Source organism: Spirochaetota bacterium (assembly GCA_004297825.1).
Taxonomy (GTDB): domain Bacteria; phylum Spirochaetota; class UBA4802; order UBA4802; family UBA5368; genus FW300-bin19.
The window spans coordinates 1-57,671 of record SCSX01000055.1; the positions used below are offsets into that span (position 1 = coordinate 1).

Annotated in this window: 51 protein-coding genes (1 of these 51 running past the window's edge); 22 read left to right on the forward strand and 29 right to left on the reverse strand. The window is 59.2% G+C overall.

The window, feature by feature from the left end; genetic code table 11:
- A partial coding sequence (locus tag EPN93_11135) for a hypothetical protein (protein ID TAL35000.1) occupies positions 1-375 on the reverse strand: 375 nt, incomplete at its 3' end.
- 184 nt (positions 376-559) lie between these two features.
- Here EPN93_11135 and EPN93_11140 point away from each other — a divergent pair.
- The 4 genes from EPN93_11140 (at position 560) to EPN93_11155 (ending at position 5,444) form a co-directional block, all read left to right on the forward strand.
- The gene (locus EPN93_11140; GenBank protein TAL35001.1) at positions 560-1,270 is read left to right on the forward strand and encodes a metal-dependent transcriptional regulator; all 711 of its coding nucleotides are present in this window, start codon (positions 560-562) and stop codon (positions 1,268-1,270) included.
- Positions 1,260-3,452, forward strand: a complete 2,193-nt coding sequence (gene feoB / locus EPN93_11145; GenBank protein ID TAL35002.1) for a ferrous iron transport protein B — start codon at positions 1,260-1,262, stop codon at positions 3,450-3,452. Before EPN93_11140 ends, feoB begins: the two co-directional genes overlap by 11 nt.
- A 67-nt stretch (positions 3,453-3,519) precedes the next feature.
- Entirely contained in the window at positions 3,520-4,428 is a 909-nt protein-coding gene (locus EPN93_11150; protein TAL35003.1) for a methyltransferase domain-containing protein, read from the forward strand.
- Entirely contained in the window at positions 4,425-5,444 is a 1,020-nt protein-coding gene (locus tag EPN93_11155; GenBank protein TAL35004.1) for an NUDIX domain-containing protein, read from the forward strand. Before EPN93_11150 ends, EPN93_11155 begins: the two co-directional genes overlap by 4 nt.
- A gap of 48 nt (positions 5,445-5,492) precedes the next feature.
- Here EPN93_11155 and fusA read toward each other — a convergent pair whose 3' ends face one another.
- On the reverse strand, positions 5,493-7,574 hold the full coding sequence (gene fusA / locus EPN93_11160; protein ID TAL35005.1) for an elongation factor G: 2,082 nt from the start codon (positions 7,572-7,574) through the stop codon (positions 5,493-5,495).
- Between the two features lie 260 nt (positions 7,575-7,834).
- Positions 7,835-8,380, reverse strand: a complete 546-nt coding sequence (locus tag EPN93_11165) for a tetratricopeptide repeat protein (GenBank protein TAL35006.1) — start codon at positions 8,378-8,380, stop codon at positions 7,835-7,837.
- Between the two features lie 124 nt (positions 8,381-8,504).
- Here EPN93_11165 and EPN93_11170 point away from each other — a divergent pair, with 124 nt between their 5' ends.
- Positions 8,505-9,536 carry a sensor domain-containing diguanylate cyclase gene (locus tag EPN93_11170; protein ID TAL35050.1) on the forward strand — a complete coding sequence of 344 codons (1,032 nt, stop codon included), beginning with the start codon at positions 8,505-8,507 and terminating at the stop codon, positions 9,534-9,536.
- 27 nt (positions 9,537-9,563) lie between these two features.
- On the opposite strand, the gene EPN93_11175 is transcribed toward EPN93_11170, so the two are convergent.
- The 6 genes from EPN93_11175 to EPN93_11200 form a co-directional block, all read right to left on the reverse strand.
- Positions 9,564-10,439 (reverse strand): hypothetical protein, encoded by an 876-nt coding sequence (locus EPN93_11175; protein ID TAL35007.1) that lies wholly within the window; start codon positions 10,437-10,439, stop codon positions 9,564-9,566.
- Between the two features lie 267 nt (positions 10,440-10,706).
- A complete protein-coding gene (locus EPN93_11180; GenBank protein TAL35008.1) occupies positions 10,707-11,552 on the reverse strand; it encodes an alpha/beta hydrolase in 846 nt (281 codons plus the stop codon).
- Between the two features lie 57 nt (positions 11,553-11,609).
- On the reverse strand, positions 11,610-12,155 hold the full coding sequence (locus EPN93_11185; GenBank protein ID TAL35009.1) for a hypothetical protein: 546 nt from the start codon (positions 12,153-12,155) through the stop codon (positions 11,610-11,612).
- 146 nt (positions 12,156-12,301) lie between these two features.
- Positions 12,302-12,997 (reverse strand): hypothetical protein, encoded by a 696-nt coding sequence (locus EPN93_11190; protein TAL35010.1) that lies wholly within the window; start codon positions 12,995-12,997, stop codon positions 12,302-12,304.
- A gap of 62 nt (positions 12,998-13,059) precedes the next feature.
- Positions 13,060-13,500, reverse strand: a complete 441-nt coding sequence (locus EPN93_11195) for a MarR family transcriptional regulator (protein TAL35011.1) — start codon at positions 13,498-13,500, stop codon at positions 13,060-13,062.
- 138 nt (positions 13,501-13,638) lie between these two features.
- A complete protein-coding gene (locus EPN93_11200; protein TAL35012.1) occupies positions 13,639-14,832 on the reverse strand; it encodes a hypothetical protein in 1,194 nt (397 codons plus the stop codon).
- A 273-nt stretch (positions 14,833-15,105) separates the two neighbouring features.
- On the opposite strand from EPN93_11200, the gene EPN93_11205 reads away from it, so the two are divergent.
- On the forward strand, positions 15,106-15,972 hold the full coding sequence (locus EPN93_11205; GenBank protein ID TAL35013.1) for a hypothetical protein: 867 nt from the start codon (positions 15,106-15,108) through the stop codon (positions 15,970-15,972).
- Positions 15,973-16,152: 180 nt separating this feature from the next.
- On the forward strand, positions 16,153-17,400 hold the full coding sequence (locus EPN93_11210) for an acyl-CoA dehydrogenase (protein ID TAL35014.1): 1,248 nt from the start codon (positions 16,153-16,155) through the stop codon (positions 17,398-17,400).
- A gap of 59 nt (positions 17,401-17,459) precedes the next feature.
- On the opposite strand, the gene EPN93_11215 is transcribed toward EPN93_11210, so the two are convergent.
- Genes EPN93_11215 through EPN93_11225 form a run of 3 tightly spaced genes read right to left on the reverse strand, consistent with a single transcriptional unit; the run spans position 17,460 to position 21,264 of the window.
- Entirely contained in the window at positions 17,460-19,247 is a 1,788-nt protein-coding gene (locus tag EPN93_11215) for a hypothetical protein (GenBank protein TAL35015.1), read from the reverse strand.
- Entirely contained in the window at positions 19,247-19,975 is a 729-nt protein-coding gene (locus EPN93_11220; GenBank protein TAL35016.1) for an ABC transporter ATP-binding protein, read from the reverse strand. Before EPN93_11220 ends, EPN93_11215 begins: the two co-directional genes overlap by 1 nt.
- Complete coding sequence (locus tag EPN93_11225) at positions 19,972-21,264, reverse strand: ABC transporter permease (protein ID TAL35017.1); 1,293 nt, start codon at positions 21,262-21,264, stop codon at positions 19,972-19,974. Before EPN93_11225 ends, EPN93_11220 begins: the two co-directional genes overlap by 4 nt.
- 164 nt (positions 21,265-21,428) lie before the next feature.
- Between EPN93_11225 and EPN93_11230 the strand changes: the two genes are divergently transcribed.
- A complete protein-coding gene (locus EPN93_11230) occupies positions 21,429-22,334 on the forward strand; it encodes a hypothetical protein (GenBank protein TAL35018.1) in 906 nt (301 codons plus the stop codon).
- A 74-nt stretch (positions 22,335-22,408) separates the two neighbouring features.
- A complete protein-coding gene (locus EPN93_11235; GenBank protein ID TAL35019.1) occupies positions 22,409-23,626 on the forward strand; it encodes an HDOD domain-containing protein in 1,218 nt (405 codons plus the stop codon).
- 30 nt (positions 23,627-23,656) lie between these two features.
- Here EPN93_11235 and EPN93_11240 read toward each other — a convergent pair whose 3' ends face one another.
- From EPN93_11240 to EPN93_11305, 14 genes are all read right to left on the reverse strand, one after another.
- The gene (locus EPN93_11240; GenBank protein ID TAL35020.1) at positions 23,657-24,463 is read right to left on the reverse strand and encodes a transporter; all 807 of its coding nucleotides are present in this window, start codon (positions 24,461-24,463) and stop codon (positions 23,657-23,659) included.
- 133 nt (positions 24,464-24,596) lie between these two features.
- Entirely contained in the window at positions 24,597-25,079 is a 483-nt protein-coding gene (locus EPN93_11245) for a purine-binding chemotaxis protein CheW (protein ID TAL35021.1), read from the reverse strand.
- Positions 25,080-25,088: 9 nt separating this feature from the next.
- A complete protein-coding gene (locus tag EPN93_11250) occupies positions 25,089-26,897 on the reverse strand; it encodes a hypothetical protein (GenBank protein TAL35022.1) in 1,809 nt (602 codons plus the stop codon).
- Between the two features lie 8 nt (positions 26,898-26,905).
- Positions 26,906-27,979, reverse strand: a complete 1,074-nt coding sequence (locus EPN93_11255) for a chemotaxis response regulator protein-glutamate methylesterase (GenBank protein TAL35023.1) — start codon at positions 27,977-27,979, stop codon at positions 26,906-26,908.
- Positions 27,958-28,437 (reverse strand): chemotaxis protein CheD, encoded by a 480-nt coding sequence (locus EPN93_11260; GenBank protein ID TAL35024.1) that lies wholly within the window; start codon positions 28,435-28,437, stop codon positions 27,958-27,960. The genes EPN93_11255 and EPN93_11260 overlap by 22 nt, the downstream gene beginning before the upstream one ends.
- Positions 28,434-29,288 carry a protein-glutamate O-methyltransferase CheR gene (locus EPN93_11265; GenBank protein TAL35025.1) on the reverse strand — a complete coding sequence of 285 codons (855 nt, stop codon included), beginning with the start codon at positions 29,286-29,288 and terminating at the stop codon, positions 28,434-28,436. The genes EPN93_11260 and EPN93_11265 overlap by 4 nt, the downstream gene beginning before the upstream one ends.
- A gap of 10 nt (positions 29,289-29,298) precedes the next feature.
- Entirely contained in the window at positions 29,299-29,796 is a 498-nt protein-coding gene (locus EPN93_11270) for a purine-binding chemotaxis protein CheW (protein ID TAL35026.1), read from the reverse strand.
- 8 nt (positions 29,797-29,804) lie between these two features.
- Complete coding sequence (locus tag EPN93_11275) at positions 29,805-31,997, reverse strand: chemotaxis protein CheA (GenBank protein TAL35027.1); 2,193 nt, start codon at positions 31,995-31,997, stop codon at positions 29,805-29,807.
- A gap of 44 nt (positions 31,998-32,041) precedes the next feature.
- The gene (locus EPN93_11280; protein TAL35051.1) at positions 32,042-33,730 is read right to left on the reverse strand and encodes a hypothetical protein; all 1,689 of its coding nucleotides are present in this window, start codon (positions 33,728-33,730) and stop codon (positions 32,042-32,044) included.
- Between the two features lie 546 nt (positions 33,731-34,276).
- The gene (locus tag EPN93_11285; protein ID TAL35028.1) at positions 34,277-34,660 is read right to left on the reverse strand and encodes an STAS domain-containing protein; all 384 of its coding nucleotides are present in this window, start codon (positions 34,658-34,660) and stop codon (positions 34,277-34,279) included.
- Positions 34,661-34,671: 11 nt separating this feature from the next.
- Positions 34,672-35,046: a response regulator gene (locus EPN93_11290; protein ID TAL35029.1), complete on the reverse strand. Its 375-nt coding sequence runs from the start codon at positions 35,044-35,046 to the stop codon at positions 34,672-34,674.
- Between the two features lie 15 nt (positions 35,047-35,061).
- Complete coding sequence (locus tag EPN93_11295) at positions 35,062-35,508, reverse strand: response regulator transcription factor (protein ID TAL35030.1); 447 nt, start codon at positions 35,506-35,508, stop codon at positions 35,062-35,064.
- Positions 35,509-35,757: 249 nt separating this feature from the next.
- The gene (locus EPN93_11300) at positions 35,758-36,414 is read right to left on the reverse strand and encodes a response regulator transcription factor (GenBank protein ID TAL35031.1); all 657 of its coding nucleotides are present in this window, start codon (positions 36,412-36,414) and stop codon (positions 35,758-35,760) included.
- Positions 36,411-37,823 carry a response regulator gene (locus EPN93_11305; protein ID TAL35032.1) on the reverse strand — a complete coding sequence of 471 codons (1,413 nt, stop codon included), beginning with the start codon at positions 37,821-37,823 and terminating at the stop codon, positions 36,411-36,413. The genes EPN93_11300 and EPN93_11305 overlap by 4 nt, the downstream gene beginning before the upstream one ends.
- 209 nt (positions 37,824-38,032) lie before the next feature.
- Here EPN93_11305 and EPN93_11310 point away from each other — a divergent pair, with 209 nt between their 5' ends.
- From EPN93_11310 to EPN93_11330, 5 genes are all read left to right on the forward strand, one after another.
- On the forward strand, positions 38,033-38,920 hold the full coding sequence (locus tag EPN93_11310; protein TAL35033.1) for a hypothetical protein: 888 nt from the start codon (positions 38,033-38,035) through the stop codon (positions 38,918-38,920).
- On the forward strand, positions 38,907-39,893 hold the full coding sequence (locus tag EPN93_11315) for an iron ABC transporter permease (GenBank protein TAL35034.1): 987 nt from the start codon (positions 38,907-38,909) through the stop codon (positions 39,891-39,893). Before EPN93_11310 ends, EPN93_11315 begins: the two co-directional genes overlap by 14 nt.
- Positions 39,890-40,681 (forward strand): ABC transporter ATP-binding protein, encoded by a 792-nt coding sequence (locus tag EPN93_11320; GenBank protein TAL35035.1) that lies wholly within the window; start codon positions 39,890-39,892, stop codon positions 40,679-40,681. Before EPN93_11315 ends, EPN93_11320 begins: the two co-directional genes overlap by 4 nt.
- An 88-nt stretch (positions 40,682-40,769) precedes the next feature.
- On the forward strand, positions 40,770-41,465 hold the full coding sequence (locus tag EPN93_11325; GenBank protein ID TAL35036.1) for a hypothetical protein: 696 nt from the start codon (positions 40,770-40,772) through the stop codon (positions 41,463-41,465).
- Between the two features lie 245 nt (positions 41,466-41,710).
- On the forward strand, positions 41,711-41,998 hold the full coding sequence (locus tag EPN93_11330) for a hypothetical protein (protein ID TAL35037.1): 288 nt from the start codon (positions 41,711-41,713) through the stop codon (positions 41,996-41,998).
- A gap of 136 nt (positions 41,999-42,134) precedes the next feature.
- On the opposite strand, the gene EPN93_11335 is transcribed toward EPN93_11330, so the two are convergent.
- From EPN93_11335 to EPN93_11345, 3 genes are all read right to left on the reverse strand, one after another.
- Positions 42,135-44,066 carry an acyl-CoA dehydrogenase gene (locus tag EPN93_11335; GenBank protein ID TAL35038.1) on the reverse strand — a complete coding sequence of 644 codons (1,932 nt, stop codon included), beginning with the start codon at positions 44,064-44,066 and terminating at the stop codon, positions 42,135-42,137.
- Between the two features lie 308 nt (positions 44,067-44,374).
- Complete coding sequence (locus EPN93_11340) at positions 44,375-45,013, reverse strand: hypothetical protein (GenBank protein TAL35039.1); 639 nt, start codon at positions 45,011-45,013, stop codon at positions 44,375-44,377.
- 240 nt (positions 45,014-45,253) lie between these two features.
- Positions 45,254-45,814: a hypothetical protein gene (locus tag EPN93_11345; GenBank protein ID TAL35040.1), complete on the reverse strand. Its 561-nt coding sequence runs from the start codon at positions 45,812-45,814 to the stop codon at positions 45,254-45,256.
- 253 nt (positions 45,815-46,067) lie between these two features.
- Between EPN93_11345 and EPN93_11350 the strand changes: the two genes are divergently transcribed.
- The 8 genes from EPN93_11350 to EPN93_11385 form a co-directional block, all read left to right on the forward strand.
- Positions 46,068-46,748 carry a DUF1795 domain-containing protein gene (locus tag EPN93_11350; GenBank protein TAL35041.1) on the forward strand — a complete coding sequence of 227 codons (681 nt, stop codon included), beginning with the start codon at positions 46,068-46,070 and terminating at the stop codon, positions 46,746-46,748.
- A gap of 81 nt (positions 46,749-46,829) precedes the next feature.
- Positions 46,830-47,609 (forward strand): enoyl-CoA hydratase/isomerase family protein, encoded by a 780-nt coding sequence (locus EPN93_11355; protein TAL35042.1) that lies wholly within the window; start codon positions 46,830-46,832, stop codon positions 47,607-47,609.
- 14 nt (positions 47,610-47,623) lie between these two features.
- A complete protein-coding gene (locus tag EPN93_11360) occupies positions 47,624-50,719 on the forward strand; it encodes a cyclic nucleotide-binding domain-containing protein (protein TAL35043.1) in 3,096 nt (1,031 codons plus the stop codon).
- Between the two features lie 112 nt (positions 50,720-50,831).
- Positions 50,832-52,154, forward strand: a complete 1,323-nt coding sequence (locus EPN93_11365; GenBank protein ID TAL35044.1) for a hypothetical protein — start codon at positions 50,832-50,834, stop codon at positions 52,152-52,154.
- Between the two features lie 219 nt (positions 52,155-52,373).
- Positions 52,374-52,838 (forward strand): 6,7-dimethyl-8-ribityllumazine synthase, encoded by a 465-nt coding sequence (locus EPN93_11370; GenBank protein TAL35052.1) that lies wholly within the window; start codon positions 52,374-52,376, stop codon positions 52,836-52,838.
- The gene (gene nusB, locus EPN93_11375) at positions 52,838-53,284 is read left to right on the forward strand and encodes a transcription antitermination factor NusB (protein TAL35045.1); all 447 of its coding nucleotides are present in this window, start codon (positions 52,838-52,840) and stop codon (positions 53,282-53,284) included. Before EPN93_11370 ends, nusB begins: the two co-directional genes overlap by 1 nt.
- Positions 53,262-55,319 carry a tetratricopeptide repeat protein gene (locus EPN93_11380; protein TAL35046.1) on the forward strand — a complete coding sequence of 686 codons (2,058 nt, stop codon included), beginning with the start codon at positions 53,262-53,264 and terminating at the stop codon, positions 55,317-55,319. The genes nusB and EPN93_11380 overlap by 23 nt, the downstream gene beginning before the upstream one ends.
- A gap of 601 nt (positions 55,320-55,920) precedes the next feature.
- On the forward strand, positions 55,921-57,671 hold the 5' portion of the coding sequence (locus EPN93_11385; GenBank protein TAL35047.1) for a formate dehydrogenase subunit alpha. It continues 952 nt past the right edge of the window; the window shows 1,751 of its 2,703 coding nt (coding positions 1-1,751); its start codon is at positions 55,921-55,923; its stop codon lies beyond the right edge, outside the window.

Below are 57,671 nucleotides of genomic sequence, written 5' to 3' on the forward strand. Positions count from 1 at the left end.
CCTCTGGCCGATGGCATAGTGAGCAAATTTTGCATAGTTATGCCTGCTTTTCTTATCTTGCAACATTTCTTCCAGATATCGGTCCGTTGCCATCGCCACCAGGTAGGAGACGGAAAACCTGCCCAGCTTCCTGAAATCCGCAACAAGCTCATTTTCCGCCTCCCTGAAGCGAATCGGAAAACAATGCCAACGCTTCCGGGGATCGCGCGGCTGATACCTCACCAGGGTAAAGCCCCCCTGGAAGTGATTGAAATCGCCCCGTATGCGATTAAGCAGCATGATCACGACCTCGCGCTGGGATTTTCGAAGCCGGACGGCGGCGATGCCTATCCTAATAAAGATATCGTTTCTCATGTTGATGCTTGTTCGCAACATTCCGTATACTCCGGGGATAATGTGGAGCGTCTGAAATGGATACTAAGGAGAGGATGAAAATCGGAACATTTTCCGGCGTTTCCAGCGCGAAACGTCCGGGATTTTAATTCACACCCCAAAAATAATTAGACACTTCTAACAATATTTAATTGTCACAAATTTGTTCCCTCGCTATAATGGCTGTATGAAACGTGACAAGCGGCAGGAACCGGAGGAGTTCGGCAGCACCGAGCTCTCTCCGAACATGGAGGACTACCTCGAGCGTATCGCCCTGTTGGCCACCCGCCAGCGGGTGGTCCGCGTGAAGGACATCGCGAAGAGCCTGGAGATCACCATGCCCTCGGTGAGCGCGGCCCTCGCCCGGCTCCGCGAGAAGGGACTCATCGAGAGCGAGAAATACGAGTATATCGAGCTCACGCCGCAGGGCAAGGAGCTGGCCGACCGGGTGTATCGGAAACACAGCTTCCTCGCCGATTTTTTCCACACCGTGCTGCGCATGGATCGCAACGCCGCCGACAGCGAGGCCTGCAAACTGGAGCATCATCTGTCCCCCGAGGCCTGCAGGCAGATCTTCCGGCTGGTTGAATTTCATCGCGACCAGGCGGGGTCCGAATCCGGATGGACCGGCGACCTCAGGAATATCCTGGACGAGAAACCCCTCTCGGAGCTCAAGGAGGGCGACCGCGCCGTGATCCGCCGCGTGAGCGTGGAGGGAGAGTTGCGCAAGCGCCTCGTGGAAATGGGTTTCCGGAAGGGCGAGCGAATCCGCGTAGTGCGCTACGCGCCCCTGCGCAATCCCCTGGAGCTCGAGCTCAAGGGCTATCACCTCTCCCTGCGCGTCGAAGAGGCACGCGGCATCATGGTGAAGCAGGTCCGGGAGTCCGATGAAGCATAACGAGATCGTTATCGGCCTGGTGGGAAATCCCAACTGCGGGAAGACCACCATTTTCAACGCGCTCACGGGCGCCCGGCAGAAGGTCGCCAACTGGAGCGGGGTCACCGTCGAGAAGCGCGAGGGACATCTTCGCCGCGGCCCCTACCGCATTCGCGTGGTGGACCTCCCGGGAACCTACAGTCTCACCACCTACACCATCGAGGAGATCATCACGCGCGGCTTCATACTGGACGGGAAGCCCGACGTGATCGTCAACGTCGTCGACGCGGGCAATCTCGAACGCAACCTCTTCCTGACCACCCAGCTCGTGAGCATCGGGGCGCGCACGGTCATCGCGCTCAACATGCACGACGAGGCGCGCTCCAAGGGGATGCGTATCGACGAGGAGAAGCTGGGCGCGCTCCTGGGGATGCCGGTGATCCCCACCGTGGGCACGCGGGGCGAGGGGATCGACGAGCTTATCGACGCCGTCATCCGTGTCTACGAGGGAACCGAAAAAATCGCCCGGCAGATATACATACCGTTCGGCCACGACGCGGAAGCGGAGATCGAAAAGCTGAGGGAGCTCATAGGCGAACCGCCGGGGATCGAACAGCGCTACAGGACGCGGTGGCTCGCGCTCAGGCTCCTTGAAAACGACGCGGACGTGCGCACCAGGCTGAACGAACACCCGAAGCGGGAAGCGATCGAATCGCAGGCCACAGGCGGACGCACCCGGCTCGAGCGCGCCTTCGGGGAGCCCATCGACGTCATTTTTTCCGACGCGCGCTACGGCTTCATCTCGGGCGCGGTTCACGAAACGGTGAAGAAAACCGCGGTGACCCGCGCGGACATGTCGGACTCCATCGACATGGTGCTTACCAACAGGTACCTGGGCTTTCCCATACTCTTTGTGTTCCTCTGGCTTCTCTTTCACCTGACCTTTACGCTGGGGGAATACCCCATGACCCTGATCGAGGGCATGGTCGCGTCGCTCGCCGGCGCCGCCGACTCGGTGCTCTCACCGGGCCCGCTCAAGGACCTGCTCGTCGAGGGCGTCATAGGCGGCGTGGGAGGGGTGATCGTTTTCCTCCCGAACATACTCATCCTCTTCGCGGGCATCAGCTTCATGGAGGACACGGGCTACATGGCGCGCGCGGCGTTCATCATGGACCGGATCATGCATACCATAGGACTTCACGGAAAGTCCTTCATCCCGCTCGTGATGGGTTTCGGGTGCAACGTCCCCGCGATCATGGCGACGCGCGCGCTCGAGAACAGGCAGGACCGGATCCTCACCATACTCATCAACCCGTTCATGAGCTGTTCCGCCAGGCTCCCCCTGTACATCCTGTTTGCCGGGGTCTTTTTCCGGGGTCGCGCGGGAACGGTCATCCTCTCGCTCTACGCGATCGGGATCGCATTCGCCTTTCTTTCCGCGCGCCTTCACCGGAGATTGTTTTTCAAGCGCGCATCGACGCCCTTCGTGATGGAGCTTCCGCCCTACCGCATACCCACGCTCAAGTCCACCGCGCTGCACATGTGGGACCGCTCCTCGCAATATTTACGAAAGATGGGCGGGATCATCCTGGCCTTCTCGATCATCATCTGGGCGATGGGGGCATATCCGAAATCCCCGGAAATCGAGGAGCACTACAGGGCGCGCGAGGCGGGCGTGACTGCGGAATTCGAAAAGCGAATGGCGCACACGGCCGATACCGGGGAACTGGCCCGCATACGCAGCGCGTACGATACCGAACACGATGAGCTCGCCAGGGACAGGGCCGCCGCGCTCAAGGAGCACAGCGCGATCGGGAGGGTGGGAAAGGCGGTGCACGTCGTCCTTGAGCCCCTGGGCTTCACCTGGCAGATGGGGGTATCGCTGATCACCGGTTTCGTGGCCAAGGAGATCGTGGTGAGCACCATGGGCGTGCTCTACCATGCGCCGGCGGGCGCGGACCACGACGCCATGGATCGCTCGCTCCAGGAATCCCTCGCGCGGCCCGAGTACCGTATAACGCCGCTCGCGGCGTACGTATTCATGCTCTTCGTGCTCATGTACGTCCCCTGCCTGGCGACCATCGCGGCGATCGGCCGGGAGGCGGGCTGGCGTTGGGCCGCGTTCTCGGTGTTTTACCAGCTTGCCGTCGCCTGGACGACGAGCTTCATCGTGTACCAGGCCGGGATTCTCCTGGGGGCCTGATACACTTACGCCGCGCGATACCGCCAATTTTCTCCGAAACTCCTTGAAGTTCCCGCCGTAATCCGGTATGTATAAACAGGCGGGCCCCATGAAGGAGGCGATCTACACACCCGGGGAAATCCGGAAAACGTACGAGAACGTGCACGACCTGCTCGTGACCAAGCATATTATCAAGAGCTACTCCACCAACCGGCGCGATATCCGCGACCTCGCGATTCGGCGCCTGGATCTCTCCGGGATGCGCAGGGTGCTCGACCTGGGATCCGGGTACGGATTTTTCGTCGAAAAGCTGAAGGGACTCCTCGCCCCCGACGCGACGATCACGGGGATCGACCTGGTGGAGCACAACGAGCACGCCTACCTGGACACGGTGGCGTCGATTCACTATCGCGGCGAATTCATACACGGTCCGGTCGACCTGGTGCGCTCCATGAAGGACGGAAGCTTCGACCTGATAATTTCAAGCTATTCTCTTTACTTCTTCCCGTACATCGTGCCCCAGGTCGCCCGGCTCCTCGCGGGGGACGGCGCGTTCATCGCGATCACGCACAGTGAACGCTCGCTCGAGGAGGCCCTGGGCTTCGTGCAGGGATGCATGAAGACGCTCGGCCTTCGCGCGCCCGAAAAGACGGCGCTCGGCAGGCTCTTCGCCGCGTTCTCCGCCGAAAACGGGGTGCGCCTGCTGGAGCCCTTTTTCGACCGGGTCGAAAGGATCACTTACCGGAACTCCATGGTGTTCAAATCCGGCCACATCGAGGATTGCGTTTATTACCTTGAAAAAAAGAAGAGCCTCATCTATAAGGAGATCATCGACGGTTACCCGGACCGGGTGCTGGATCTGGAAAGGTGTATCGGCGCGCGCGTGTACGATCATGCGAAGCGGCACGGCCTGGTCTCCTTTAACAAGGACGACGGCATATTCATCTGCCGCAAATCCGCCGTAACGCGCGCGGGCGCGCTCGAAGAGAACGAATGAAGAAACCGAAATTATTCTGCTGCTATTGCGGCAAGGAGATCGCCCGCGGCGAAATGGACGGGAAGATGCGCGATTACTGTCCGCACTGCGGCAGCGTATTCTACGAGAACCCCCTTCCGGTCGCGAGCACCATTGTCGTGAACGAAAATCGCGAGGTGCTCCTCGTGAAGAGGAAGAAGGACCCGTACCGCGACATGTGGTGCCTTCCCATAGGCTTTGCGGAGAGCGGCGAGGAGATTCACGACGCGGCGCTCAGGGAGCTCGAAGAGGAGGCCGGGGTCAGGGGCGAGATCACGCGGCTCATCGACGTGGACACGGTGGAAAACTACTTTTACGGGAGTCTGGCGATCGTCACCTACGAGGCGCGGATAACCGGGGGGAGCGTGCGCCCCGGCGACGACGCGTCGGACGCGGGTTTCTTCCCGATCCTGGACCTGCCGCCGCTCGCGTGGTCCTCCAACGAGAAGGCGGTGAAACTCTATATCGAGATGAATACCGACACCTGGACCATGGTGGACTCGTTTCGCCATCTCTTTCCGGATATAGACTCTCCGGATGGTATCAAACCGAGGGATGATGAGCACTACGCCTTTCTCTCCAACGTGCTCGTGAAGTTCATAGACAGGAGCATAATTCCGGTAACCGACGGCTGGGCGGCGGAAATCGCGCGGAAATTGCCCGCCCTGGCGGCCCACCTCGACGTGCTGTACCGGCTCAACCTGGCGGCACTCCGCGGCATCCAGTACTGGCTGACCCGGGGCACCGATACGCTGGGGATCGAGGAGTTCATCGAATCGGGCGCGCGCCTGGAGGAGCTCGGCATCCCGCTGCCGGAGGCGATCACGGCCATGGCCCTTTCCCGCAAATCGCTCTGGATGCTGCTGGTGAAGGAAAAGATTTTCCTCACCCCCATCGAGATATACACGACCCTGGAGCTCAACAACCGGATCATTTTCTTCTACGACAAGATTAATTACTTCCTCGCCCTGGGGTACGTGAAAACAAAAAAGCCGTGAGCGCTTTCGCGTCACGGCTTTTCTCCCGCGGAAACGGCCGCCCGGGGATCAGGCCTTGGCCTTCTGCAGCTTCTTTTCCTGGATCTGCTTGAGCACCTTCTCCTGGACGTCTTTCTGCAGCGGCACGTAATTCGAGAACTCCATGGAATAGTTCGCGCGCCCGCTCGAAAGGCTCCTGAGCTGCGTCGCGTAGCCGAACATCTCCATGAGCGGGACGAACCCGTTCACCTTCTGGGCGCCCTTGCGGAAACGGCGCATGGACTCCACGCGGCCGCGCCTGCGATTGAGGTCCCCGATCACCTCCCCGATATGGTCGTCGGGGGTGTTGATCTCGATCTTCATCTGGGGCTCAAGGAGGATGGGGCCCGCCTTGCGGAAAGCCTCTTTGAAGCAGATGGAGCCGCATGTCCTGAACGCTATGTCCGACGAGTCCACGTCGTGGTAGCTGCCGTCGATAATAACGACCCGGACGTCCACGACCGGAAAGCCGGCCAGGATGCCGTCTTCCAGAACGGACTCGATGCCCTTCCGTATGGAGGGGATGAATTCCTGAGGAATTACGCCGCCCTTGATGTGGTCCACGAACTCGAAGCCCTTGCCCTTGTTGGGCTCGATGCGCATGACCACGTGCGCGTACTGGCCGCGCCCGCCCGTCTGCTTCGCGTACTTCGTGTTGTTCTCAGATTCGGCGGTGATGGTCTCGCGGCAGGCCACGGAGGGCTCGCCCACGATCGCCTCCACGTTGAACTCGGTCTTGAGGCGGTCGACGATGATCTCGAGGTGGAGCTCGCCCATGCCCGAGATGATGGTCTCGTTGGTTTCATCGTCCACGCGCACCTTGAACGAGGGATCTTCCATCGCGAGCTTCCGCAGCGCGATACCCAGCTTCTCCTCCTCTTTCTTAGTGGGGGGCGTGATCTTGAGGTCGATGACCGCGGGCGGTATGTAAATGGATTCGAGCACCACGGGGTGGGTCGAATCGCACAGCGTATCGCCCGTCTTGGTGTACTTCAAGCCGATGAGGGCCACGATATCGCCGGGCCCGGCGTTCGTGATATCCTCGCGCTCCTTCGCGCGTATCCGGAGTATCCGTCCGATACGCTCGTACTCGTTCTTGGACGCGTTATAGACCTGCATGCCGCTCGCGAGCTTTCCCGAATAGATGCGGATGAACGTCTGCTGGCCCACGTAGGGATCGTGAATGAGCTTGAAGGCGATCGCGCAGAACGGGTCGCTCGCTATGGGATGCCGGGCGTGGCTCTTCGTCTCGTCCCTGGTGTCCAGTCCGATCACCGCCCCCTTGTCGATGGGGGACGGGAGATAGTCGATAATCGCGTCCAGGAGGATCTGGATGCCTTTGTTCTTGTAGGCCGCGCCGCAGAACACGGGCGTAAAGAGCATCTTGATCGTCGCGCAGCGCGTCGCGCGCTTGATGAGCTCGGCGGAGACATCCTTCTCGCTAAGGTAGAGACTCATGATCTCCTCGTCGAAGTCGGCGAGCTTTTCCACGAGGTGCTTGCGGGCTTCCTCGCATTTCTCGCGATAGTCTTCCGGCACCTCTTCGACGATGCGCTCCATATCCTTGAAGACGATGGCCTTGCGTTCAACGATGTCGATGACGCCCAGGAAGTTTTCCTCGGCGCCCATGGGCACCTGCATGGGGACGGGATTGGCGTCCAGGTATTTGTCCATCTGGGCGATGCACTCGCCAAAGTCGGCGCCTATGCGGTCCATCTTGTTCACGAACGCGATGCGCGGCACCTTGTAGCGGTCAGCCTGGTTCCACACGGTCTCGCTCTGGGGCTCGACGCCCGCAACCGCGCAGAAGAGGCCGATCATGCCGTCGATAACGCGCAGGGAGCGCTCCACCTCGACCGTGAAGTCCACGTGGCCGGGGGTGTCGATGATATTCACCGTGTGATTTTTCCACATGCACGAAATGGCGGCGGAGGCGATCGTGATGCCGCGCTCCTGTTCCTGCTTCATGAAGTCCATGGTGGCGGCGCCGTCGTGAACCTCGCCCAGCTTGCGCGTGGTACCGGTGAAATAGAGCAGGCGCTCGGTCACCGTGGTCTTTCCCGCGTCGATGTGCGCCGCGATCCCGATATTTCTGACTTTCTGCAGTGGCATGATACTACTCCTGTGTTAAGATGATGTGTTTCCCCATTCCCGGCTATCACCGTTCGTGTGCGCCGGCTTCAGCCGGGTACATACCACGACACGCGCACGCCTGAATAAAGGAAATGTTAACTATTGCACTCGAGCGGGGCACGCTGCAGATACAGGAACGCCGCGACCGAACCAGGCACGAAACTCCGCACATGCGGTTTACCCGTGCCGCAATAAAAAGCGCATGCTCAAGTATAGCATTTTTTCTGTCAAACGAAAATTTATTTAGAGAATATTTTTATCATGTCGAGCTGCACCTGCGCCGGCTGCCGGCTGTTTGAATAGGGGTACTTCTGCACGATTTCGCCAAAAATGGAGCGCGCCTTCTCGTCCTCCCCCATCTTCTGGTAGCACAGCCCCGCATGGTACCAGGCGTCGATACCGTCCTCGGACGCGCTGGCCTCCTCGTAGATCGCGCCATAGGCGCGGGCGGAGCGCTCGTAATCGTAGCGCTCGAAATAGATTTTCGCGATGCCCCGGTAGGCCTCGCCGCGGTGCGCGCCCCGGATATATATCTCCAGGTATTCCTTGAACTCCACGAGCGCACGGTCGCCGTCTTTCATCCGGAAAAACTGCATGGCGTTCTCGAACTTCATGTCGTCGGCGAATCGGCGAAGGTCCACGGGCACCTCGACCGCCTTCTTGTCCCCTTCCGCGTCCCCCGCGTCCTGGGCCCGGAGGCTTTCTTCCCACGGGATACAGAGCATCGCAAGGACCGCCCCCGCAAGGATACCGCGCACCACGCTTCTCATATTATGTCTCCTCATGGGAAAATAATCGGCGCCCGGGCCCTCCCTTATTAGTATTTTTTTAAGGGGCGTCCCGGACGGCACCGGGCATATTCTGGTTGCTCCCCACGCGGGGATGTGCTACAAGGTACCGCGCCTGCCCATACGGCGCGCAAGGAGCGATGGCATGCCCACGAACCAGCAGATACGACAGCTCTACGCGAGCATTGGAAAACTCATCACCTCGTCGCTCAAGCTCGATGATATCCAGAACGGCATCATGGAAGAGGTGCGGGCGTACTTCGACCCCGAGAACTGGAGCCTCATGCGCCTGGATCCCAACACCCGCGAGCTCTTCTTCGTGATTATCAAGGGCGTCGACAAGCTGGCGGTTGAAAACATTCGCCTGGGCCTGGGCGAGGGGATCGCGGGACACGTCGCCAAGACCGGCGAGGCCGTGTTCGTTCCGGACGCGAAAAACGACGCCCGGTTCACCGACAGGGTCGATCGTGTCACCGGGTTCGTAACGCGCTCGGTCATGGCGGTGCCCGTCATATTCAAGGGAACGATCTATGGCGTGATCGAGCTGGTGAACAAGTCCTCCGGGGAGGCCTACACCGACGACGAGATGTTCGTGCTCCAGACCATCGCCGATTTCTCCGCGATCGCGTTCGCGAACGAGGCCCTCTTCCAGCAGGTACTCCTCCTGGGCCACACCGATCCCCTCACCGGCCTCTACAACCGCCTGCGCCTGAACCAGATCGTCGCCGAATCCGAGAAGGAAGAGGCGCCGCACAGAAGACGGAGCGACCAGCCCCGCTTCGCGCTCGTGATGGTCGTGGACCTGGACGCCTTCAAGGATCTCAACGACACCCTGGGGCACCGCGAGGGCGACGCGGCCCTCGTCGCCACGGCCGCCCTGCTCAGGTCGCGCCTGCGCTCGAACGACCAGATATTCCGCATTGGGGGCGACGAGTTCCTCTCGCTCGTGCGCGAGGACGATGCGGACACCCTCGCCCGGATAGAAACACGCCTTCGGGCCGGGATGGAACAATCGTGCTGCTTCACGATCGCGGACGGATGGGAGGTGCGGTTTTCCTACGGGATCGCATCCGGTCCCATGCACACCCTGCGCGAACTCATGCACAGGGCCGACATGGAAATGTATCACCAGAAAAGAAAGGCGGCGCGCTGACCGTCGCGCAACCGGATAGAACCGGCATTAAAGCACGAACATGATCCCCGCCTCCGGCGCTATGTCGGTCGCCGCGGGGGTGATCCCGAACCCGCAATTCAGTTTAAGATAAATATTCTCCCTGAGGTACACCTGTATCTCGGGGATGACGGATACCTCATCCTGCGAGCCCTCTACCCCGAGGAACACGCGTACGGTGTTCGATATTTTTTTCAGGTACTCCACCGCGTACTCGCCGGATTCGAATTTATTCGTTTCCTTCAGGTATTCGAAGGAGGCCCTGAGCGTGAGCGTGCCGAACCCGAATCCCTTGATCACCCCCGCCCCGAATTTGAACTCCCAGTCGGGGGTGCCTATGAGCACGTCGCCGCTCTTTTGCGTGGGGCCCACCGTCTCGACGTAGCTGAAGAGCTCCGGCCTCACGTCCGTCTCCCCAAACCACCGCCAGCGGACCTGTCCCTCGACGTCGCCGATACCCGACTCCCTGATAGAATCCGGCATGGCGGAGATATCGCGGTCGGACTTGTACTGCCGCTGGGATATCACCGCGGCCTCCATCTCGACCATGAGCCAGTCCGTGAACCCATACGCGACATAGATGAGGCCCTCGTGGGCCCATGATTTCGCCTTGTAGGTTTTACTTCCCGTGTAGCCGAAATCCTCGGGCGCGTATTCCGTCTTTTTATCGTAATAATACTCATAGAACGGATAGAACAGGAAGTCGCCCCTCCGAATATAGCTTCCGAACATCGACGTGGGAATGCCCGTGCCCCTGTCTGCAAGGTACGAAGCGTCTTCCCCGGCCGCGAACCCGCGGGCCTGAAAGACCACCGGGAACAACACCAGGGCCAGCAGGCACAGGACGACGCGCGTCCGGGTGGTTATAGATGGAGCAATTCCCATGGCTTCCTCCACGCGATGCGTTTTTTGGGTTTGGCGATCTCTTTTACTTTTTTAGGGAAAGCCCATACCTGTATCAGCAGATTGATGGGTCTTCTTCTCAAATTTCGGCTTTTCATGGGCACTTTCTCCTTTTTCCGACATTATTCGCTGCGTCCTTCTCCCCGGTGCGGTAACCGAATCCGGGTCTTCATTAGATGGGGTCCGATATACTCCTTCCGGAACGCCATTCCACCTCCTTTGATAAAGTACTCCCGATTGCATCCGGAATCAATTCCTCAATTTCTCTTTAAACCACCTGCGCGAGACATCAATCGTCCGGGAAATTTTTTCCAGCGGCAGCGCATGTCCGCCTTTGAGCACTTCGACCGGCGCCCCACTCATCCCGATCCTTTCCGCAATTTTTTTGCAGTGCACGGGGGTGAACAATAGGTCGCGATCCCCCACAATGATCTTTAGCGGCACGGAAATGCGGCCAAGCTCGCCCGACGGCCGATACGCAAGGAAAGAATTCCAGCTTCCAAGCGAATAGTACCATACCATATTCTTGTCTTGAATTATGGAATCCAGCATGAGCGGGCTCTCCACGACGTGGCTCCAGTTGACGAGGAGCCTGAGCGGCACGGGCAGCCGCGGCATTAGATCCGCGAGAAAGCGTAGTCGTGTCAGGAAACGGATTACGCGGGGAAATCGTGCCGGCACAGGGAGGTCGCGCGAGATGTCCATGGCGTCATGGCAAAGGACAGCTTTTAATCTTTTTTCATGCATCGCCGCGTAGAGCGCGAAGGTTCCGCCCAGGCTCGAACCCATGAGTCCGACTCTTTCATGATAACGGTCGATAGAATACGATACGATGTCCGAAATGGCTGTCATTATTTCATCGAAGGTGAATACGCCGCGCGCGCCGGAGCTTCTTCCGTGTCCCGGAAGATCGACGCCGATCACCGTGAAGCCTTCCCCGGCAAGCCCGCTCAGGAATTCTTCATAGATGCCTGCGTAGCATCCCATGCCGGGAATGAATATTATGACCGGATTTGCGGTATCTGCCTCGTAAACATCGATGTGCAGTGTCTTTCCATTTGATTGAACCGTTTCAAATCGTTTTTGCTGGCTCATGAGTGCGCCCTCCAAGCGCCGGTAATACCCGGACGCCCCGATTATCCCGAATAGTATTTATTTTTCTTCCTTTTCATGTCGCAAAAAAAATCTTACGGAAATCCACATATGCCACCATGGTCCGAATATTACGGCGACAAGCACAATACCCGCGACAAGCAGCAGTTTCTCATTTAAGAGAAACGCACAAAATGCAAACCAGAAGCTGGTCGCCTTGGCGATACTGACAAGACCGAAATTCCTTGATAGAATGCCGTGCCTGAAAACGACATACGCGATGATCCAGACCCATGCGCCTACGAAAAAAAGCTCGAACATGATTCCCCATTTGATCGGGACAAGCACGGTGGCCAGGCTCACATCCGCCTGGTTGTGATTCAGGTTCGCGAAAATGATCCACCAGGAAAAAAACGCGATCGTGCCCATATGCCCCAGGTAGGCCAGATTGCTTCCCCACGTAGCCAGGCCGTTATCCGCTTCCGCAAGAAGCTCCTTTTCAGCCGGCGTGATGGCTATGCCCAGGATTGCAATTAACACAAATGTTCCGCAGAGCGATGAAAAAAGCCACGGGCTTTCCCGGTAGAGATCACCGAAACCCTTCATGATAAAATTATCTATCCCGAGACCCAGTGCGTATAAAGCAATAGTTACGAAGAGAATGCTCTGAATAATCGAAACAACTCCGCCGAGTCCATATACGTCCCGTTTTTGCAACGAATCATTCGACATGGCACCGCCTCCTTGAGATTTTATGATTCAGTATGATACAGATTCAGCTCTTTCGAGATTCTTTCAGCTTCGGCCCCCTGGTCGGCCCACGGGTCAAACCCGATAATTTTTACCTGGACGGCCTTTTTCTTCAGGCGGGCCTTCAGCGTACGCATGAATATACCCTCACCCCGTTCACATAGCGCCGGCAGTATCTCCTTCATCAACGAAATATCAGCGGAAAGCACTTTTCCGGCATCAAAAGTGCCGGATCGTATTTTCGCCGAGGATCGAAGGAGATCAATGGTGTGCGTCACGCCGTCGGTGGGGCTGTCATCGACCGAAATAATCCCATCGATGACGTATCCCTGCCGGAGGTAATCCTCCATGCAAGACACGATTTTCGCCGCCTCCCTTCCGCATCGCCGGCCATAGTTCCACAGCCATAGTCGCGCAAATAAAGTGATTATCCGGGAAACCGGCGCGCGGTGACGCGCGAGGAGATAGGGCTGATATTTAATAAAGCCCGTTCTCGCTATTCCGCCCCAGCCGATCCGCTCCAGGCAGGGAATGGTCTCTATTCCCGCGCCGCCGGCCGCAAGCATTTCCACAAGCTCCCGGCATACCCCGGCGGTGACGGCGATCCCGGGAAATCTCAGGTTCTGGTTCGCGATACACTGGCTGATGAACACTACCCTGCCGCTCCGGTGATCCTTGTATTTTACGACACCGCTCATTGCGCCTCCATAATATTGTAGAGTATCTATATATTAGACTATCTAACTATACGATAAATTTTTTACCCTCTCATGTGCCGGGATATCTTTTCCATGATTTTAAGCAGATCGTCCCTCTCTTTTCCATCCAGTATCTCAAGCCAGAGCTTCGTGATATTTTGATGGACCTTATTGTGCTCCGCGTGCGCCGTTTCACCGTTTTTAGTCAGCCGCACCATCACCAGGCGCCGGTCGTCCTTGCGCTGATATCGTCTCACCAGGCCCTTCCGGATGAGCTTGTCGATCATGACGGTCATGGTGCTTTGCTTCACATTCGCCTTCTGTGCCAGCTCCCTCATGGACGTCTCGCCGGAATGACCTATGATTTCAATGGTGTGAATCTCATGAAAGGTGATATCCCGCATGAGGCCTTTCTTCAAATGCTCTATTTCGAAAAGCATCAGATTGGAATAGAGCTCGTGAATGAGTATGTAATACCGGTCGAGGGTTTTATCCAGTTTCATATTGTTAGATAGTCTAATAATTATACTGTCTAATATATAGTGCCGCCGGTTTTGTCAATAAAAAAATCATCTCCCTTTCCTTTGACGTGTTAGAACGCCGGCGGCGCCCCGGTTCTTGCACGAGGGAATGTGCGCGGCTTATTTCCGCGCGGGCTGCCCCTGGCGCGCGATCTTTTCCGCGATGATGATGCTCGATCTATCCGGGTTAAACCCGTAACCGAACGCGAAGGGGAGCGGCCCGGTGGATTTTTCCTTCATGGCCTTCTGGAGATCGGGCTGCAGCTGGTTGGCGAACATCTGCAGCAGGGTGTAGGTGCCGTGGAACGTGAGCTTCCATTCCTTTTCGCCGAAATACTTCATGGGGCAGCCCGAATCGTCCTGGACGATGTAATCGCTCACGCCGAGCACGACCCCCCTCATCGTCGTGAAGTTGTCCCAGGACAGGAGGTACGACGCCGATTTCATGAAGGTCGTCACCCCGGTCTGCTTTTTCAGGTAGACCACGAAATGCGGGGTCTTTTTAAGCGCGTTGTCCGAAACGTCTATCTTGAAAAACCGCGCGCGCCTGAGCGGCTGGCCCTTCCCTTTCCGGAACACGATCTCGATCCCGGGAACGTCGCCGTTCTTTCCCTTGGTTTCGTTTTCGACCAGCTTCCCCTCGCCGTTCACGTATACCTTGTGCACGTCCAGTATCTCGTACTTGAAGCGCGCGAGGAAACACATCATGAGCCCGGTTATGCTCGAGAATGACTCCGCCTTGACGTCGCCCATCATCTCCGAGGTCCGGAAGAAATTCAGGTTGAGGAGCGTCCTCAGGGCGTGCATGACACCGTTGAGATTCGCCGCCACCTTGTCGGCGGGCATGTTGCGGGGGTCCGGGACCTCGCCGAACGACTCGAGCCCGATCATGGTGAAATCCTCGCCGTCGGGAAAGAAGTTGAGCGCGTTAAGGATATCCGGACCGCTGAAGGGGTAAAACACCGTCGTGCTGATATCGGAGCGGATGTATTTATCCCGCCAGGCGACGATCTTCTGGAATTTGACCTGGTCGTACTGGGTCCATGCCTTGTCGGCCTGCTCCTTGTAAGAGGCATACTGTTTGTTCTGTGACTGTGCGTAAAACGGGGAATCGGGCGCCACGGCGAGGCCCGAAATGAAGGCCGCAACCTGGTTGAGATAGGCGGCGTTCGCATACTTCGACTGGATGTGCTTTTCGTCGTCGAAGCTCTCCCTGCCGCAGGAGACAAAGCCGGATAGCCCCAAGAGCATGAGGACGGCGAGCGTAATAACGGTGCGCGGAACTGAACGACCGGAAGTCCTTTCGATTTTCATACTGGTACCTGAATTAAAATTTCGCGGGACGGGCGATCCCGGGAGCCCCGTTCATCGCCGCAGGGCCATTCATTATCCCTGCGCCGCCCCCGAGTCAAGAGAATTTTCGGGGCCGGCGTATGCGTGACGGGCATCATCTAACGTTGTTCCTTGCCCCCTCCGGGGGTGCGGCGGCGCCTCCACCGGGGCGTCAAAGGGACATAAAAGTCCTGTTTTTTATTTTGTCCTGAGCCTGCCGTGCTAAGATTTATCCTTGATGCCGGGAAATCCAGAATGAGCACACAGTCAAGAACATCCAGAGTGCCGGGGTATACGCCTATGAGCGAGGGGAAGAGAGTAAGCGGCGCGGTCCAGGTCTACAGCACCCAGGCGCGGGACCAGATCCATGCGATCGGCCAGCGATTCTTCCGTGAAATGGGCATCTCCAATTTCATGGATGACGTGTTCTGCTGCGTCGACGAGCTCATCAAGAACGCGGTGAAGGCCAACTATAAGCTCCTTCTCATCATGGAACACATGTACGGCATGAACGCGCGCATGAACCCGGGGGCCTCCCCCCAGGAGATCAGGAACGCGATCCTCGATACCCTGAGCGATCGGAACGCGTACGACAACATCGCCGCCGAGATCATACGACGCGACAACATTTCCGGCATGGTGCGCGAGGTGTTGAACGAAGAGGCGCGCCATCTCGCCGTCAAGAACAGGGTCTACCAGGAAAACAGGGCCTACTCGCCCGACGAGAGGGAGGTGCTTTCACGGCTTAAAAATCTCCAGAAAATCCGCGCCGGCATGAAGGAGCGGGATTTCAAGATCGTACTTACCATGGAGGCGAACGAGGGTGTCATATACATTTCGGTTACGAACACCGCCCCCATTCTATCGAACGACCTCGCGCGCATTCTCGAGAAGAGGCGGGAGCACCGCCAGTGCCGCGAGGAGGGGCGCGAGTACGAATTTTTCGTCAACAATATCGACACGAGCGAATCCGGCTTCGGGCTGGGATACGCCACCATCGACTGCCATTTATTGAACATGGGCATCAACCCGGAACACGCGATTGATATCGACTCGAACCGCGACACCACGGTACGCCTCGCGCTCCCGATCGAGGCGCTTATGAAAAAATGCGATCCGTGACCCGTCCGCGTTTCCCGCACGTCCGGTGATCCCGCGCATTCGCGCCGGCACCAGGGCCCCGCATGGACACTTTATCCGAACACTGTTCGACTTTTTTCCGAAACTCCTTGACACGAGCCTGTTGACCCTTAGGCTGTGATCATATACCCGACGTCAATCCATCCATGCAGGAGGCATACCATGTTCGATTTTCTCTACACCAAAGAACAGCTCAAGCTCCGCGACGAGGCCCGCGCGTTCACCAAGTGGGTCCCCCGGCAGATGATACTGGACATGGACGCGGAAAAGATCCAGTTCCCCCACGAGTACCTTAAAGAGGCCGGCAGGAGGAACCTGCTGGGCATCCGGATCGACAAGAAATACGGCGGCCGCGGGCTCGGATGGGTCGAGGACGGACTCGTCGCCGAGGAGGCGGGTGTGGCAAGCTACAGCCTTGCCTGCCTGTGGGGCGTGGGGGCCGATATCGTCTGCGAAGCGGTATGCGCATTCGGCAACGAGGAGCTCAAGCAGGCCATCGTGGTGCCCCTCCTCAAGGGCGATGTGTACGCCGCCGAGTGCCTGACAGAACCGCGCGGCGGTTCCGACTTTTTCGGCGCGGCGACGACCGCGCGCAAGGACGGCGACGACTGGATCATCACCGGGCAGAAACGCTTCATCGTGGGCGCGGAGGGCGCCGACTGGTTCCTGGTCTATGCCGTCACGGACCCGGGGGCGCCCCCCCACAAGCGCATGACCTGCTTCATGGTCCCGCGCACCAAGGGCGTCGAGAGCAAGTACATCTACGGCCTCATGGGCGTGCGCGGGGGCGGCGCGGGCAGGCTCATCATGACCGACGTGCGCGTGCCCGAACGTTATGCGCTCAACGGCATCAACGAGGGCTTCGACGTGTTCCAGCGCATGATGATCCCCGAACGCCTTGGAACCGCGACCATGACTATCGGCTCAGTACGCCCCGCGATTGAGATCGCCACCAGGTATACCTCGATGAGGAAGGCGTTCGGCTTTCCCATCATGAACTTCCAGGCGGTCGGATTCAAGGTCGCCGACTGCGTGATGCTCCTTGACGCCTGCCGCTCTCTCGCCTACACGACCGCCCGCGCGGCTGACTCCGGGACGGTCCACGCGGGAAGGCTGCGCCGCATGGTGTCCGAATCCAAGAAGTTCATCACCGAGTCATGCTGGCAGATCGCGAACAATTGCATGCAGGTCATGGGCGGAATCGGCTACACCAGCGTGTACCCGATCGAGCGCATCGTCCGCGATATCAGGCTTTCCATGATCTGGGTGGGCACGAACGAGATCATGCAGTACATCATTCAAAACGAATGGTACAAGGAATACCAGAAGGTGCTTTCAAAAGAGGACGTGCGCGACGTGGAAATGGACGCGTTGGGAGCGGACCTCGCCGAAGAGAAGGTGTACGAGTAATCCCCGTTCCGCGTGCCGCATGACGGCGCGCGGATAATCGCATCCCCCCTCGCGGGCCGTCAGCCGCGGGGCGGAATTTTTTTATCCACCTTGTAAATCTTTATATCGAACGACTGAACCTTGAAGGCGTATATGACGTTCTCCGGCTTGATGAGCCCGGGGACGTATGAATTGTACGCCTCCTCCTCCCTGGAACCCGAGTTAGCGACCACGTAGTCCGGATCGAGCTTGGGAATATTATTCATATTCTTGCGCTCGCGCGGGTTGGAATAAATTATTTTCAAATCGCTCTCGAGCGCGAGCATGGGCGCCCAGTCCCCGATGATTACCCGTTCCGCGGGAAGCGTGTTCACGAAATTCATCGCCTCCCTGATCGAGGAGGTCTTGTTGAATTCCCATGAGAGCAGGTAGATAAGCTGTATCTGGATGAGCAGAAAGACCATGACGCGGCTGGATGCGCGTTTCTTTATAAAATGCACCACCTCGTCGTAATGACGCGCGAAATAGTATGCGACCGGGAGGAGCATGAGTATCAGGATAAGAACCATCTGAACATGCTTGTCCGCGAAATTTCCCTGTATGATATTCAGGTAGAAATTGTCCATGATGAGTCTTCGGTTCTCGAAATCCACAAGAAGCATCATAAAAAAAATCACGGCCTGTACGGCGATGTAGAATACCAGAAGGAAAATAAAAAATGAACCTGCCGCGCCCCTTTTCTTCAGGGGGCGCTGCGTCAGGATCCTCATTTCGCTGTCGTAGTTTCCCGCGAATCTCGCCGCAAGGTAGACTATTGAAATCTCCGAGAACAGAAAGTAGCGGAGCGGACTGTAGGCCGCGAGGTACACGAGCATGAACGAGAAAAAGAGCTGCATCGTGAAAAAGAGATCGATCTGGTATTCGAGCAGTTCGGCGCGGGAATAATGCAGGTATCTTTTATTAAAGAACACCTTCATCATCGCGATACACGAAAGCACCGCGAGCAGGAAGGTGTTGGGCTGCAGGTAGATGACCTCGAGAAACCATATCTTGCCCACGAGCATGAGCGGCTTGTTCACGTAGCGGTTCCCGCCCCACAGGTAGAGCACGACTGCCACTGCCCCTATGAGCGCCATGAGATACAGGAAGATGCGGTCCGGCTGAAGCGCGGGCGAGAAGCGGTTTCTCTTCCTGAAATAGGGAAGGATGGACGCGAAAAAAAACGCTGCAAGGATAGAGCACAGGTATATCAGGAATGATTCCTTGATGTTCATGCCGGCCCCGGTGAACAGGCCGATCAGCACGATTATGAGCGCGATATATCCCACCCTGAGCGCCGTGTGCTTTATCACCCTGTGGCTCAGGAACACGAACAGCAGCGGCATAAGCGCCGTCCCCAGGAGCAGCATAGGAAGTTCGTAGAGCGCGACCTTGGAATGGAAATAATATACCACGTTTATCGACAGCGCGAGACCCGTGAAAAAGACCATGCGCCCCTTGAAGAAAAAAGCGAGGGTGACGAGCAGGATCGCGATAATCAGTTCCGAGATCCATACCGTCATGTATCGCAGATTAATCACTTTCATCCCGAAGTTTTCGAAGATGAAGAGCTGCATTTCGTACATGAGGCGCGAATCGTTCACGTGCCCGCGATACTGGTCGTAAGGACTCCAGAAATTGGTACCGAATTTTACGACGTTACGCGCATCCAGGGATTTGTACCCCTCGTCGATATACGTCGCAGCGCTCCATGAAAGAAAATCGGGCGGGTCACTGTCCAGGCTGTAGAGCCTGAACAGCGTGCTGAACACCAGTATCCCGACGATGATGAGGGTCTTGCTGATGATGTCTTCGATCCTCGGGTTCATCATGCCTTCCTTTTTCCCGGCGCGCGGGTTCCCCGTTCGCGGGATTTCCTGACGGTCGCGGGCTTGAGCCGTCCGTCCTCGAGATGGTACCAGGAGTCCGCGCGCTCCACGATGCCGTGATCGTGGGTCACGATCACCCAGGAGACGCCCTCGGTTTCCCTGAGCCCCATGAACAGGTCTATCATTCCCCGCGATGTCGCATCGTCAAGGTTGCCGGTGGGCTCGTCGGCAAGCACGAGCCTGGGGCTGTTCACAACCGCGCGCGCCAGGGCAACCCGCTGTTTCTCCCCTCCGGAAAGGGTCCCGGGACGCTGCGTTACTATATCCCCGAGACCGAGATAATCAATCATATATTCGATACGCGTCGCGATATTTTCCGCGTGCGGATTGAGGAGCGCGGGATAGAGTATGTTCCGGCGCGCGGATAAATCGGGAAGCAGGTTGAAGAACTGGAACACGAACCCGATTTCCCTGTTCCGGAACCGGGAGCGTGCACGATCCCCCCAGCGGTAGATGTCCCTGCCGCCGAAAATCACGTTCCCGGCGTCCGGGCGCAGCATGCCCGCGCAAATTCCCAGGAGCGTTGATTTTCCGGAACCGGATTTTCCCGTGATGCATACCAGCTCCCCTTCCCCTACCTCCAGGTCGACGCCGGAGAGAATCGCACGCCGGCCGAATGACTTGTACACTCCTTCGATTTTCAGGAGAGGGGCGCGCCCGCCTGTCATTTCTGCACCGCCTGAAAAAGGTTCATGTTCGCGGCCGCGACGGCGGGCACGAGCGCGGATGCCGAGGAGACCGCCGCCGACAGGGCGACGGCCAGGGGCAGGTAGCGCGCGCCGTCGTCCGCCATGATGAGGCCGCGCAGGACGGGAAGCCAGTTGCCGAGCAGGTCCGTTGCGTGCACGGTGAGCGCCCTTCCCAGGAAATAACCCGCAATTCCGTACAACGCACCCACGGCGGCCGCCTCGAGGACGAAGACCGTCACGATCCTGAATTTCGACATGCCGATCACGCGCAGGAGCGAGAAATGCCGGCTCCGGTGGTACACGGTCGAAAGGTAGGCGTTGAAGATCGCGACCACCGTGAGCAGGAGGAATATCCCCACGACCACCAGCGAGGAGGTGTCGATAATGGTGAGCGCCCTGTTCGTGCGTCCGGCCACGTCCTTCATCGAATCGACGCGCAGGCCCAGCGCCTGCACGGCCCGTGCGACCTCGGGTATGTCCTTGACGCCGTTCACCGTGATGAACAGGCGGATGAAGGAATACCCTTCCGCCCGCGCCGCGCGTTCGCCCCGGTGCTCCGCGCAGAATGCCATTATGAAATCGGCGGGGACCATGAGGCCGGAAAGGGAGACCGCCCCCAGGAAATCGTAGACCTCGGCGTCGAAGCGCACGAAGGTCCTGCGTGCGTCCGTTCGCCCGGAGGTTTGAATTTTCAGATCCAGGGGGAATCCCCGGAGTGCCTTCTCGCCGAACTGGGGGAGACCCCGCGCATCGGTCATATTATTGAAGATTTCGAGAACGAAGGCGGGCACGATCACCGGTACACTGTCCCCCGCGGAGAAATCCTGCCACCGTTTCCCAAGCTTCCTGAGATATTCGCGGTAAATCCCGAAGATGGGGACGTACTCGTCCACGTAAATGCCCAGGCGGTCGATCTCGATCCTCACCGGGTAATCGAGCCGCAGGATTGAATAGTACTCGGAGATTCCCGGGATCGCGAGCACCCTGCGCACCGTGTCCGCGGGAATGGCGGCCTGCCCCCCCTTGAGATTGAAGATGTCGATATCGGCCCCCGGGGGGGAGATTACCATTTCGTTGATCTTCATCCCCTCGAAAAGCGTGCCCCCGATATATTCGCGCACCCCCTGCCGCAGCGAGAGATACAGCATAAGGAAGGCCATTAGAAAAATTATCCCCAGGCTGGACAGCAGGGACTTGGGAATATTCCTGGCGAAGTCCCGGGCGATGAATGCGGCGTTCTGGAGCAGGTAGCGCATAGGGTCGTTCAATGGCGGCGATTCGGCCGTGAGGATAACGGCGCCGCGTTTCAACGTCAAGTTAAATTAAGCGCGGCGCCCGGCGCGATGAATTGTATTTGACGAATGTGCCGTCCTGGACTATTCTTATATATGGGATTTTTACATCCCGCTGTTGGTGCCTACAGACATATATTATGAGAAAACCACTATTTAAGAGGGCGCTCCTGCCCGCCTGTATGATACTCTGCCTGGCCCGTGTCGCGCCCACGGGGGCGGACGATTCATCGGGCATCGCTTTCATGACTGCCGGGGACGGGACATCGACGTCCGCGGTATCGCTGTCGTGGTCCGCGGAGCGTCGCTTTGATCGTTTCCATGTTTACCGGGCTCTTTCCCAGGACGGCCCCTTCACTGAGATCGACCTGACGGAATCGGATTCTTATACGGACACGGCCGCGCAGCCCGGCATCAAGTACTGGTACGCGGTTCGGGGCTACGTGTACTGGACGCTGGGGCCCCCGTGCCGTCCCGACAGCGGCTACCGGAAAATCCCTCAGCCGTCCGGGTCCGATTTCAACGGCATTCTCGGGGAGCGGAACGAGTCCCCCGAGAAAAGCGAAATGGCCGAGTACCTGAAATTCGAGTCACTGGATCCCGTCCTGCGCCCCTACTATCTTCATCCGCTGAAACTGAATCTCGCCCTCTACCTGGGGCGCGCGTATATCGCCAGGGGAGCCATCACGGTCCTCCGCGGCTGGGACTCGTACATTCTGGACCCCGACGAGCGCAGGATTATACTGAACGTCTCCCCGGGCCCCTGCGTCATCGGTTTTAAATCCGGAAAACTTTTTAAAATCTATGCCGCGGGCGGACAGGATCTCATGGATCGTCTTCTCGCAAACGCGGTATTCTACTGTATCTACGAGGGCGATAAAGAGATTGACGGACCCGACGGGGTCACCACCATAGTGCCCAGGTTCGAGGCCCTGGGCTTGTCGACCAGTTACTTCCGGAACGACCGGGACTGGAAAGATCGCACGATACTCCTGGGCACCGATGACAGGGAATACCGCGAAAAAATAAAAAGCGCGGGCGGATAAACCCCCCGGAGGACCCGGCGGGGGCGTACGAGGAACCCTTGGAAGGAAAAACAAATAACCAGGTACCAGGCGGCTTGATAAGAAACATCTACGTCGCCCGCCAGCCGATATTCGACCGGCACAAGAACATCTTCGCGTACGAGCTCCTCTTCCGCTCCGGGTTTGACAATTTCTACGACAGTCTGGACGGCGACTACGCCTCCACGCGCACGATGCTCAACAGCTTTTTCCTGCTCGGGATGGACACAATAACGGGCGGCAAGATGGCCTTCGTGAACTTCACCCGCAACCTGCTCCTGAACGAGGTGGCGACCATTTTTCCTAAAGAGCTCCTCGCGGTCGAAGTGCTCGAGAACGTCACCGCCGACGACGCCGTGGTCGCGTCGTGCAAAAAACTCAGCAAGTCGGGTTACCTGATCATCCTCGACGACTTCATGCTGAAGCCGGATTATGAACCGCTCATCGAAGTGGCCGATATCATAAAGGTCGATTTCAAGCTGGCCAACCACGGGGAGCGCAAGAAAATCCTCGATTCGATCGGACGGAACAAGCATAAGTTTCTCGCCGAAAAGGTCGAGACGCTCGACGAGTTCAACCAGGCCAAGGACCAGGGTTTCGCCTACTTCCAGGGCTATTTTTTCAGCAAACCACATATCGTCGCGGGCGCGTCCATACCGCCGCGCAAGCTCACCTACATGCAGATAATCCAGGAGATGAACAGCCCCGACATGGAGTTCGACCTGTTGGAGCACATCGTGAAGCGCGACATGGCGATCACCTACAAGCTCCTCAAGCTGATCAACTCCGCGGCATTCGGGCTTCGTACAAGGGTCCAGTCCATTCGGCATGCCCTGACCCTTTTAGGCATCAACGAGATCAGGAAATGGATCACCTTCCTGGCGATGAGCGAGATGGGAAGCGACAAGCCCGACGAGCTCCTGATACTGGCGATGACGAGGGCGAAGTTCGGCGAGATCATGGCTTCGAAAATCGGCATGCTGGAGAGGGAGGCGGATTTCTTCCTCTTGGGAATGTTTTCCATGCTCGACGCATTCATCGACCGGCCCATCGCCGATATACTGGAAGAGCTTCCGATCTCCGACGAGATCAGGGACGCGCTCACGGGCAAGGACAACCGGTTCCGCGACGCCTTCGAGCTTATCGTCGCCTATGAAAGGGCCGACTGGACGCGGTTTTCGATTTATGCGAAACGGCTTGGACTGAACGAGCGTCTCGCCCCCGACATCTACTACAACGCACTGCAGTGGGCGCTGTACATCTTCAAGGTCTGATTTCGCAACGCACGAATCGCGCAGGGGCATTCAGAACAGCGGGTGTTCGAAAGAGAGGTACACGAAAACGTTATACTCTCTGCCCGCGCTGCTGAAAATCACCGGGAATGCCGCACCCGGCACAATCTGCAGTCCCGACTCGAAATTAATGGCGAACCGCATTCCGGGATTCACGATAAAGCTCCCCTCCCTGGTCGTCCCCCCTCCGGGTACGACCGTCTGAACCGACCCGTATACCATTTCGAGCATGAGGTTGAAGTTATCGTTCACGAGGCAGATCACGCCCGCGCCCGCGCTGTAGTCGAGGATGTCCGATTCGTCCCCTCCCGGCTCCCGTGCCCCGCGTACGAAGGTAAGCCCGGCGTTCAGGTGGGTAACCCATCGGTCCGAAAGTTCGATGCTCAAGGGTAAATTGGCCTGGAGTCCCGGCGCCCCCCGGCCCAGTCCCTTTTTATAGTCTCCGGTCGGCAGGACGGCAGAAAGCCGCGGAGCGAACGCGAGGTGCTCCCGCGCCACCGCCTGGTAGCGGTAATTTACCAATATGTCCCCCACGCCGGTCACGTCATCTCCGGCGGTATACCGATAGACGGGTATGGAATAGGACAATTGATGGGCCTGCCCCGGGACCGGCCATTCCTGGGTGAATCCGTACGCCCATTCCCGGTTGTCCATATATTGAAACGTCTGGATGTGCTGGACGACCCCGGCTTCCTGGTTGTAGGCTTCCTCAATTAGAAATGAATTGTCCTGGATTTTCCCTGCCCGCACATCACGCGCGGACAGGCTTAAAGCGGCAATCGATATGGCTATCGCGGACACGACTCGCAGCTGATTCATGTATGACACCCCCTCGTAACAAAACACATTTAAATATAAAACGCTTCACCTGGCACAGCAAGAGGCGGCATATATGTTTATGTCAACTATTTTTATTAGTTTTATCTAACATTTACCGGCGGGTCAACGCCGGTTATTCAGCCATCTGCCGGAGCTCATCCGCGGTAAAAATCTTCTCTACGTCCAGAATGATGATGAGTTTCGAGTTCTTCTCCGCGATTCCGCGGATATAATCCGTGTCGATGTTCACGCTGAAGTGCACAGTATCCTGGATCGCGTCGACGGCCAGGTTCACGACGTCGGATACCGCATCGACGATTATCCCGATCATCGTGCCCCGGGACTGCACCACCATGATCACGTTAATCTTGTCATACCCCTTGGCCGGAAGCCCGAATTTTATCCTCAGGTCCACGAGTGGCACGACGATGCCGCGCAGGTTTATCACCCCCTTCATGAAAGGCATCGAATGGGGTACGTGGGTGATCCGCTGCATACCCACGATCTCCTGGACCTCCAGCACCTGGATACCGTAACTCTCACCCATGAGATCGAACGTGATATACTGGCGTTCGTCGATCGCGGCTTTTTTTTCTTCGCGTGTGGTCATTCCCATAACAGGCTCCTAAAAGAATATTGTCTCGGATTCCCGTGCCGAACCCTCATGAATTTCATTGAGAAGGGATATGAGCATCATCACCCGGTAATCCCCCTCCTCCGCGTTCTCCCTTAAAATATCCCGCACGCGGGCCGCCTGCAGTACCTGGCCCTTGAGCTCCTCGCGCTCGTCGCCGTTCGGGTCGCCCAGGGAGGCCCCCGCCTTCTCGCGCATCATGCTGAGCGTGTCAACGACGCGCGCAAGCGCGTCGCGCCGGGAACCGTAGTCTTCGACGAAACGAAGGATCCCGTCCCTGCTCTCGGCCACCTTTTCCGATATGGTATCGTAATATTTACGCGACTCGAAGAGCTCGACGGAAACCTTCTTGATCGCATCGACGCCGTTTCGCAGGCTCCCCTCCTCCCGGCGCGAATTGTCGAAATAGCGCTCCACCGACATCTCCATGGCCGCACTCACCTCCTCGTAGATCACCGCGAGCGCCGCGACGACCTGTTTGATCTTGGCGGGGAGGGAGCTTACATCCTCCAGCGCGCCCCGAAGCTCGCGCTGGAGGGTTGTGTGCCGGGAGAGCTCGATGCGCGTGATCATGGTTATGATCTCCAGCCTGCGCGTCACCCCGTCGATACCGTCGAAGAACTGGCCGAAGCTCCGCATCGTTTCCAGGATTCTCTTCGATATCGCGTACACGGCGTCCTTGTCTGCAATGATCTTCTCGATGAAATCGACATAAAGCAATTTCACCTGCTCTATGCCGCCGTAGATTTGGTCTATCCCCTCGCCGCGTGTATCGCCGGCGCCCGATCCGAAACGCGCGGATATCTGCGAAGTTACCTCGTTTATCCGCGCAAAATTGGAAGCGATTTCCATAGACAGCGCCTGGATATTCCTGCTTATCTGGCCGCTCTTCTGCCTGAGCATGAGCATACTGAGCCGCTCCATTATTGGGCCGCCCAGCTCCGCGCGGCTTCGTTCGAACAGACCACCGTTTTCGGCAAGGACCTCTTCCGCGAGGTAAAGCATCTTCTCGAAATCCTGCCGGATTACGTCCTCGATGCTCATGCCCGCGATAACGGAGCGGAGCGACGTCTCCACCTGCCGCATGCCCCCTATCATCTCCACAACCTCCATGCTTATCTCCGCGAGCCGCTCGGTGATCTTCCGAAAGATCATCTTGTTTTCGATCTTGATACGGGTCAGGTAATTCTGGTGGGTAATATCGTTGTCGTTGCGCAGCGCGGTGAAGGTTTTATAATCGCCGCCAAGCTCCGCGAGTCTCGCGGAAAGCCCCGTCGATATCGAGCCCGCGTCGTGCGAGAGCGCCCCCATCTCGGTCGCGATTCTCGCCAGGGCGTCTCCCTGGCTCCCGGTCTTCTTGGAAAAGATCATGGTATTCAGGGCGTGAATCTCGATTTCCTCGAATATCTCGAGGAGCCCGGTAATGCCGCCGTGAAGCTCGAAGCTTTTTCGGATCGCCTCCGCAACCTCGCTTGAAATTTCAAGGTCCGCTTCCATAACCCTGACGGCTTCATCGATGGCATAATCGATGTTATCGCGCTGGGAGAGCACCACGTCGTTGAGGAAGCACTCGGCGGCGCGGACCTCGGAGATCGTGTAGAAATAGCGCACGTACGGTTCGATCATGCCCAGGAACTCGTCCAGCCCCTGCACCGTGCTGATGAGAAATTCCCTTACCCCTCCAAAGACGTCCTGGATGGATTGCCTGAACGGGGTGCATGTCGTCCGCACTTCCCTCATGAAGGCCATGATGGCTTCCTGATCGTGCGCTGCTACGGGTGCCGTCCGGCTCTCGATCATTGTTCTCCTCACCGGGCCATGTACTTTAATATCATTCCCGCGACCTGGTCAAGGGGGAGCACCTCGTCTACGCCTCCCCTGCGAATCGCCTCCTTCGGCATACCGAATACGACGCATGAACGCTCGTCCTGGGCGACCGTGCGGGCCCCCGCACCGTGCATCTCGAGCATCCCGGCGGCGCCGTCGTCCCCCATCCCGGTAAGGATGATTCCCAGGGCGTTCCTGCCCGCGCTCTTCGCTGCCGAGCGGAAGAGCACGTCAACCGAGGGCCTGTGCCTGCTGACCAGCGGGCCTCCGTTCACCCCGACGAAGTATTCGTCCCCCCTCCGGTTCAACAGCATGTGGAGGTTTCCCGGCGCGATGAGCGCGAGCCCCCTGTGCACCTTGTCGCCGTGCGATGCCTCCTTCACCTCCATGGAACACACGTCATTGAGCCTGTCCGCGAAGGCCGTGGTGAACTTTTCGGGCATATGCTGGACTATCACGAAGGGCGGCGAATCCTTGGGCATGGCCGAGAGCACCTCTTCTATCGCCTGTGTGCCCCCCGTCGAGGCCCCGAGCACGACCACCCGATCGGCGGTGGCGTCCACCTGTTTCCCGTCCCAGGGCCGGAGCACGCTGTCGGCGCTGAGCTTCGGGGCGACCTTCACAGCCTGGACGCTCCTGGAAAGCACCTTTTTCAAATCCGCCTGTGCCGCGGACTTCACGGTGTCGATGAGCATGGTCTCGGAATCGAAAAGAAATTTTTTAAGCTCCAACCCGGGCTTGGAAAGCACCTCGACCGCGCCCGCGGCGAACGCCTGCATGGCCACCTTTCCATGCGTCGTGAACATGATGACCGGTGTGGGTCGGCGTGCCATGATCTCGGCAAGAAAGGTGAGGCCGTCTTTCTGCGGCATCTCGTAATCCAGGATTATTACGTCGGGCCATTCCCTGTTGAAATGGTTTTCGGCGAACACGGGGTTGGCGCTCGCCCCGATCACCTGGATCCCGGGATCGGCGTTCAGGATATCGGAAAGGGTCTGCCGGAGGAGCGCAGAGTCGTCCACGATATGCACTTTTATTGTATCAGTTTTACCCATACGTTCCCGGTCCAAAGGTCAAAAATAATGCTATGGTGCCTCAAGCCCCCGAGCTTCGCCGCCCGTATCGAAAACCCGTACCGCGCGAGATGTTCCTTCCCATGCATTATGTTCTCCCGGCCTATGTCGCTTCCCCATATCCCGGGAAACATGTTGGCCCCGCCGAACATCTTCACATGGTACTCCGCCGGCTCGGTGCGCGCCTTCCTTATCTCCCTGAGTATCAGCGCTATCGCGTCGCCGCCGTAGCGCGGGTCCATCTCCATGCTCTCCTCGCTCGGGTTATTCGAGAGCAGGTAGTGGCACATCCCCCCGATCATCTTCCCGGGGTGCCACACCGTGATGGCCACGCACGAGCCCAGAATGGTCCGAATGCGCGTCCCCTCGTCCCCCCAGTAGAATTCCCCGGGCTGAAGGAATACCTCTACCGTGTACGGAGGTGTGGGCTCGAGCTTCATGGCACCCGGTATACGGAGGGCGCTGCCTTGCGGAGCTCCACGCCTATCCCCATGAGGCTCTCCATGTGCCCCACGAAAAGATAGCCCCCGGGCTTCAGGCTGGGGATAATCCGCTCCAGAACCTCCCGCTTCGTCTTCCGGTTGAAGTATATCATCACGTTCCGCAAAAACACAACATCAAAAAGCCCGATCACGGGAAGCGGCTTCACCAGGTTTATCTGCAGAAACCGTATCCCCGCCGCGAACGCCGGGTCGATGAGCAGCGTCCCCTCCTGGGAGCGAACGCCCTTGAGACAGTACTTCTTAAGATACGGTTCCGGAATTTCTTCGCGTGCCGATATCGGGTAGACTCCGCTGCGCGCCTGCGAGAGCACGTCGTCGTTCGCATCGGAGCCCATCACTTCCCAGGAGGATGCCGGAATGTGTTCGGCGAGGACCATCGCGATCGTATAGGCTTCCTCTCCCGTCGAGCAGGCGGCGCTCCATGCCCGGAATACCGCGGACGGCGACCGCGCGGGGATCACCGTTTTTGCGAGGAAGCCGAAATGCTCGTCCTCGCGGAAAAAATGCGTTTCGTTCGTCGTGAGCAGGTTGAGCAGGACCCTGCGCTCGTCCTCGTTTTTTTCGTCCAGCGCAAGCGCCAGGTAATCCTGGTAGCTCGTGAGGCCGAAGTGCCGCAGGCGCTTCATCAGGCGTCCCGCCACGAGGGCGCGTTTTTCAGCCGAGAGCGAGATTCCCATGTCCCTGAGCACCATGGCCCTGAAGGTTTCGAATTCCCGGTCTCCCAGGCGGTACCCCGCGGGAGACGCCGCATCCGTTGCGGCAGGGGATGGCGTATCACGGGAAGTCATGACCCGGCCCTCAGGCGCCCGCCGCCGGCCGGGCATCGAACGCTGCCAGCTCCTCGATATCGAGCACGCGTTCCAGGTTCAGCATGATGACGAATTCATCGCGCACCTTGCCGATCCCCGCGATGAAATCGTTGCGGATCTTCGCCCCGAAGCCCGGCGTGGTTTCGATGTCCTCGCCCTGCACGTCCACCACCTCGCGCAGGGCGTCTATGAGGACGCCCATGGGAACGCGCTCCCCGGCGACATCGAGCTCCACGACCACGATGCAGCTGTATTTCGTGACGGCGCTCGCGTAGCCGTAGAAGCGCGCGGACAGGTCGATGATCGGGACCACGTTCCCGCGCAGGTTCAGCACACCCCCGATATGGAGCGGCGTGCGCGGGACGGCGGTGACGCTCGTGTACTCGATGATCTCCTTGATGGTGCCGATGTTCATGCCGTAGAGCTCCTTCCCTATCGAGAAGGTCAGGTACTTGTTGATGCGTTCCGCGTCGTGTCGCTCTTCCATCGCTCACCTCACACCCCGGCTCCTTCTTTTACGGCGGATGACTGCACGTGCATGATGAGGCGCGGCACGTCCAGGATGAACGCAACCTCCCCCGTTCCCAGGATGGTGGCGCCGCTGATCCAGTCGAGTCCGCCGAATATCTTTCCCATGGGCTTGATCACGGTCTGGAACTCGCCCAGGAGCCTGTCGACGACCAGCCCGGCGCTCACCCGGCCGTATTCGACGACGATGATATTTCCCCGCAGCGGGGGGACGCCCTTTTCGCCCAGGAACTCCCGCATCGGGAGAAACGGGAGTACCGATCCCCTGAGATTGATGAAGCTTCCCCCCTCCTTGCCGGCGAGATCCTCCTTCGAGACCTCGATGCATTCCACGACCATGTCGAGCGGGATCACGTAACTCAGGTTACCCACCTGCACCATGAAGCCGTCGATAATGGCTATGGTGAGGGGCAGCCGTATGCGCACGACGGTGCCGTAATCCGGGGTGCTCTCCACGTCCACGACGCCCCTGAGCGCCTCGATGTTCCGCTTTACCACGTCCATGCCCACCCCGCGGCCGGAGATGTTCGTGACCTTTTCGGCCGTGGAGAAGCCGGGGCGGAAGATGAGCTGGAGTATCTCGGTGTCGCTCAACTGCTGGCCCGGCTGGACCAGCCCCAGGTCGAGCGCCTTCCGGTAAACCCGCTCCCTGTCCAGGCCGCTCCCGTCGTCCGAAACCTCGATGACGATGCTCCCGGTCTCGTGAAACGCGTTGAGCGAAATCGTTCCGCGCGGGTTCTTCCCGCGCGCCCTGCGCGCGTCGGGGGAGCCAATCCCGTGATCCAGGGCGTTCCGCACGATGTGCATGAGCGGGTCCCCGATTTTTTCCACGAGCGTCTTGTCGACCTCGGTCTCGGCGCCGGTGATGACGAGCTCGGCCTCCTTGCCCGATTCGCGGCAGTAATCGCGCACGATGCGCTCGAACTTGCGGAAGGACTCGCCTATCTGCACCATGCGCAGGTTCATCGAGTTCTCGCGAATCTGCTCGATGAGCCGGGACATGCGCGAGGCGGACTCGATGAGGTCGGCATCGGCCCTCTGCGCCGCGAGCTGCTTGACGTTCTCACCCGCGGACACGAGCTCCCCGACGAAATTGATGAGCTGGTCGAGCTTCTCCCCGTCCACGCGCATCGAACGCCGGTTCTTCTCTTCTATCGTGCGTATCTGCCTCTGCTTTTCCAGGGCGGCCTCGACCACCTCGCGCGGCGCAATCTTCTCCTCGACGAGTATCTGCCCCAGGGGCGTTCTCGCCTCCGTGCCTTCACGCACCTCGTTCTCCTTCTGCTTTTCGAGCATCCGCGTCAGCTCGCCCTGGGTGATGGATCCGCTCTGCACCAGTATCTCGCCTATGTTCACCGGCGTTTCGGGAAGCTCCCGGATCAACTGCTTGTAAACCCGGATGCTCGATCGGGGCGGGATAATCCCGATCACGCAGTCGTCCTTTACGAATTCGAACGCGCTCTCGATCATCTCCCGCGATACGCCGGACCGGAATTCGATCTCGAAACCCAGGTAGCATTTCTCGGCGTCCAGTTCCGCCGCGGGCGGAAGCGCGTTCATCACCGTGACGCAATTTTCGATTTCACCCATTCCCCTCAGGTAATTAATGAAGGGAAACGGGTCCAGCCCGTTCATGAACACCTTCTCGTTGAACCGCAGCGAGATGTGCCAGTTTTCATTTTTCACGCTGTCCGGCTCCGGTGCGCCCGGGGCCGTGTCGGGCGGCGGGGGCGCCGATACGACCGCCGCCGGTTCCGGGCGCGCCTCGTTTCCATAAAGCCTGATCTTCTGGGCCAGGAGCGCTCCCGTGCCGGAGGTCTCCCTGTCCAGCGGATCGTCCTCCCCGCGCTCATGGAGATCGATAAGCATCCGGATGTGATCGTGCGCGGGCAGGAGGAGCGCCGTCATCTCCGCGTTGATGCGCAGCTCGCCCTTCCGCACCCTGTCGAGCAGGCTTTCCAGCGCGTGTGTGAATTCCTCCACGTGCCTCACGCCGAACATCCCGGACGATCCCTTGATGGTGTGCACCGCGCGGAAGAGCGCGTTCACCGCCTCCTCGTCGTCGGGGCGCTTCTCGACCTCGAGGAGCAGGTGCTCCATCTCATCGAGAATCTCCCGCGCCTCCGCCATGAATGACTGTTTCATTTTATCCATGCCCATGGTTCACCGCCCCGCGACATGCGCGTCGTTCCGTCCTGCCGGCATTAAAATTTTTCATAGTCATGCTGTGGCTGGCCCGCGGCAATCGCCGTCTTCTTCGCATCCCCGGCATGCGCCACGTGGATCCTGTGGTGTTTCACCGGGCCGTCATCCAGCTTGTATTCCACCCCCAGTTTGAAAAACGAGATCGTCTCCTGCAACTGTTTGGATTGCGCGTACAGCGACTCGGCGCTCGCCGCCATCTCCTCCGCCGCGCCCGCGTTCTGCTGGATCACCTGGTCCAGCTGCTGGATCGCGCGGTTGATCTGGTCGGCCCCGGACAACTGCTCGCGGCTCGCCGCGTTGATGTCCTGAACCAGCTCCGCCGTCTTCTGGATGTCGGGAACGAGTTTCTTGAGCATCTCCCCCGCGTGCTCGGCGATCTTCACGCTCTCGGAGGATATCCTCGTGATCTCGCCCGCGGCGTCCTGGCTGCGCTCCGCGAGCTTCCTCACCTCGGTCGCCACCACGGCGAAGCCCTTGCCGTGCTCGCCCGCGCGCGCCGCCTCGATCGTCGCGTTAAGCGCAAGGAGGTTGGTCTGATACGCGATGTCCTCGATGATCGTGATCTTCCCCGCGATATCCTTCATGGCCTTCACGGCCTCTTCCACCGCGCCCCCGCCGTCCTTCGCGTCCGCGGCGGCCTTGATCGCGATCGTCTCGGTCTGCTGCGCGTTTTCCACGTTCTGCTGGATGTTCGCGCTCATCTGCTCCATGGAGGACGAGACCTCCTCGGCGCTCGCGGCCTGCTCGGTGGCGCCGCTGGACATCTGCTGCGCCGTCGACTGGAATTCGTTCGCGCTCGACGACACGGCGTCTCCCGCTCCCTTCACGTCGACCACCACCTTGGCGAGACCCTCGACCATCCTCTTGAGGGCCTGCATGAGCTTGTCCTCGGCGGAGCGGTCGCGCACGGTCACCTGGAGATTTCCCTGGGCGAGCTCGCTCGCGGAATTGGTCACCTCGTTGAGCGCGTCGATAAGCTGGTTGAGGTTGATCTTGATCGCGTTGAAATCGCCGTTGTAGCTTTCGGTGATCTTCGCGGGCACGTCGCCCTTCGCGATCCTGTCCACGTACTCGGCAGCGACGTTCAGGGGGCCGATAACGGCGTCCAGCGTGTCGTTGACGCCCTGGACGATCTTCCGGTAGTCGCCCTGGTGCTTTCCCGCGTCGGCGCGGGTCCCCAGCCTCCCTTCAAGCGCGGACTGGACCAGCATTTTCGCGTCGGTGACAAGCTGGTTGAGGGCGTCGATGCACAGGTTGAGATTGATCTTGATCTCGTTGAAATCGCCCTTGTAGGTATCGGTGATCTTCGCGGGGATATCGCCCTTCGCGATGCGGTCCACGTATTTCGCGGCAACGTTCAGCGGACCGATAACCGCGTCCAGCGTCGCGTTCACCCCCTCGACGATGGGACGGAATTCGAAATTGATCTTCTCGATATCGGCGCGTGCGTCGAGCTTCCCGTCGATCGCGGCGTCGGTCAGGCGCTTGGTTTCCCTCATGAGGGACTTCAGTATCCGCGCGATGCCCCTGTAGAGGAAGAGACTGAGACCCAGGGCGACGATGATGGCGGCGACCCATATCGCCACGGTCAGCGTTATCGCCGCCGACGCGGTCCTCTCGTTGTTTTTCGATCGCGCTTCGGCCTCATGTTCTTTTAGATCGAACAGCTTCCTTATCAGCTCGCTCATTTTGTTGCCGGTCGGCGTGGCAGTCACGAGTCCCCGCGCGACCTCGTCCTTGTTCTGGGCGTTGATCGAGACGAACAGGGCGTTGATCTGGGGGATGTACTTCTCGAACGTGCCCTTCAGCTCGTTGAACAGTATCCGGTCATCGTTCGAGCTGATCGTCTTTTCGTATTTTCTGAAGGCGTCCCCGATCTTGTTCTCGAGGTCCCTCACCACCGCTATTCGCTCCTCGATATTCTTATTGTAGAGGAGCCTATCGCTGATCGAATATACGATAGTCAGGCGCATCGTGATCAGGTAGCTCTCGATATCGCTGACCGACACCAGGCCGATCACGTTCTCCTCGAAGAGCGCCTTGCTGTCGTTCGAAATCCGGTTGAGGCTTACCACCCCGACCGACCCGATCACCACGACGGCGGCGAGAACAACCACGAATCCCCAGGTTATCTTTGCTCCAAGTTTCATTTTACCGAACATCGCTTCCTCCTTGAAAGCCCATGCTTGTTTATTGCGTCTGCGCCTGTATCAATTCGGCGCCATGTCGCCGCCTCATGTCCTTATCCTTCGCGAAAGCCCGTACCGGAACGCGTAGTTTCCCCGCTCGGACGCGCTGATGCGCACCTTGTCCCCGAAAAAACCTATCGCCCCATAGAGGTCGAATACGCGCAGCACCGCGGGACTGTGCCCCGCGAGGGAAAGCGTTTTCCCCGCGCGTTCCGATTCCCGCTTGAGCGCAAGCAGCGCCTGGAAGCCCGCCGTGTCCATCTCGGTCACGCCCGCAAGACCCAGCTCCAGAATCTCCGCTCTTTTCAACATATCCAGGACCTCGTCCCGCAGCCGGGCCGCGGTATAGATGGTGAGCTCGCCGGATATCTGCGCCGGAATCGCGTTTTTCCTCTTTTTCCCCGCCTTTATGACCAGTTTTTCCGCCATCCCCGTCCCCCTCAGATGATGAGCTTCTCGATCGCCGATATGAGCTTGTCCGGCGCGAACGGCTTCGTTATCCAGGCCTTCACACCCGCGTCGCGTCCCTCGATTTTCCTGTCTTCCCCCGTTTCGGTCGTGAGCATGATCACGGGGGTGAAACGGAAATCGGAATAGGCCGCGTCCGTTTTCACGGTCTTCACGAATGTGATCCCGTCCATTTCCGGCATGTTTACGTCGCACACGATCAGGTTTATTTTTCCCCCAGCGAGTTTCGCGAGCGCCTCCTGACCGTTCCCGGCCTCCAGCACCGTGTAACCGCGCTCCTTGAGCGTAAAGCTGAGAAGCTGCCGGATGCTCGGCGAATCGTCCACCACCAGAATGGTTTTACTCATTTCGTTCCCTCTTCTTCATGTGTTTTCAATGACTCCATCGTTATCGCCCGGACCCGCGCTCCCGCGCCGCAGCAGGGACCGGATTGTATCTATGAGCTCGTCATAGCTCACGGCAAGGATCCCCCGGTACTCGAGATCCCGTGAGAGCTTGTTTTTCAGCGCGCGGTCGTACTCCTCGGATTCCGGCGCATAAAGGATTATCCCCTGAAACTCCCGCATTACGGACTTGAGCCTCTTGAGAAGTTCGTCGGGAGGCTCCCCGAGCGTGGAATAATTCATGGCCACATAGCGCGGGAACACGGCCGCCGCCTGCCACAGCGCGTCGCGAAAATCGGCGCTCGTGAGTATGTTCTCTTTGTCGAATAATTCGGTGAGGGCGACGGCAAGCGTGTCGCACAATTCATTGTTGGGCTCGATAATCAGTATTTTTGCGTCGTGAGCGGCTTTTTCCTGCAATCTCATCGTTCCCTCGTTGCCGGATTTGGACCCGGTAACAAAGCTAGCGCGAGAAAAGCGGAAGCGGATAATTAAGCGGGACTAAATAGCGAAGGAAAAAACATTAGATATTCATTATGGGGTACTGTATTTGGGCTACTACTTATATACTATTTCTTAATATCTAGACTATACACCAAAATTTCTTTAACCGCGAATGCACGCGAATGTCATTTCCATAATTCGCGTGCATTCGCGTTCATTAGCGGTTCACTATTATTCCTCAACGAGCCCATACTTGATCGCGTATTTCGCCAGGTCGACGGATTTGTGGATATCGAGCTTCTTCATGATATTGGCGCGGTGTACCTTCACCGTGTTCTCCGAGAGAAACAAGGTAGATGCGATCTGTGCGCCCGATTTTCCCTCAGCGATGAGCTTGAGTATCTCGCGCTCCCGGTTCGACAGGATAACGCCGGGGGCGTCCGCGTCCGCGCGCCGGGGGGGTGTTCCCGCGCGCCCCGGAAGTACCCCCGCGATGAGACGGGGACTCAGGTAGACGTTTCCACGGAGCACCTCGGAAATCGCGCGCAGCAGATCGTCCCCCGCGCTGTCTTTCAGCACGTAGCCGTGAACGCCGTGGTCCAGGAGCTCGCGCACATACTCCTCGTTGTCATGCCGCGAAAGCATGATGATCTTCACGCCGGGGCAGTACTTGAGAAGCCTGCGCGCGACCTCGATCCCGGTCATGGAGGGCATCGAAATATCGAGTATCGCGACGTCCGGTTTGGTCCGCTCGATCATCTCGTACGCCTCGCGGCCGTCGCCGCTCTCCCCGACGATCTCGTAGCCCGGTATCCCGGACAGGATATACCCCAGGCCTTCGCGCATGATCGCATGGTCGTCGGCGAGGAACAGTTTAATCTTTTTCATGCCCCATCCACCGGTATCGTCACTGAAATTTCCGTGCCTTCCCCGCCGGACTGCACCTTCAAAATTCCCTTCATGGCCTCCGCGCGGTACCTGATATTTGCGATACCCGATCCCGATGTCGTTCCGGGGGGGGAGTCGGGATCGAATCCGCTCCCGTTGTCCTCAATGTGCAGCACGATCGCGTCCCCCGCAGGAAGAGATTTCAATTCAATTTTAGCGTGATCGGCCCCGGAATGCCGGAGGATATTGGTAAATACCTCCTGGACGATCCGGAAAATATTCACCTCCAGGTCATGGGGGAGCTTCGGGGTCAGTCCCAGCTCAAGTGACACATTCACGCCGTGAGTCTCGAGCAGATTTTTCGCGTACCACCGCACGGCCACCTCCAGGCCCAGGTCCCTGAGTATCGAGGGGTAAAGATTCGTATAGACCTCGCGCAGCTCCTCGCTCGCCTTGTCGATGAATTGCATGCCCCGCTCGAACCGGTCCCGGAATTTGCGCGGGTTTTTACGGTAGGAGCTGAAATTCAGCTTTGCCGCCAGAATCGTCTGTCCTATTCCGTCATGAAGGTCGCGTGCAACGCGCTGTCGCTCGCTCTCCTGCGAGCGCATGATTTCGACTGAAAGTCTCCTTATCTCCTCCTCGGCCGTGGTGCGCGCCGTGACATCGAGCGCAATCCCTTCCATGCCCAGGTATTCCGCCCGGCGGTTATGCACGGGGTAAAGGTAATGCTCGGTATGAATGACCGAGCCGTCGCGCCGTATAAAGCGAATGCGGAGCGGACTCACGAGGGCCCGCCTCCCCTCGAACGTATCCAACAGCAGCGCGCGATCGTCGGGATGCACGAGTCTCAGGGCGAGGCCGGGATCGGAATAATGTTCCTCGGCGGTGTATCCGGTGAGCATGATAACCGCCGGGCTTAGGTAATCAAATTTCCCGGGGGGCTTGACATGATACTGGTAGATTATGGCCGGAGAATTCTCCGCGAGGCGGCTGAACCTGCGCTCGCTCTCAAGAAGCCGTTTTTCCATCTCGGCGCGCGCGAGCGCGGTCTCCATACAGACCTCGAGCTCGATCGAGCGGACGGGTTTTAACAGGTATCCGTAGGAGCCGGATGCCTTGACCCTGGTGAGTGTTTTTTCATCCGAATGCGCCGTCATGAGAATAAACGGCGAGCCGCAATCTTCCCGAATGGACATGGCCGTCTCGATACCGTCACCGCCCCCGGCAAGGGCGATGTCCATGAGGACGAGATCCGGCCTGCTTTCACGCGATATCTCGACGGCCTCGGTCGCCGCGCCCACACACGCCGCCACCTCGTATCCGCTCTTAAGGCACATCCGTCGAATTTCTTCGGCGACGATCGCTTCATCTTCCACTATGAGTATGGAGGGGGCCTGCATAATCATATTGAATTAATTATTCATGAATCCGATCCGGAGTCAACCCTAATAATGGCAAACGGCGCCGGCGATCAAAAAGGAATTGACATGAGGTCCGGAACATCCCATTCCGTGAAGCACGTTACCCATGTCGGTGCCCGGTTAATGAAAATTAAAAAGTACTTCCCTCGGGGGGCGATGCGCCTCCCCCGCCCATCCCTCAACGGGGCTCACCGTTGAAATCGAGCCGGGCACTCATCGCCGTCATCGCGCCCCCGGCGCTGCTCACCCTCGCGGCCGCATTCCTGTTCGCGCTTCTCCCCGGGGAATCCCGGCCGGGGCATGTCTTTACCGGCGCCCCCCCCGCGCGCATAATCTCGCTCTCGCCCTCGGTAACGCGCATGATCGCCGACCTCGGGCGCGCCCAATCCATTGTGGGGGTTACCGCGTTCGACCGCCCGCCCCATGCCGGGGCCCGGTTTATCGGCACCTATATTGCGCCCGACGCGGAAAGCATCCTGGGCCTTCGGCCCGATATCATCGTCATCTCATCGTACGACGCCGCCGTGCAGAACACCGCCCGCCTGGGGCTTACCGGCGTTCCGGTCCACTCCTTTCCGCGTGTGCGCTCCCGCGCCGATATATACAGGGGCTACCGGGAACTGGCGTCCCTGATGGACCGTTCCGCCCTGGCGGAAGCGAAGCTGGCGGAGTACGACCTCTTGATCGAATCGGCGCCGCGCCCGGCGGGAAAACCGCGCGTAGGGATTTTCATCGCGCACGAACCGCTCGTCGCCGCGGGCGGGGGCTCGTTCATAGACGGAATCATCCGGGACGCGGGCTGCGAAAATTCATTCGGGCGCCTGGACGCGCCCTACCCCATCGTCTCCCGCGAATACCTGGTCGCATTGCGCATCGACGTCGTCATCTCGATCATGGAGGGCGCCCCCGAGTTTTTCCGCGGCCTGTTCGCCCAGGCCCCCGGACCCGGGCCCCTGAAAAACGATTGCATTTATTCAATCGACCCGGACCTGATATGCTTTTACACGCCGGGCGATTACGCCCGCGCGGTGAACGATATCGCGAGGCTCAGCGCCGGGGCGTGCTCGAATGAAACCCGCTGAAAAAACCATCCTGACCGCCGCCCTCATCGCCGTTTCCGGGGCGGCGGTGGTGCTGTCCCTGTCACTGGGGAGCACCTTCATCTCCCCGTACGCGCTCATCCAGGCCCTCGGGGGCGACAGGGATTCCATCGAGTTCATCATCCTCACGAAGCTCAGGCTTCCCCGGCTTTTCATGGCGCTGGCGGTGGGGGCGTCACTCGCGGTAAGCGGCGCCCTTTACCAGTCACTCCTCCGGAACCCTCTCGCGGACCCCTACACCATAGGCGTCTCGGGGGGAGCGTCGCTGGGGGCAACCGTGGCGATTGTCGCGTCGCTCTCCGCGGCGTGGGTCGTGTTCGCCGCGTTCACGGGCGCGATCGCCGTAATCGCCGCGGTGTACCTGCTCGCCCGAAGGCTTCGCATGGGCAACACGCCCCTCATCCTGGGAGGCATCGCCCTCTCCTTTATTTTTTCGTCGGCGGTGATGCTCCTGTTCTCGGTGAGCCGCGCGGAACAGGTCCACCGCGCGCTCATGTGGCTCATGGGTGACCTTGGCATCGCGCGTTATGCGATACTTCTTCCGGGATCCCTTCTCGCGCTCGCCCTGGCCGTCCTCTCCTGGGCGCACGCGCGCCAGCTCGACATCCTCTCGTTCGGCGAGTCCTTCGCGAAGGGACTGGGCGTGAGCCGCGCGGAGATCGTGCGCATCTTCTGGATAGGCTCCATGCTGGCCGCCGTTTCGGTCGCGCTCGCGGGGGTGATCGGCTTTGTGGGACTTATCGTCCCCCACGTGGTACGGCTGGTATCCGGGCCGGGACACCGGAGGCTGCTTCCCTACTCGGCGCTTGCCGGCGGCGCCTTCCTCGCCCTCGCCGACGCCGCCGGGCGCGCGATCGTGCCCCCCTACGAGATCCCCGCCGGCGTGATCACGGGGTTTTTCGGCGGAATCTTTTTCCTGGGGCTGCTCCTCGCGAGAGGGAGGGACGCGGCATGAAGCTTTTCGAGACTAAGGGGCTCTCCGCCTCGTACGGCACGGGCACGGTAATCAGCGCGCTCAGCCTGTCGATCGAGGAGGGAGGGTTCACGGCGCTCATCGGCCCCAACGGCGCGGGAAAAAGCACGCTGCTGAAAATGCTCTCGGGAATCCTGGCGCCCTCGGCCGGGGACCTGCTGTTTCGCGGAAAGGCGCTCTCCGCATGGGGAGCGCGCGAATTCGCGCGCGAGGTCGCGGTGGTCCACCAGTTCGTTGAAAACCTCCTTCCCTTCAGCGTCGAGGAATTTGTCCGTATGGGGCGTTTCCCCCATCGTTCCCCGTGGCTGTTAGACGATACGCAGGACAGGATCCACGCATTATCGGCGATCGAAACCTCGGGCATCGCCCATCTCGCGCGCCGCCCCATGACCGGGCTTTCGGGCGGGGAGCGCCAGCTCGCGTTCATCGCGCGCGCCCTCGCGCAGGGCTCGCCGGTGATCCTGCTCGACGAACCGGTAACGCACCTGGATATCCGTCACGCGGCACAGGTCATGGATCTCCTGCACGCCCGCGCCTCCCAGGGCACCACCGTGATCGCGGCGCTCCATGACATCAACATGGCGTCGGACTATTGCGACAGGATTATCGCGCTCAGGGAGGGGGCGCTGTTCGCCCAGGGCGCCCCGCGCGAGGTGGTGCGCTACGACCTGATCGAGACATTATTCGATACAGTGTGCGTCGTCTTCGACAATCCCATGACGCACAAACCGTATACGTTTCCCGTGCCGGAATATTTGAAATCCAGGTAATGCAGGGGAGCGCCCGCCATTGCGCCGGATTTTATCTCTTGACACGTTTTCCCCGGCCGTAGTATAAAAGCGCCATTCACCATTTGCCATGGTTTTCGACAGCTATCTAATATTTAAACTTCTCGCACTCGTCGTTTTTGGGGCAATTCTCGGCTTTCTCTCCGCCGTCCCCATAGGCGCCGTGCAGCTCGAGGTCGCCAAAAAGGCGCTTAACGGCCATTTAAAGCCGGCGATCGCCGTCGCGTTCGGCTCCGCGACCTCCGACCTCATCTACGGCATACTTACACTGTTCGGGTTCGGACAGTTCCTCTTCCACCAGGACTTCCAGATATTCATTTATATACTGGGGATCGGCGTGCTTCTCTTCATCATCTACCGGACCTGGGAGGAATACAAGCACCACGTCCACCACAGGCACACGTATCCGCTCGTATATAAGAAGAGGATCTCCTTTTTTACCGGGTTTACCATCGCGATCACCAATCCCGGGATTATCATCTGGTGGATCATAGGCTTCCGCATGTTTCTCGACTTCAAGTTATTCCAGGATGTGGGCCCCGTCATAAAAACGATCTTCATACTGTCGGCGTGCGGGGGGCTTGGAGGCTACCTCATCTTCCTGGCGATTCTATTGAGCAAGGTCAAAAAATTTATCCCGGATCATCTGTTCGCACGGATGCATATCGCGCTCATAATTCTACTCGTGATCGTCATCGGTTTTTTCATTTTCAAGCTCTACGGGAACATCTTTCATTTCAACGGAGATATGGTCTCCTTCCTCTAGGCCCATCCTGCTTCGTTTCACCTTCGTTTCAGTTCATTAACCGTATTCTGCCACCCGGCTTTCCGACTTTCATTCCATTATCCATTCCAGTCTGCCGAACCCGTCTATCTCATCGATCCCCTCCTCTTCCGTCCCCCGTGTTTCCATGGATTTTTATGCCCCCGGAAAAAAATTTTTTATTTGCCTCATGCCGTACGTATAAAAATCAGCAGCAAGGCACTAAAAACATCGGGGGGAGGATACGCATGGCTCGCATCAAATTCGGCGGTCTCATCCGTGAAGCGCGCGGATCGTTGGGGGATTTCATCTTTTCAAGCTGGAAGGGAAGCGCCTATGTACGCAGGAAAGCGAGGTGGACACGCCCCGCGACGCCCGCGCAGGCCATACGGCGAATTCGGTTCTCGGGCCTGGTCCGACATTGGCAGGTCATGGGCGACGCGGAGCGTGCACAGTGGAACGCGCGCGCGAAGAGGCGGCGCATGTCGGGCTACAACCTGTTCATCGGGGAAATGATGCGAAAGGGCGGGGAATAAAAACGCCCCGGGACCGTATCGGCCGCCGCCGTGCCGTAGAGACGCGATTAATCGCGTCTCTACGGCACGGCGGCGACGATGGCATCGTCGACGACGGATACGTTCCGGGACGAATATGTGATGACTGTATGCCGGTCTATTCTAGCGGTGCCCCCGTAAACGCGCTCGGCGAGGCCTTTATGACGGCGGTTTCGCCGAACGTAATGGTCTCGATGCGCCCGAAGTATTTCGGGAACTCCATGCCCAGGTAGAACTGCGACGAAAGCACGCGCCCGTTGTAGAACGCCGCCTCGGCGTTGTCCTCCAGGAATTTCTCCCGCTCGGGGCCCTTGAGGTCGCCCACGAGCGCCTTCATTTTCGGGATACTCACGGTGAGGCTCTCGATATGGAGCCAGGCCAGGGCCAGCATGAACATCGCCTGCTGCAGCGGGGTCGCGTTCATGAAGAGGTGGAGGAATTTGCCCTCGCCCATCTGCTTCTTCATCATGTCGATGACCTCATCCAGCTTCGCGATGCCGCGCTCGAGAAGACCAAGATACTTGTCATCGACCGTGCCCTTCGCCTTCGCGATGGTCGCCGCCATGCGCTTTTTCAAGACGGAATAATTATACTGCTCAGGGTTCATTAAAATCTTCCGCATGGTCAGGTCCATCGACTGGATGCCGTTGGTCCCTTCATACACCGCGGTGATTTTTGAATCGCGCATGAACTGTTCCACCGGGTAATCGGCGCAATAGCCGTAGCCGCCAAACACCTGGATGGACTCGGACGCGATGAGCGCGGACATGTCCGTGTTGCCGGCCTTCGCGATGGGTATGAGTATCTCGGCCAATCCCATCGCTTCCTTTTTAGCCTCCTCGTCGCCCACCTGGTGCGTGTTGATGACATGTCCCAGGTAGTACACGAGCATCCTCATGCCCTCGACGTAGGACTTCATGTAAAGGAGCATGCGCTTGACGTCAGGGTGCTGGATGATGCACACCTTGGGCGCCTCCGGGTTCAGCATCTGGGTGACGTGCACCCCCTGCGCGCGGTTGCGGGCGTAGGTGATGGCGTGCATGTAGGCGGTCGACGATACGGAGAGCCCCTGCATGGCCACCCCCAGGCGCGCCTCGTTCATCATCTGGAACATGATCTTCATACCCTGGCGCTCCTGGCCCAGGAGGTAGCCCACGCAGCTCCCGTTGTCGCCGAACGACAGCGAGCAGGTCGCCGATGCGTGAATGCCCATCTTGTGTTCCGTCCCCGTGCAGACCACATCGTTCCTGGCGCCCGGCGTGCCGTCCTTGTTCACCAGGAATTTGGGCACGATGAATATGGAAATCCCCTTCGTGCCGACCGGGTCGCCCTCGACGCGCGCGAGCACCGGGTGGATGATATTCTCGTAGACGTCGTTTTCCCCCGCGGTGATGAAAATCTTCTGCCCGGATACGCGGTACGTCCCGTCGGCCTGTTTCACGGCCTTTGTCTTGAGGTTACCCACATCGGAACCGGCCTCCGGCTCGGTGAGACACATGGTACCGCCCCATACCCCTGAAAGCATTTTTTCCAGGTAGGTATCCTTTTGCTCCGGGGTCCCGAACGTGTGAATGAGCATGGCGGCCCCGTGCGTGAGGCCGGGATACATGGTAAACGCGAGGCTCGCGGAGGTAAAGATGTCGCTCGCGGCGAGGGCAAGGCTCACGGGCATGTTCATGCCGCCCAGCTCGGGGTCTTCCGCCATGGCCATGAAACCGGCCTCGTGGTAGGCCTTGAGCCCCGGCTTGAAGGGCTCCGGCACCGTCACCTTCTTGGTCGCGGGGTCGTATTTTACCCCGATCTTATCCGCAAGGGCGTTCGCGGGATACACCTGCTCCACGGCGATTTTCTCCGCGAGCGCGAGCACCTCTTCCATGGTGCCCCTGTCCAGGTCGCCGTACTTGGGATACTTGTTGAGCTTGTCGATTTCGAGCATTTCAAAAAGGATAAATCGCACGTCCCTCGAATCGAGGAGTTTGTTGAGAGCCATTTGAGACCTCCTGAAGTGTGGTAGAGTATGGTAGATCGGTCCGGAGCGTACGGCAGCCATGCCTTCCGTGCCGTGAGGCGCGCCGCGCCTCACCTGACACCTGAGTCCAATGCGTGTAAAATTTCAACTACATTAATCCGATGTGCATATTTTCTATACAAAAATCAAGCATATATTGACAGATAGTTCCTGGTAATGGCGGGGAAACCGGGCGGGCGTTAGGTATTGCCCTTTGCCGCACCCTGAGGCGGGCTTAACGCGGCAGACGGCGCCCCTCGCGGACCGGCACACGATGAGCGGGGCGGCAATTGGCGGCGTGATGCGCCCCCGCGCGTGCGATTGCCGCGGGGGCGGAAGCGAGAATGCCGTTATTTATAGAACGCCTGGATGTCCTTGAGAACCTGGAGTGTCGCCTCGTCGTTCTTTTCCATCGTGCGGCGGTACCAGAAGGTAAGCTGCTTGTAGTTTTCCCAGTTGCATATTTCGCCGGCCTTGTCGCTTACTTCCTGGCTCGGCTTGGGGCACGCCTTGACGAGCGCCGCCATGTGCGTCTTGTAATTTGCGCTCTCCCTGTAGGTGACCGCGGCGTCGACGTCGTATTTGAGCAGCTCTTCGTACTTGGCCTTGGGCAGGAGGGCCATGAGCGCGTCCTTGTTTTCGGCCCAGAGCTGCGCGATGCGGGCGCCGTCGCGGTTCGCGAACGCGCCGGCGAACTTGCCCTTGTCCTTCTTCGTGAGGCCCGCCTCTTTCGCGGCCTGGCCGCTCTTGTCGGTGACCACGTAGGAATACGAGTTATTTTTTTCGTCGGTCACGGTATACTGGTAGGCCCGCAGCATCATCACGTAATCGGCCTGTTTCGACAGGAAAAACTTGAGGGCGTCAACGGTGGCGTCATCCTTGGCCTCGATTTTCGCCTTGGCCTTGGCTTTCGCCTTGTCCTTGTCCTTCGCGACGGTCACGCCCGCGGCGACCGCGATAATGAGCAGAGCCAATAATAGCTTCTTCATCTTGAATCCTCCTTTCAATTGAGGGATTTTTCCCGCACCACGCGGGGAGATTTACGCACACCCTGATTCAACGGGGCGCAGTATACGGCCGGCGCCGATTAAAGTCAAACACTTGTGGTATCGGGGGGAAGACCGCCCCGTGAAGGCGCGGAAACGCTTCCGCGCCTTCACGGGGCGCATTTCCGAGGGACCCTTGGATTCGGCCTTCCCCGCGGGGAAGGCCGAATCCGCAGTTGGGCACTATCGGCCGAGCATTCCGTTTTTACAGGATTCCTGGACCGGGTTGGGTCCCAGCCAGATCGCGTACAGCGCCTTTTTGAACCCAAGCCCCGGGATGGTGCCAAAGAATTTCGCCGCCCCGCCGGCGGGCTGCAGGCTCGCCGCCAGTCCGGAGGCCGGGTCGTAGCTCAGGTACACGTAATCGCCCTTTTTCATCTCGACATCCCCGAACAGGCTCAGGAACGCCTCGGCCTGGTCGGTGGCGTATCCAGCCCCCGCGGCCTTCTCGAAGCCCTCGCGTATGGCCTTGAAAAAACGGTCGCGCGTGAGCATACCCGAATCGATGAGAAGCACCACCGACATGGGCGCGTCCGCTTCGAGTATCTCGGTCCCGTCCTTGCCCTTGAGCGTATCGGGCACGTACAGGAATGCGTAATACACCGAGCCGAGCATGAATATGCTCCTGGAGCCGGTCCCGTTCAGCACCATTTCCTTACCGCCCACCGAAAATGCGAAGGCCGCGGACACGAGGCACGCGACCGCCACCGCGATGAGGAGCGTCCTGGATGCGAATTTCTTCATATCGTCTTCTCCTTAAAATGAATATAGTAAGTCCCTGGAACAGCTTAGACATTGACCCTATACCCGCCCGTTCACAGAACCGCACGGGCGGAATCGGCGCGAATAGTCCATTGCACGATGCGGATGACCGGGGGTATCTTGTCGAACGCAGGGGGTCCGATATTAAAACCCGCCGCGTCGAAACCGCCGTCCGGTGTATCGGCGCCCCCCTCTTCTCCGGACAGGTCACGGATGACGCAAACGCCACGATGGAATGTTATATGACACATCGCGTATTGTCAAGCCCGCGTTTCGGCGCGCCGGCGCGCCTGACGGCCCAAAATACTCCTTGTCATATTCGTCGCGGGGGCTATACTGCGCCCCGTTTCGAACTCGCCGCGTCCAGGAGGCCTTCATGAACACACGAACCACATGCGTATGCCGGACCGCGCGGACGATCGCGCTCGCGGCCGCGCTCCTCGCCGCGGGCCTTTCGTGCGGGAAAAAGGACCCGGGCGTGTTTTCGGGAAAGGACGGGAGCTTCGCCGTCAAATTTCCCCCGGGGTGGGAACTGCGGGAACACGAGAGCGGCGTCGCGGTCATCGCCTCGGACACGGCCTCGCAGTCCCTGTTCCGCCCCAACGCGATCGTCGCGACGGAAACCGTCCCCGAAACCCAGGGCCTCCGGGCCTACCTTAACGTCAACATGGAGAGCATTAAATCCGTCCTGACCGGCTTCACGGTGATGGGCGAAACGGAGACCATGTCGGGCGGCGCGCACGCGATCCGGTCGGAATACACCTACACATTGGGGCCCGCGAAGATACACGTGACGGCGCTGTACGTGATTAAGGGCAGAAGGGCGTTCGTCCTGAACTGTTCCGGCATGGACGACGACTATGAAGTCCTGAAACCCGTGTTCGAGGGGATCGTTTCCAGCTTCGTCCCGGATTAAAAATTCCCCACCCGCGCATTTTATTCTTGAACGGGCGGACCCCCCTCCTTACCCTGCGGCTGGACACATTCCAGCAATTTCATGGAGGCTTTTATGCTGCACCAGCGGATCGAGGACGATATCCTCATACTCACCATAGAGAACGGCAGGGACAATTCGCTTACGCACGAATTTTTCACCGGTCTTAAAAGCGCGATCGACCAGGCGAACAACAACCCCTCGCCCAAGGGCATCATCATCACCGGTTCCGGAAAGTTCTTTTCGTCCGGGTTCAACCTCCCCCTGTTCCTTTCCTTCAAGACCCCCAAAGAGGTCGCCGACTTTTTCAGGGATATCGAGGAGCCGGGCATGCTCGACCTGTTCATGTGCAAGAAACCCGTGATCGCCGCGCTGAACGGCCACACGGTCGCGGGCGGCCTCATTATCGCGATGGCGTGCGATTACAAGATCGCCACCCCCAATCCCAAGGCGAAATACGGCATGAGTGAAATCAAGATTGGACTGCCGCTCGCGGTCACCCAGGGCGAAATCGTCCGCTTCGGGATGGACAGCGACCGCAATTACCGAGACCTCATCTACTTCGGCCAGATGCTCGACGTGAACAGGGCGAGGGAGATAGGCGTCGTGGACGAGATCGTCGAGGAGGCCGAGCTCATCAACCGCGCGAAACAGCTCGTGTCCCTGTGGATCGACAACCCGGGACGCGCCTTCTCGCGCCTCAAGTACCTTCTGCGCCGGCCCCTCCACGAGCGCATGGAAAAGATGATAAAGGAGTACGACTGGGAAGACGGCCTCAAGTGCTTCTTCCAGGATGACGTGCGCAAGACCCTGGAGTTCGTCCAGATGGCGATGTCCAAGTAAGGACAGCGTCCGGAATGAATCTCAGAAAGGCGGGATGGAAGCTCTTCTCTCTCCGGCAGGACGAGTACGGGTTCGCCATTCCGCTCTTCATGCTCTATTTTTTCTCCGGCTGCTTTTATTCGCTGGGCCAGATATTCACAGAGACCCTGTTTCTTAAAACGTACGGCGCTCAGGGGCTCTCCCGCTTCTTCGTCTACAATGGCATCGCCCTCATCCTGAGCGGGACGCTGTATAACCTCCTGCTCCTCAAGATTTCCATGCGGCGCGGATATTTTCTCCTTATCGCGCTCGCCACGGGGATCATCGCCCTCGCGTCCCGGTACGCGCACACGGAATACCGGTGGTACGTCTTCTCCCTCTACCTCGCAAACTACCTGTTCACCTTTTTCCTGGACATGCACTTTTTCAATTTCATTTACCAGTACATGACCCTGCGCAATTCGAAGCGCATCCTGCCCTTCCTCATGGGCGGGGGAAAGCTGGGCGGGATAGCGGCGAGCGCCCTGTGCTTCACCATCTTCGCCAGGGACATTTCCCTGTACGGGTTCTACATGTGGGCCGCCAGCGGGGCGCTCCTGGCGATCCCCGTCCTCCTGCTCCGGAAGCGCGCCGCCGCCGCGGGCGCGGCGCCCAGGGCCGGCGGGCGCGAGCTCCTGCCCGACCTGCGCATCTTCGAACGGTTTGCGCGGAAGATAAAGCTGTCCTACTCGTCCCCGATCTTCACCTGGTCGCTCCTGGTCGTATTCGTCATGTCCATCGTGAACCAGGTTTCCGAGTACTATTTCGCGCACATCTTCAACGCGGTTTTTGAAACGAAGCAGGAACTCGCGCGCTTCCTGGCGGTCTATACCTTTTCCGCCGACCTGGTCACGCTGCTCCTCCAGCTCTTCCTGGTATCCCGGCTCATCAAGCGCGCCGGCGTGCAGGCCTCGAATTATTTCTACCCGGGGTCCTTCCTGGCGTTCATAACCCTCGCGATCGTCTCCCCCGGAATACTCGCGGGCGTCGCGCTCCGGTTTTTCAGGAAGAACCTGGGCCTCCTGTTCCGCGTGCCCGTGTTCAATATCATCATGGCGGCATCGCCGCGCGACCGCATCACCGAGGTGAAGTCCTTCCTCACCGGCATCGTGAGCCCGCTGGGCATGGTCGCCGGGGGGGGAATCCTGCTTCTTATCTATAAAAAGCTTCCCGCGGAACAGGGATACGCCCTGGCGATCGTCACGGGCTGCGCGTTCGTCGCCCTCACCTTTTTCCAGAACCGGGCGTATCGGAAAACCCTGAAAAAACGCCTCTCGCTCGATCTGGCCGCGGGGGCCCGCAACCCCGAGTACGCGAGCTACGAGTCGCTCGCGCGCCACGGCGTCGCCGACGGCCGCTCCGTCAGGATTATGGAGGCGTTCTTTCACGCCGCTCCCTCCCTGGACCTGCTGAACCACCTTGCGCCGCACTTCCCGTCCCTTTCCCGGAGGAGCAAGGAGCTCATGTTCGGGCTCCTGGAAGGCAGCCGGTACGAAGGCGCGGACGCGCTCGCCGCCGCCGCCCTGGCCGACCCCGACCCCCTGGTGAGGAGCCTTGGCCTGGGTCATGCCCGCGGACTCGCTTTCACGCAACGGGAAAAGCTCCTGGCGGGGTATGCCCCGGAATCCGCCGCGGAGCGCTTTGCCCGTGCGCTCCTGCTCTCCCGTCCGGGGGATGACGGGACCGGTACCCGCGACGCGGATTCGCGCGCACTTGCCGCGCTGACCGAAATAGGGGGCGGCGTCCTTTCGGGTGCGCTGCCCCCCGAGGAATTCGTCCTGCTCGCCCAGGCGCTCCCCCCGGTCTACGCGACCACGGGGCTCCTGGGGCTCGCGAAGGCGACGGGCGACGGCCTGTTCCTCACACAGCTCGCCGTGCGTGCGGAGCTCCTGGACCGGGCGCAGGCGCGCCGCATCCTGTACCGGTACCGCCACGCGCCGTTTGGCGAGCTCGCGGCATTCATCACGCGCGCCGACAGCCTCACCGAAATCGATCGCGCCATCCTCCTGGATTACCGGGCCGCCATACCCTTCGAGCACATGACCGCGATCTTCCGGTTCGACGAAAAGACGCGCGACCTGATCCTGAAGCGCCTCCTGGAAACGAGGAGCTTTCCGCAAAAGTCCAATTATCTCAACTACCTGACGAGCCTCGAGGTGAAGCCGGTCCGCGCGATGGAGGCCTTCCTCGATTACGAGATAGACAAGACCCTGTACCTGCACCGGCTCAGGGACGCCTTTCTCGCGGCAGTGCCGCAGGCGTACCGGGACTCCATACCCGTCAGGTTTACCGCGGACGTGTTCGATTCCTTCAGGGATTTACACAAGCATCTCGTGCTCAAGTGCCTGGCGGTGCTCACGGGCGTCGACATGGAAGAGGTATACGATTCCAACCTGCTCCTGAAAGACAGGGACCTCAACAACTACATCCTGGAATACATCGAATCGTCGGGGAAGGTTGCGCGCCGCGCCCTGGCCTTGCTTGAAAGGGAGGAGACCGCCCCCGCCCCGGGCGAAAGCCTGAGCTGCGCGGATGCCTCCGAAATAGCCGCAGCGCTCGCTTCACTGTCGGGATATTTCGCGCCCCACCTCGCCCGCCCCCTGCGGGCCTGCGCGGGCGCGATCAGGGCATATATATGCGACGGCCCGGCAGGGCCGGGCGGGGAGGAACAGGAAATGCTGTCACTGGTCGAGAAAATGGTCTTCCTGAAGGAGAACACCCTTTTCAGGGAGCTTCAGATGGACGAACTGTTCCACATAGCCCAGATCACGGGTGAGATGGACCTCCCCCGGGACAAGGATCTCATCCGTGAGGGAACCATGGGGGACGAGCTCTATATTCTTGCCGAGGGCGAGGTGGAAGTCTATACGAGGGGCAAATCGCTCGCCAAACTGGGGCCGGGCAGCTGTATCGGCGAGCTTTCCATCATCGATACGGAGCCAAGGAGCGCCAGCGCGCGTACCACGAAGAAATCGCGGCTCCTCTTCATCCAGCGCAGGGACTTCCTCCTCACCCTTCGGGACAATCCCGCCATATCCATCAACATCATGCAGGTTATCGCCCAGCGGCTGAGAAAGATGATTGCGTCATAAGGCCCGCGCCCTTACCATCCGATAATAAAAAAAACGCGGGAGGCGGGACGGTCCGCTCCCCGGCCGGCATCTGCGCGCCCCGGGCGCCTTTTCATGAGAAAGCGATAATGCGATGAGGAATTCCAGAAATACACGTAAAATCATCATACGAGCCTGCGCGGCCCTCGCGGCACTGTGCATCTGTCTCTTGACCCCGGGGGCCGTGAGCGCCGACGAGGAGGCAAAGCCGGTCGACCCGCTCGACCAGCTCTTCGAGGTGCAGAAAAAAGCGCAGGAGGCGCAGCAAAACTTTCTTCAAGAGCTCGCCGCGCGCGAATGGTACCGGCAGAAGAAGGACGAACAGCTCGAAAAGCGCGAGGCAAGCAGCGAGGCCGATCTCTCTTCCTTCAAGAAGAGCGCGAGTGAGGAGATAGAATCCGTGCTGGTCCTCCTGGGCGAGGCTCCACTCGGGGAAAAGAAGGCGCTCTACGGCCCAGTCTTCATCAGCGACAAGCAGGGGATTTTCGGCTCCGATACCGATTTCTCATTCAAATGGGTGGGCTATAAGCTCTCAATGGGATTCAAGCATAAAAAGACTCCCTGGAGCCGCACGACCCTGAGCGAAACCGTCGTGGGTTCGTTCCTCTACGCGAGCGGCACCAATATCGGTTTCGCGGGGGGAAAAGCCGTTGAAGAGCGCCGCTTCTACACGAACTACGGATCGGAGATCGTGTCCCTCAAGGTGCAGACGCCTTACAGGACGGCCGTCACCTTCTCGCTGGACTCGCGGCAGTACTTCTTCGTGAAGCGCGATGCGCCCGAAGATTTCAACATGCCCGACAATCACGTGAATGTCTTTCCCCGGATCGATCTCGCCCTGGAGCAGCTCAAGGAAAAGGGAATCGACCAGCTCACCCACGGCGTGGGACTCGAGGGCTGGGCGGGCTATGGAATACGCAGCAAGTGGGAACCGTGGGGCGAGCCCGGTGAACACCAGAGCGGCTCGTTCGCGCGCACCTTCTGGATCTACTCGGGCACCCTGACCCTGGGGTGGCTGGGAGCGAGCGACCAAAACCTCGTGCTGCGCGCGCGCTACAAGGGGGGCGACGACAACGACTTTCTCACGCGGCCCCGGTTCGGCGGCTCGATCGACAACGCCAAGATCGACGTCGTCCACGGCACGACAGTGGACCAGTTCCGGGTCGAAAGCTTCGCGCTCGTGAACGGGCGGTTCAGCTTCAATATCTTCTCGCGCCTGCGGATGAACCTGTTTCTCGACTACGCGCGCATTATCGCGCCCGACGGGCAGGACGTTGCGGGCGCGGGCTACGGGTTCCGCCTGCTCGCCTGGGGCGGGCTTCCCATCTGGATAGCCCATGGCGTTTCGAAGCGCTATTTTTCCGACAGCAAAATTCCCGAACAGGTTGTCACCTTCATGACCGCCGCGGGGTGGTAAGAAAAAGGCTTGACTATTGGCCTTCGCGGCGGCGAGCATGAGGGTCACTACCGTGCGATTCACCGCACGGAGGAGTATCGGACCATCCCCCGTCCCGGGGCGCATTTCCGGGTCTGGATCGATCAAGAGGCATCGGGGGCCGATACGCCGGCCGGATTTTCCGGTGACCCCCGGCACACGATACGGCGGCGCGGCGATTACAACGATAAAGGTACGGATATGAACGTAATAGAAGGCAAACTGGACGCGACGGGATTACGTTTCGCGATAGTCGTCTCGCGGTTCAACGAATTCATAACGCAGAAGCTCCTCGGGGGCGCGCTCGACTGCCTCAGGCGCAACAACGCCGCCGAGGACGCCATCACCCTGGTGTGGGTCCCGGGATCCTTCGAGATACCGGCCGCCGCGAAGGCGCTCGCCGAACAGAAAAAACACGACGCTGTGATATGCCTGGGCGCGGTGATCCGGGGCGCGACCCCGCACTTCGACTTTGTCGCCTCCGAGGTATCCAAGGGTGTGGCGCAGATAGGGCTCGCGGCGCGCATGCCCGTAATCTACGGCGTGCTCACCACGGACTCGATCGAGCAGGCCATAGAGCGCGCGGGCACCAAGTCCGGGAACAAGGGATTCGACGCCGCGATGGCCGCTATCGAAATGGCCAACCTTTTCCGACAATTAGCTTAATGGGACACCGGCGCAAGGCACGCGAGTACGCGCTTCAGGCGCTGTACATGTATGAAACGGTGCGGACCGACGTCGAAGAGCTCGCCGATCTTAAATGGGTCGACCGGGACATCCCGGACGATATTCGCGAATTCTCCGTTTCGCTCATCCGCGGATCGCTGGAAAACCTCGAGACGATCGACGGGCTCATCATACGGCATTCGAAGAACTGGAAATTCGAGCGCCTGAGCGCGGTGGATAAATCCATTCTCAGGATCTCCATCTACGCGCTCCTGTACGTTCCCGACATACCCGTGATCGTTACCATCGACGAGGGGATAGAGCTCGGCAAGCTGTACGGCGGGGAAAGCTCGGGGCAGTTTATCAACGGCATTCTTGACGCGATAAAGAGAACGGAGCTGAAACGGGAGGACGCGCACGAGCGTGAGCCCAACGGGAAAAAGTAGGTTTACCATGGCGCCGGACGATCCCGGGGACGACCTGATCGATCCCGCCGATATCCGGAGAAACCGCATCAACCTCTCGCCGGAGGAGCGTCGGCGGAGGCTCAAACCCGCCATCATCGTCGCGGGCGTCACGCTGCTGGCGGTGGGCGCCATTCTCCTGGTCACCGCGGTGATCAAGAAGCCCCAGCTTTTCTCTCCCAAAGACAAGGACAAGCGCGTATCCGACGACGCCGTGTTCTCGGGCGGCGATAAAGCCGAGCTGCCCGACGGGCGCTACGAGAACACGAACCTGCGCCGCGGGATCGAGAGCTATCGCAAGGGCTATTTCAAGGATGCACTCGCGGAATTCTCCGAGGCCGTTGAGTCCGACGCGAGCGACGAGGAAAAGGCCGTCGCCCTCACCTACTCCGGCATTATCTACGACGAGAAGGGCGAGGCGGCGAAGGCGATTGAGCTTTACAACCGCGCGATCCGGTACGACCGCAAGAATCCCCTCATCTACCGGAACCTCGCGCTCGCCTACCGGCACAAGAAGGACTACGAGAAGGCGGGCGAGGCGGCCGAAAAGGCCGTGGACGCGGACTCGAAGAGCGTGAAGAACCGGATACTGCTGGGAAACATCCAGTTCGAGAAGGGCAACTTCAAGGACGCCGCGAAGGAATTCGAAACGGTACTCGACATGGAGTCGGACAACCCGGCGGCGCTGTACAACCTGGGGATGACGCTTTTCAAGAAGGGAGACGAGGCCTCCGCGATCGAGTATTTCAAGCGCGCCGGGACCGCCGACCGTATCGGCGAAATCGCGCGGCTCGCGTATGGAAAGCTGGGCGTGATCTACACCGAGCGCCGCGACTACGACCAGGCCGAAAAGTTCCTCTCCCTCGCGACGAATATCGCCCCGAAGGACCCCGTGAATCACTACAACCTGGGCATCGTGTACTTCAAGCAGAAGAAGGACGCCGAGGCCCTCCGCGAGTTCCTCAAGGCGGAGGAGCTGGGCAAGGACGACGCGAACGTCCTCGAGGGACTGGGAGAGGCCTATCTGTCCCTCCGCGAATACGACAAGAGCCTGGACGCGTACAACAAGCTGCTGACCACCAACCGGCGCAACGTGAAGATCCTCTCGCGCATCGCCGAGGTCTATTATGAAAAAGGCGAGCTCGACCGCGCCTACGATTTTTATCACAGGATCACGACCTACGAGCCCGCATCCGAGAACGCGCGGATCGCCTACCTAAACATGGGCAACATCCTGGACGATACGCAGCGCTACCGTGAGGCGATAGAGGCGTACCAGAGGGCGCTCGCTATCAGCCCCAAGGACGACGCGGCCCTCTTCAACCTGGGGATCGCGTACAAGCACGCCAAAAAGCCCGAGCTCGCGATCGAAACCTGGCGCAAGGCCGCCGATCTGAACCCCGAAAACCCGCAGCCGCTGCTCGCGCTCGCCGATTACTATTATGAGAACAACCATTACGACCTCGCGATGGACGAGTACCAGCGGATACTCCGCCGATGGCCGGATTTACAGGACGCGCATTTCACCCTCGCGACCGTGTATTACAAGCGGGGCCAGAACGAGTACGCGATCGAGGAGTACAAGCGGGTGATCGAGATCAACGACCGGAACGACTACGCGCGCAAGGCGTATATCAACCTGGGAATCCTGGAGTCCGGTTCGCCCAAGGGCGGCGAGGCGGGCATGGAGAAGGCGCAGAACTACATCCAGAAGGCGCTCGTCATGAAGCCCAACGACGCCGAGGCGCTGCTTTCCCTGGGGATGATGTACATGAAAAAGGAGATGTACGACCGCGCGATCGACACCTTCCTGCAGGCGCAGCGCGCGACGAACGACCCGAAGATATCCGCCGAGACCAACAACAACATAGGAAAAAGCTACTATAAGATGGGGAAGTTCAAGAAAGCGCTCCAGGCGTTCACCCGCGGGATCGAGGACGATCCCACCAATGAGGAACTGCGCATGAACCGCAGGGTCGCGATGCAGGCCTACGAAAACGAGGTGCAGCGGCGCTGACGGCGTTCACAGGACTGTAACCGCGTCCCGGAATGCATTCCCCCGGCTTTTTCGAGCATCCACCGGTACCGTGATGACTCACTGCGCAATCTGCCAGGCTCCCCCGGCGGATAAATCCCGTCCCAGGCCCGCAGCCTGAATATCTTGTTTTTATTAACAGAATAAATGCGGATTGGCTTGACAAACCGGGAAACAAATTTTGATATGATATAATGTTGTGATTTCGTTCGCCGTGTTTTAAAGACGCGGCGGAGGTAACTATAACTCCCTCGTTGTTTCAGCATCATCGCGCATCGCATTACAGGAAGGTCGTCCCCTGGGTCTTTCGTGTGCCCGGACCAGGAGCCGGCCGACGTATTCGATGCGCCCGCGCACCGGTCCCGGGTATTTATAACGGCATGCCCTCGACCGAAATCATGGTTTAAGGATCTGAAATTCACGTGCACAGGCCGGCAGACCTTATCGTTTCCCGCTACCCGGCGTGCGTGTCATGGATTTCGTTCGGACGGCAGATTTGCGTGTCCCCTGTTCCGCCCATAGTCACACGCCGACACCGCGTATTCCAGCGGCTTCGGAGAAAATTACATAGAGGAGCACCTACATGGAGACTATTCAGCTTACCATTGACGGCAGGGAGGTGACCGGAAAGCGCGGACAAACAATCCTGGAAATTGCGCGGGCGAATAGCATCGATATCCCTCACCTGTGCTATCATCCCCGGGTCAGTAAGACCGGAGCGTGCAGGGTGTGTCTCGTTCGCGTAAACGATTCCATGCTCAAGGCGTCCTGCACCGAGCCGGCGACGAACGGACTCAAGGTCGACACCGACGACGCCGAAATCACCGAAATACGCAGGGGCATACTCGGGCTCCTTCTCGCCGAAGGGGACCACAACTGCCTTTACTGCGAAGCCAACGGGGACTGCGCGCTCCAGGGGCTCTGCTTCCGATACGACGTCGCCCCGCCGCAGCGGGAATTCCCCCGAAACGACCGGGTGACCGATACGACCTCGAGCCAGGGACTGCGGCGCGACGAGAATCGCTGCATCCTGTGCGGCCGGTGCGTCAAGGCATGCGGCGAGATACAAATGAGTAACATCTGGAATTTCGCCGGACGAGGCTCACATGCGCACCTCACCTCCGGAATGTTCGATACGCTGGGCGATTCCGGCTGTGTCCAGTGCGGTAACTGCGTCCAGCTCTGTCCCACCGGCGCGCTGTCGTTCCAGACGGTGCTGGGACGCGGGCAGGCGTGGGAGCTGCAGAAGGAATCGAGTATCTGCATCTACTGCGGCGTGGGATGCAAGATCGATTTCTATACCAACCGCGAGGGAACGCTGGTCAAGGCGATGGGCAATGAAACCGGGCCCAACGAAGGACACCTGTGCGTGAAGGGCCGCTTCGGGTTCGATTTTGTGCAGGGCGACAAACGCCTCACGAAACCGCTCATAAAGAAAAACGGGAAGCTGGAAGAAGCCGAATGGGACGAAGCGCTCGACCTGGTCGCATCCAGGTTCTCCGGCATCAAGGCGGAAAGCGGCCCCGATTCGATCATGGCCTTCTCGTCCGCGAAATGCACCAACGAGGAAAACTACCTGCTTCAGAAATTCATGCGCGCGGTGATCGGTACGAACAACGTCGACCACTGCGCGCGGCTTTGACACAGCTCCACGGTCGCCGGTCTGGCGGCAACACTCGGTTCCGGAGCGATGACGAACTCGATCAGGGAGATACCCCTCACGGAGGCCTTCCTGGTAATAGGATCGAACACCACGGAAAACCATCCCGTGATAGGATCCATGATAAAGCAGCAGGTGATCAGCCACGGCAAGAAGCTCGTGGTTGCGGACCCCAGGGAGATCGATCTCGCGAAATACGCGGACGTCTTTCTCCAGATCAAGCCGGGAACCAATATCGCCATCCTGAACGGGCTCGCCCACGTGGCGCTGAAGGAAGGCCTTTACGATAAGGAATACGTCCAATCCCGCTGCGAGGGATTCGATGAGCTTTCCAAAACGCTCGAGAAATACACGCCCGAGCACGTCGCCTCGATCTGCGGACTTGAAGATCCTTCGCTCATCGTGAAGGCGGCGCGGATCCTCGCGCAGGCGAAGCCCATGGCGCTGTACTACTGCATGGGCGTTACGCAGTTCAAGTCGGGGGTCAACGGGGTCAAGTGCTGCGCGAACCTCCAGATGCTTCTGGGTAATATCGGTGTCCCGGGCGGCGGGGTCAATCCGCTCCGCGGGCAGAACAATGTACAGGGCGCCTGCGACATGGGGGCGCTCAACGCCGTGTATCCCGCCTACCAGCCGGTCGCGAACGAGGCCAACAGGGAGAAGTTCCAGAAGGC

What these genes read in the sequence shown, in the direction of transcription:
- EPN93_11180 (TAL35008.1), bottom strand. Translation starts at nt 11,552, where the DNA reads ATGAGCCAGCAAAAACGATTTGAAACGGTTCAATCAAATGGAAAGACA.
- EPN93_11165 (TAL35006.1), bottom strand. Translation starts at nt 8,380, where the DNA reads ATGAGGAGACATAATATGAGAAGCGTGGTGCGCGGTATCCTTGCGGGG.
- EPN93_11270 (TAL35026.1), bottom strand. Translation starts at nt 29,796, where the DNA reads ATGGAAGAGCGACACGACGCGGAACGCATCAACAAGTACCTGACCTTC.
- EPN93_11195 (TAL35011.1), bottom strand. Translation starts at nt 13,500, where the DNA reads ATGAAACTGGATAAAACCCTCGACCGGTATTACATACTCATTCACGAG.
- EPN93_11355 (TAL35042.1), top strand. Translation starts at nt 46,830, where the DNA reads ATGGAGGCTTTTATGCTGCACCAGCGGATCGAGGACGATATCCTCATA.
- EPN93_11265 (TAL35025.1), bottom strand. Translation starts at nt 29,288, where the DNA reads ATGACTTCCCGTGATACGCCATCCCCTGCCGCAACGGATGCGGCGTCT.
- EPN93_11300 (TAL35031.1), bottom strand. Translation starts at nt 36,414, where the DNA reads ATGAAAAAGATTAAACTGTTCCTCGCCGACGACCATGCGATCATGCGC.
- EPN93_11220 (TAL35016.1), bottom strand. Translation starts at nt 19,975, where the DNA reads ATGACAGGCGGGCGCGCCCCTCTCCTGAAAATCGAAGGAGTGTACAAG.
- EPN93_11150 (TAL35003.1), top strand. Translation starts at nt 3,520, where the DNA reads ATGTATAAACAGGCGGGCCCCATGAAGGAGGCGATCTACACACCCGGG.
- EPN93_11345 (TAL35040.1), bottom strand. Translation starts at nt 45,814, where the DNA reads ATGAAGAAATTCGCATCCAGGACGCTCCTCATCGCGGTGGCGGTCGCG.
- fusA (TAL35005.1), bottom strand. Translation starts at nt 7,574, where the DNA reads ATGCCACTGCAGAAAGTCAGAAATATCGGGATCGCGGCGCACATCGAC.
- nusB (TAL35045.1), top strand. Translation starts at nt 52,838, where the DNA reads ATGGGACACCGGCGCAAGGCACGCGAGTACGCGCTTCAGGCGCTGTAC.
- EPN93_11200 (TAL35012.1), bottom strand. Translation starts at nt 14,832, where the DNA reads ATGAAAATCGAAAGGACTTCCGGTCGTTCAGTTCCGCGCACCGTTATT.
- EPN93_11340 (TAL35039.1), bottom strand. Translation starts at nt 45,013, where the DNA reads ATGAAGAAGCTATTATTGGCTCTGCTCATTATCGCGGTCGCCGCGGGC.
- EPN93_11175 (TAL35007.1), bottom strand. Translation starts at nt 10,439, where the DNA reads ATGGGAATTGCTCCATCTATAACCACCCGGACGCGCGTCGTCCTGTGC.
- EPN93_11360 (TAL35043.1), top strand. Translation starts at nt 47,624, where the DNA reads ATGAATCTCAGAAAGGCGGGATGGAAGCTCTTCTCTCTCCGGCAGGAC.
- EPN93_11255 (TAL35023.1), bottom strand. Translation starts at nt 27,979, where the DNA reads ATGGGTAAAACTGATACAATAAAAGTGCATATCGTGGACGACTCTGCG.
- EPN93_11240 (TAL35020.1), bottom strand. Translation starts at nt 24,463, where the DNA reads ATGAATCAGCTGCGAGTCGTGTCCGCGATAGCCATATCGATTGCCGCT.
- EPN93_11275 (TAL35027.1), bottom strand. Translation starts at nt 31,997, where the DNA reads ATGGGCATGGATAAAATGAAACAGTCATTCATGGCGGAGGCGCGGGAG.
- EPN93_11370 (TAL35052.1), top strand. Translation starts at nt 52,374, where the DNA reads ATGAACGTAATAGAAGGCAAACTGGACGCGACGGGATTACGTTTCGCG.
- EPN93_11325 (TAL35036.1), top strand. Translation starts at nt 40,770, where the DNA reads ATGGTTTTCGACAGCTATCTAATATTTAAACTTCTCGCACTCGTCGTT.
- EPN93_11335 (TAL35038.1), bottom strand. Translation starts at nt 44,066, where the DNA reads ATGGCTGCCGTACGCTCCGGACCGATCTACCATACTCTACCACACTTC.
- EPN93_11245 (TAL35021.1), bottom strand. Translation starts at nt 25,079, where the DNA reads ATGGGAATGACCACACGCGAAGAAAAAAAAGCCGCGATCGACGAACGC.
- feoB (TAL35002.1), top strand. Translation starts at nt 1,260, where the DNA reads ATGAAGCATAACGAGATCGTTATCGGCCTGGTGGGAAATCCCAACTGC.
- EPN93_11280 (TAL35051.1), bottom strand. Translation starts at nt 33,730, where the DNA reads ATGAGCGAGCTGATAAGGAAGCTGTTCGATCTAAAAGAACATGAGGCC.
- EPN93_11190 (TAL35010.1), bottom strand. Translation starts at nt 12,997, where the DNA reads ATGAGCGGTGTCGTAAAATACAAGGATCACCGGAGCGGCAGGGTAGTG.
- EPN93_11290 (TAL35029.1), bottom strand. Translation starts at nt 35,046, where the DNA reads ATGAGTAAAACCATTCTGGTGGTGGACGATTCGCCGAGCATCCGGCAG.
- EPN93_11215 (TAL35015.1), bottom strand. Translation starts at nt 19,247, where the DNA reads ATGAACCCGAGGATCGAAGACATCATCAGCAAGACCCTCATCATCGTC.
- EPN93_11260 (TAL35024.1), bottom strand. Translation starts at nt 28,437, where the DNA reads ATGAAGCTCGAGCCCACACCTCCGTACACGGTAGAGGTATTCCTTCAG.
- EPN93_11185 (TAL35009.1), bottom strand. Translation starts at nt 12,155, where the DNA reads ATGAAGGGTTTCGGTGATCTCTACCGGGAAAGCCCGTGGCTTTTTTCA.
- EPN93_11155 (TAL35004.1), top strand. Translation starts at nt 4,425, where the DNA reads ATGAAGAAACCGAAATTATTCTGCTGCTATTGCGGCAAGGAGATCGCC.
- EPN93_11315 (TAL35034.1), top strand. Translation starts at nt 38,907, where the DNA reads ATGAAACCCGCTGAAAAAACCATCCTGACCGCCGCCCTCATCGCCGTT.
- EPN93_11285 (TAL35028.1), bottom strand. Translation starts at nt 34,660, where the DNA reads ATGGCGGAAAAACTGGTCATAAAGGCGGGGAAAAAGAGGAAAAACGCG.
- EPN93_11305 (TAL35032.1), bottom strand. Translation starts at nt 37,823, where the DNA reads ATGATTATGCAGGCCCCCTCCATACTCATAGTGGAAGATGAAGCGATC.
- EPN93_11365 (TAL35044.1), top strand. Translation starts at nt 50,832, where the DNA reads ATGAGGAATTCCAGAAATACACGTAAAATCATCATACGAGCCTGCGCG.
- EPN93_11205 (TAL35013.1), top strand. Translation starts at nt 15,106, where the DNA reads ATGAGCACACAGTCAAGAACATCCAGAGTGCCGGGGTATACGCCTATG.
- EPN93_11295 (TAL35030.1), bottom strand. Translation starts at nt 35,508, where the DNA reads ATGAGATTGCAGGAAAAAGCCGCTCACGACGCAAAAATACTGATTATC.
- EPN93_11140 (TAL35001.1), top strand. Translation starts at nt 560, where the DNA reads ATGAAACGTGACAAGCGGCAGGAACCGGAGGAGTTCGGCAGCACCGAG.
- EPN93_11250 (TAL35022.1), bottom strand. Translation starts at nt 26,897, where the DNA reads ATGATCGAGAGCCGGACGGCACCCGTAGCAGCGCACGATCAGGAAGCC.
- EPN93_11330 (TAL35037.1), top strand. Translation starts at nt 41,711, where the DNA reads ATGGCTCGCATCAAATTCGGCGGTCTCATCCGTGAAGCGCGCGGATCG.
- EPN93_11350 (TAL35041.1), top strand. Translation starts at nt 46,068, where the DNA reads ATGTTATATGACACATCGCGTATTGTCAAGCCCGCGTTTCGGCGCGCC.
- EPN93_11320 (TAL35035.1), top strand. Translation starts at nt 39,890, where the DNA reads ATGAAGCTTTTCGAGACTAAGGGGCTCTCCGCCTCGTACGGCACGGGC.
- EPN93_11210 (TAL35014.1), top strand. Translation starts at nt 16,153, where the DNA reads ATGTTCGATTTTCTCTACACCAAAGAACAGCTCAAGCTCCGCGACGAG.
- EPN93_11230 (TAL35018.1), top strand. Translation starts at nt 21,429, where the DNA reads ATGAGAAAACCACTATTTAAGAGGGCGCTCCTGCCCGCCTGTATGATA.